The organism is Streptomyces sp. NPDC026062, assembly GCF_055568375.1.
In genome coordinates, this window is the sequence record NZ_JBVHOQ010000027.1 from 65266 (window position 1) to 122936 (window position 57671).

Sequence of the window (57671 nt, forward strand, 5' to 3'; positions counted from 1 at the left end):
CCCGCGTTGGGGGGGCCCCCTGCGGGGCCCCCCGCGGGGCGCCCCCCCCCCCCCCCCCCCCCCCCCCCGGGGGGGGGGGGGGGGCGGGGGGGGGCCCCCCCCCCCCCCCCCCACGCCCCTCTCACGACCCGGCGGCGACGTCACACCGAGCGCTCACTCACGACCCCAGGATCGTCGTCAGGAACTCCCCCGTCCACGCGAGCAGTTCACGTCCCACCACCGGCTTGCCGCCGATCCTGCCGCCCGTGGGACGCGGCACCAGGATCTGGTGCAGGGCGGGCTTGATGATCGTCTTCGGGTACAGCCGCTTCAGCCGCAGCTCCTGCGACTCGCGCAGCTCCACCGGCGCGAAGCGGATGTTCGAGCCCTGGAGCACGATGTCGCCGACCCCGCAGGCACGGGCCAGCATCCGCAGGCCCGCCACCAGGAGCAGGTTCTCGACCGGCTCCGGCAGCTTGCCGTACCGGTCGGTCAGCTCCTCGCGCACCGCGCGGATGTCGTCCTCCGAGGAGGCCGAGGCGATGGAGCGGTACGCCTGGAGGCGCAGCCGCTCGCCGGGCGCGTAGTCGTGCGGGACGTGTGCGTCGACCGGGAGCTCGATCTTGACCTCCAGCGGCGGCTCCTCCTCCACGCCGCCTTCGAGCGAGGCCCGGTAGTCCGCGACCGCCTCGCCGACCATGCGTACGTACAGGTCGAAGCCGACGCCCGCGATGTGCCCGGACTGTTCGCCGCCCAGAAGGTTGCCCGCGCCGCGGATTTCGAGGTCCTTCATCGCCACGTACATGCCCGCGCCCATCTCGGTGTGCTGGGCGATCGTGGCGAGGCGCTCGTGGGCCGTCTCGGTGAGCGGCTTCTCCGGCGGGTAGAGGAAGTAGGCGTAGCCCCGGTCGCGGCCTCGGCCCACGCGGCCGCGCAGCTGGTGGAGCTGGGAGAGGCCGAAGTTGTCGCCGCGCTCCACGATCAGGGTGTTGGCGTTGGAGATGTCGATGCCGGACTCGACGATCGTGGTGGAGACCAGGACATCGAACTTCTTCTCCCAGAAGTCCACCACCACCTGTTCCAGGGCCTGTTCGGACATCTGGCCGTGGGCCGTGGCGATCCGCGCCTCGGGGACGATCTCGCGCAGCCGGGCGGCGGCGCGGTCGATCGACTCGACGCGGTTGTGGATGTAGAACGCCTGGCCCTCGCGGAGCAGTTCACGCCGGATGGCGGCGCCGATCTGCTTCTCCTCGTACGGGCCGACGAAGGTGAGGACCGGGTGGCGCTCCTCGGGCGGAGTGGTGATCGTGGACATCTCGCGGATGCCGGTCACCGCCATTTCGAGCGTACGGGGGATGGGCGTCGCGGACATGGTGAGGACGTCCACGTTGGCGCGGAGCTTCTTCAGCTGCTCCTTGTGCTCGACGCCGAAGCGCTGTTCCTCGTCGACGATGACCAGGCCCAGGTCCTTGAACTTCGTCTCGGAGGAGAAGAGACGGTGGGTGCCGATGACGAGGTCGACGGAGCCCTCGCGGAGCCCTTCGAGGGTCGCCTTGGAGTCGGACTCCGACTGGAAGCGGCTCAGCGCCCGTACGTTGACGGGGAACTGGGAGTAGCGCTCGGTGAAGGTGCCGTAGTGCTGCTGGACGAGGAGGGTGGTGGGGACGAGGACGGCGACCTGCTTGCCGTCCTGGACGGCCTTGAAGGCCGCGCGGACCGCGATCTCCGTCTTGCCGTAGCCGACGTCGCCGCAGATCAGCCGGTCCATGGGGACGGACTTCTCCATGTCCTCCTTGACCTCGGCGATGGTGGTGAGCTGGTCGGGCGTCTCCGCGTACGGGAAGGCGTCCTCCAGTTCGCGCTGCCACGGGGTGTCCGGGCCGAAGACATGTCCGGGGGCCGCCATCCGGGCCGAGTAGAGCTTGATCAGGTCGGCGGCGATCTCCTTGACGGCCTTCTTGGCGCGCGCCTTCGTCTTGGTCCAGTCGGCGCCGCCGAGCCGGTGCAGGGTGGGTGCCTCGCCGCCGACGTACTTGGTGACCTGTTCCAGCTGGTCGGTGGGGATGTAGAGCCGGTCGCCCGGCTGGCCGCGCTTGGCGGGGGCGTACTCGACGAGCAGGTACTCGCGGGTGGCGCCCTGCACGGTGCGCTGCACCATCTCGATGTAGCGGCCCACGCCGTGCTGCTCGTGGACGATGTAGTCGCCCGTCTCCAGCGTCAGCGGGTCGATGGTCTTCCTGCGGCGGGCCGGCATCCGGCCCAGGTCCTTGGTGGCGGTGCGCTGGCCGGTGAGGTCCGTCTCGGTGAGTACGGCGAGCTTCAGCTCGGGGTCGACGAAGCCGTGGTCGATCGCGCCGCAGGAGACATGGACGACGGACGGGGAGATCTCCCCCAGGTCCGCGTCCAGGCGGGCCGGGACGCCTTCGCCGCCCAGGACCTCGACGGTACGGGAGGCGAGCCCCTGGCCCTCGGTGACGTACACCGTGCGCCAGCCCTCGGCCAGCCAGCCCTTGGTGTCGGCGAGCGCGCGGGCGGTGTCGCCCCGGTACGCCTCCGGGGCGTGCATCCGGAGCTTGAGGGTGTCCCCCGCCGCGGCAGCGGCATACGCCTGCGTCAGCTCGTCGTCGGCGGCGAACGGGGAGAGGGACCACCACATCATGTTCAGCTCGCGGGCCCGGTCGCGGACGTCCGCGATGCCGCGCAGGGAGGCCGCGCCCACGTCGATCGGGGCCTCGCCGCCGCCCGCGGTGGCCGCCCAGGACGCCTCCAGGAACTCCTGGCTGGTGGCGACGAGGTCGGCGGCCCGGGTACGGACCCGCTCGGGGTCGCACACCACGGCCATGGAGCCCTCGGGCAGGACGTCGATCAGCAGCTCCATGTCGTCGACGAGGACCGGGGCGAGGGACTCCATGCCCTCCACCGCGATGCCCTCGGCGATCTTGTCGAGGAGTTCGCCCAGCTCGGGGTGGGCCTCGGCCAGCGTGGCGGCACGCTCGCGGACCTCGTCGGTCAGCAGCAGCTCACGGCAGGGCGGCGCCCACAGCCCGTGCTCGGCGATCTCCAGCGACCGCTGGTCGGCGATCTTGAAGTAGCGGATCTCCTCGACGTCGTCGCCCCAGAACTCCACCCGCAGGGGGTGCTCCTCGGTCGGCGGGAACACGTCCAGGATGCCGCCGCGCACTGCGAACTCGCCGCGCTTCTCGACCAGTTCGACCCGGGAGTAGGCGGCTGCCGCCAGCGCGTCGACGGTCTTGCCGAGATCGGCGTTCTGCCCGATCCGCAGCGATACGGGCTCCAGGTCGCCGAGCCCCTTGACCTGCGGCTGGAGCACGGACCGGATCGGCGCGACGACGACGGAGACCGGCCCCGTCTCCGGGTCGTCCTTCCTGGGGTGCGCGAGGCGCCGCAGCACCGCCAGCCGACGGCCCACGGTGTCGGAGCGGGGCGACAGGCGCTCGTGCGGCAGCGTCTCCCAGGACGGGAACTCCGCGATCGTGTCCGGCGGCAGCAGGGTGCGCAGCGCGGCGGCCAGGTCCTCGGCCTCGCGCCCGGTAGCGGTGACGGCGAGCACGGTCCGTCCGGTGTCCCGGGCCAGCGCCGCCACGGCGAAGGGCCGCGCGGCGGGCGGGCCGACCAGGTCGATGTGCATCCGGTGACCGTCCCCGGCGGCCTTCACCGCTTCGGACAGCGCCGGGTCATGTACGACGACATCCAGCAGACCGTGCAGGCTCATGAAAGGGCTTCCGTCCGGGTAACGAGGGCGAGGATCCGGCAGCCGGCCGCTGCCAGGGGAAACGCGAAGTGCCCGGCCCGGCCGGGGGTGGTTTCCGGATCGGTCCGGATCAGGGAGCGCGGGCCGGTCCGTGCGGCTGCGAGGCGGGGGAGGAGCGCACACGGGGTGGCGCCCGACGACAACGCCGCAGATGTGCGTTCCCGCCCGCGCGAGCCCGATCCGGCCTGATCCGGAAACCACCCCCGGCCCGGCCGGGGACGCCACCAGCCTACGACTCCGGCACGACAGCCGCGCCCGCAACCGGGCTGCACGCCGCACGGCCGGGGTCCGTACACACGAATTCCGGACGGGGCGGCGACCTACGGAATCCGGCCCCGGGGCGTTTGGAGGAACGCCCCGGGGCCGGAACCGTCAGTCTATGCGGACCGCTCGCCTCACCCGTCCGTGGCGATGGCGTTCAGGACGTTCATCCGTCCGGCCCGGAAGGCCGGGACGAGCGCCGCGAACAGTCCGACGAAGGCCGAGGCGACGAACACCGTGATGATGGTCGGCCAGGGGATCTCCAGGACGCCGAGACCTTCCAGGGCCAGCAGCTTCTGGGCCGAGGTGCCCCAGCCCATGCCCAGGCCGAGGCCGAGCAGGGCGCCGAACAGGGCGATGACCACGGACTCCAGCCGGATCATCCGGCGCAGCTGGCGGCGGGAGAGACCGATGGCGCGCATCAGGCCGATCTCCCGGGTCCGCTCGACGACGGACAGGGCCAGGGTGTTCACGACCCCGAGCACCGCGACGATGATCGCCAGGGCGAGCAGGCCGTAGACGATGTTCAGCAACTGGCCGATCTGGTCCTTCAGGTCCTGCTTGAAGTCGGCCTGATTCTGCACCTTGTACGTCGGGTAGGCGCTGACCGACTCCTTCAGCGCGGCATAGGCCTCCTTCTCCTTGCCGTCCTGCGCCTTGGCGAACATGATCATGTTCTGGGGCATCCGGTCGGCTGGGACGTACTTCTCGGCGGTCGTGATGCTCAGGTACATCGCGCCCTGGTCCACGGTCGTGTCGTCCGAGGTGATCGCCGCGACCTTCAGCTTCGCCGCCTGGCCGGCCTTGAACGCGACGGTGAGCGTGTCACCGACCTCGATGCCGTGCGCGGTGGCGTAGTCGTCGCCGACCGACATGGCGTTCTCGCCGTAGGCGGCGCTCAGCTCACCCGCGACGGTCTCCCGCCGCAGGTCCTTCGGGTACGTCGGGTCGGCGGCGGTGACCTGCTCGTCCGTCGTCGATCCGTCGGGGTTGGTGAGCTTCGCACCGAGAACCTTGTAGTCCGTGACGTGCTCGATGCCCGGTACGGTCTCCAGCGCCCTGGCGGCCTGCGGCACGATCAGCTGCCCGGGGGTGGAGGACTGCATGATGAAGTCCGCGCCCACCGACTTGTCCAGCTCGTCGGTGGCCGAGGCGACCATGGAGGAGCCCACCACCGACAGGCAGGCCACCAGGGCCAGCCCGATCATCAGGGCCGCGCCGGTCGCACCGGTCCGGCGCGGATTGCGCAGGGCGTTGCGCTCGGCCAGCCGGCCGACCGGGCCGAAGAACCGGAGGACGACGACGCTGAGGGCCCGTACGACGATCCCGGCGAGCAGCGGGCCGATGACGATGAAGCCGACGAGGGTGAGGACCACGCCCAGGCCGAGGAGGAGCGAGCCGTCGCTCGCCCTGTCCGCCCGCGCCGTCGCCCACAGGGCTGCCGCGCCGCCGCCGGTGAGAACCAGGCCGATGCCGGCCCGGACCCATCCGGACTTGGCGTCCGCCGGTGTTCCGGCATCGCGCAGCGCTGCCATCGGGGAGACCTTGCCGGCCCGGCGGGCCGGGATGTAGGCGGCGAGGACGGTCACGATGATGCCGAGGGCGAGTCCGACCACCGGGGTCGTCCAGGCGATGGTGAGGTCGCCGGTGGACAGCTCCATGCCGATGGCGCCCATGACCTTCATCAGTCCGACGGCGAGGCCGACGCCCGCGGCGACGCCCAGGACCGACCCGACGATGCCCAGGAGCACCGCTTCGAGCAGCACGGACCGGTTGACCTGCTTGCGGCTGGAGCCGATGGCCCGCATCAGGCCGATCTCGCGGGTCCGCTGGGCGACCAGCATCGAGAAGGTGTTGACGATGAGGAAGATGCCGACGAGGAAGGCGATCCCGGCGAAGCCGAGCATCGCGTACTTCATGACGTCGAGGAACGACCCCATGGAGTCCTTGTTGTCCTCCGCGGCCTCCTTCTGGGTCCGCACCTTGTACGCGGCCGAGCCGTCCAGCGCGGCGGTGACGTTCTGCTTCAACTGGGCGTCGCTGACGCCGGGTTCGGCGGTGACGGCGATCTGGGTGAAGACATCGGCGCTGCCGAGCAGCTTCTGCTGGGCGGTGGCCGTTTCGAGGTAGACGATGGCCGCGCCCGGGTTGGTGACCTTGAACGTGGCGATGCCGCTGATGCGCGCCCTGATGTCACCGGTGGCCGCGATGGTGCGCAGCTCGTCACCGATCTTGAGGCCGTGCTTGTCCGCGGTGTCGGCGTCGACCATGACCTCGGTGGGGCCGCGCGGGGCGTGGCCGGAGGTGATCTCCATGGACCGCAGGTCGTTGGTGGTCCAGTTGCCGGCGAGGGTCGGGGCGCCCGTGTCGGAGCCCATGTTCTTGTTGTGGCTGTCGACGACGGTGACCGACGAGCTGGAGACGGCGCCCTCGGCCTTCTTCACGCCGTCGGCCTTCTCGACCTGTGCGATCACGGAGGCGGGCAGCGACTGGGGCTTGCCGCTCTCGGGGATGTCGTCGGCCTTGGCGGTCTTCGGGCTGACGGTGACGTCGGCCGATGTCGCGGCGAACAGCTTGTCGAACGTGGTGTTCATCGTGTCGGTGAAGACGAGCGTGCCGCACACGAACGCCACCGACAGCAGGACGGCGACGGCGGAGAGCGCCATGCGTCCCTTGTGCGCGAAGAAGTTGCGCATCGAGGTCTTCCAGACGGTCATGACGTCCGCCCGCGCGCGTCGAAGTCCTTCATGCGGTCCAGCACCTGGTCGGCGGTGGGGTTGGCCATCTCGTCGACGATGCGTCCGTCGGCGAGGTAGAGCACGCGGTCGGCGTAGGAGGCGGCGACCGGGTCGTGGGTGACCATGACGATGGTCTGGCCCAGCTCGTCCACGGACTTGCGCAGGAAGTTCAGCACCTCGGCACCGGCCCGGGAGTCCAGGTTGCCCGTCGGTTCGTCACCGAAGATGATCTCCGGCTGGGCGGCGAGTGCCCGTGCCACCGCGACGCGCTGCTGCTGGCCGCCGGAGAGCTCCGTCGGCCGGTGCTTGAGGCGCTCGGCGAGGCCGACGGTCTCCACGACCTGCCGCAGCCAGGCGGCGTCCGGCTTGCGGCCGGCGATGTCCATCGGCAGCGTGATGTTCTCCAGCGCGTTGAGCGTCGGCAGGAGGTTGAACGCCTGGAAGATGAAGCCGATGCGGTCCCGGCGCAGTTGAGTGAGCTTCTTGTCCTTGAGCCCGGTGATCTCGGTCTCGGCGAGGTGGATCTGACCGGAGGTCACGGTGTCCAGTCCGGCGAGGCAGTGCATCAGCGTGGACTTGCCGGAGCCGGACGGGCCCATGATGGCCGTGAACCGGCCTCGGTCGATGTCCACGTCGACGTGGTCGAGCGCGACGACACGGGTCTCGCCCGTCCCGTACGCCTTGACGACCTGCCGCGCCCTCGCAGCCACGGCCGTACGCCCTCCAGTGCCCCCGTGCCTGGGAATGGTTACAGCCGTTGTCACGGTTTTTCTCCTATGTCGGACGGCGACGGTTTGTCGTCGTTCTGCTGTGAAGTCTGGTCGCTCGAGGGGGTCCGGCGCGCTGGTGCCCAGCGCAGTCTTCAGGTGGGGTTTTCCCCACCCCTCCCCCTGTGGTCTGCCGCTGTCGTGCTGCGGCGCCGGTGTAGGAACACGCTACGGAGCAGAGCGGGCCGGCCACGTCCTCCGCCGGGAGGAACGGCCCCTGGCCACAGCTAAGGAGCTACCCCTAAGGGTCCGGCCCCGCAGTGGGGCCGGTGTCTCAGGGGTCGCGCCCACGGGTCCGCGCAACCGGGTGGCGCGGCGCAAGGGCACGGCGCCACGAAAAGGCCCTGCTGAGGGGCTTCGGCCCGGACACCCGGCGCCCGGTGCAGCAGGGCGGGGCCTCAGGGGTGGCGGGGAGGTTCCTCGGGGGCGGCGCGGCACGCAGGCCGGGGGGAGGGAGGGCGGTGCGGCTTCCGCCGTCGCGTCGATGACCCGGTCCGGGACGGCCCGGTACCCGGCCCGGACAGAGGCGGACCCGCTACGGCTGCCGCTCCGCGGGCCCGTACAGCAGCGGACCCGCTACGGCCGTCCGTCGGCCCGGACAGAGGCGGACCCGCTACGAGTGCTCCGCCAGCCCGGCCCAGAAGCGGTCGACGATCTCCTCGACATAGCGTCGCCCGTCCTCACCGGAAGCGGTGCTGCCGCTGGCCCGGCTCAGGGTGGCCGCCAGGAGGGCCTGGTACTCGTTGTACATGGCGTCCAGCGGCTCGTGCAGCCGCTTGCGGTCCACGGAGATGAGCTTGGCGATGGCACGGACATGCGCCTGCCACCGGGTGCTCACGGCCTCGGTGAGCAGCCGGGCGAGTTCGTCCTCCAGCCCTGTGATGGCGACATGGTCGCGCGGCGGGAGCCGGAGCAGGCTGCCGAGTTTCGCGGACTGCCTGTGGTCGCCGGTCCACCGGCCGCTCTCCTCCATGCGGAGGTAGGCGTCCAGGGGCAGACCCGTGCCCTGGGCGACGGCCTCGGCCGAGATCCCGCAGGCGATGCGGTGCTCGCGCAACGTGCGCGGGTGCCCCATGATCTCGCTGGGGTGACACCACAACGCGCCTGCCAGCGCGGCGAGTTCATGAGGATCGGGCAGTGCGGTGCCACGCTCCCAAGCCGCGATGTGTTCGGGAGAGACGTGAGCCGTCCCGAAGGAGGCCCTCATTGCGTAAGCAACGTGACCGTGAGCCATTCCGAGCTTTTCACGCAAGGCCCGGGCAGCACGCGCGTTGAAAGGGGGTGGAGGGTGCACACACAGAACGTATGGGCATCGTCACCAGAAAATCCATAACCCGTGTCGCCTGAATCACGGTTTGACTCCATAGATCACCGACGATTCCGTAGGAAGCGACAGGTGCTTTTGAGTCATCAACAACGGTATGGGGCAAGGCCCTTGAGCGCGCGGCCATGGCACGTATGATCCGCTCGCAAGGCGCCGCACGCGTGTTCGCACAACTGCCTGCCACTCGTGCCGGGCAGCAGCGGCTCCGCCTTTTCCCCCTTGTCCGTTGCATGCCCAGGAGACATTTCCATGCACCCCAGCAAGACCAGCCCGGCCGAGACACCACCGACCAGATCGGGTGACGGCGCCGTCGACCGGTTCTTCCGCATCACCGAACGCGGATCGACCTACGGCCGGGAGATCCGTGGTGGCTTCGCCACGTTCTTCACCATGGCGTACATCCTCGTGCTCAACCCGATCATCCTCGGCGGCGCGAAGGACAAGTTCGGCGACCAGCTGGACACCGTTCAGCTGGTGACGGCGACCGCCCTCGTGGCCGCGGTGATGACCCTGATCATGGGCGTCGGCGGCAACCTCCCGCTCGCCCTGGCGGCGGGCCTGGGCATCAACGCCGTTGTCGCCTACCAGGTCGCGCCCCTGATGGCCTGGGACGAGGCGATGGGCCTCATCGTCCTCGAAGGCGTCCTGATCTGCATACTCGTGGCGTCGGGTCTGCGCGAAGCGATCATGCACGCCATCCCGCAGGCCCTCAAACAAGCCATCAGTGTCGGCATCGGCCTGTTCATCGCGTTCATCGGTTTCGTCGACGCCGGGTTCGTCACCCGCATCCCGGACGCGGCGAACACCACCGTTCCCGTACAGCTCGGCACCGGCACCCTCACCGGGTGGCCCATGCTGATCTTCTGCCTCGGTGTGATCACGACGATCGTCCTCCTCGCCCGCAAGGTCAAGGGCGCCATCCTCATCAGCATCGTCGCGATGACCGTCATCTCCATCATCGTGAACTCGGTCGCCGACGTGAAGGTCTGGGGCCTGACCGTCCCGTCCATGCCCGACAAGCCCGTCGCCGCCCCCGACTTCGGGCTGCTCGGCAAGTTCGACCTGTTCGGCTCGTTCGGCCAGATCAGCGTCCTGACGGTCATCCTGCTGATCTTCACCCTCATCCTGTCGGACTTCTTCGACACGATGGGCACCGTCGTCGGCGTCACCGCCGAGGCCGGACTCCTCGACGAGCGGGGACAGGTGCCGGGCCTCGGCCGGGTCCTGCTCATCGACGGCGCGGCCGCGGTCGCCGGTGGCGCCGCCTCCTCGTCGTCGGCCACCACCTATGTCGAGTCCGCCGCCGGTGTCGGTGAGGGTGCCCGCACCGGGTTCGCCAACCTCATCACGGGCGGCATGTTCGCCCTGGCGCTCTTCTGCGCCCCCCTGCTGACCATCGTGCCCATGCAGGCCGCCTCGCCCGCGCTCGTCGCGGTCGGGTTCCTGATGATGACCCAGGTCAAGCACATCGACTGGGACCGCTACGACCTCGCCATCCCGGCGTTCCTCACCATCACCGTCATGCCGTTCACGTACTCCATCACCAACGGCATCGGCGCGGGCTTCGTCACCTACGTCGTCATCAAGGCGTGCCTGGGCAAGGCCCGTGAGGTCCACTGGCTGCTCTGGGGCACCGCGGCACTCTTCCTCGTCTACTTCGCGATCGACCCGCTGGAGCAGATCCTCGATCTCAAGTAGCGCGCCGACCACCGCGGAAGCGGGACTCCGGGGGACCGTCCCGGGCCGCCATGACGCCGAACTGCCCGGCTCCGGGACCCCATGTCGGGGACGGAGCCGGGCAGTTCGCCGTTACGGGACCGGGAGCGGGTCAGCCCTTGGCCGCGGCGACCTCCGGCGAGGCGGCCTCGTCGGTCTGCTCACCGGCGGCGGCCGACGCGCGGACGGCCGGGATGAACGCCGAGATCAGCACGGCGATCAGAGCGACACCGCAGCCGAACATCAGGCCGGTACGGAACCCGGCCTCGGAGGTGAAGGTGAAACCGGCCGTCTCCGTGGTCATCTGTCCGAGGACCGCGCCGATCACGGCCGCACCGATCGACGTGCCGAGGGCACGCATCAGGGTGTTGAACCCGTTGGCGGCGGCCGTCTCGGACGCCGGGACCGAGCTCATGATCAGGGCGGGCATCGCACCGTACGCGAGACCGACACCGCTGCTGCTGACCATGAGGAACAGCATCAGACCCCAGGCGGAGCCCATCAGCGCAATGCCCAGGCCGTAGGCCGCCGCGATGACCAGCACCCCGCTGATCAGGGTGAACTTCGGACCGCGGGCATCGGTGAGCTTCCCGCCGAACGGGGAGACGATCATCATCATGACGCCACCGGGGGCCATCCACAGACCCGCCTGGAGCATCGACTGGCCCAGGCCGTAGCCGGTGGCCTCGGGGAACTGCAGCAGCTGCGGGGCGATCAGCATTCCGGCGTACATGCCGAAGCCGACGAAGAGCGACGCCACGTTGGTGATGAGCACGCGCGGGCGGGCCGTGGTGCGCAGGTCGACCAGCGGGTCCTTGGTCCGCAGCTCCCAGAAGCCCCAGGCGATGAGCACCACGACGGAGGCGACGAACAGGCCGATCGTCGTCGCGGAGGTCCAGCCCCATTCGGCGCCCTTCGAGACGGCGAGGAGCAGGCAGACCAGGCCGACGGCCAGGCCGAGGGCGCCGGGCATGTCGAAACGCTGCCCCTTGGCGGCGGCCGGGACGTCCGGGATCAGGAACCAGATCAGCGCGAAGATCGCGAGGGCCAGCACGGCCGAACCCCAGAACAGCACCCGCCAGTTCGCGTACTGGGCGACGGCGGACGCGATCGGCAGGCCGAGCGCGCCACCGATACCGAGAGAGGCGCTGACCAGCGCGATGGAGGAGCTCAGCTTCTCCCTCGGCACCACGTCACGGAGCAGGGCGATGCCGAGGGGCACCATGCCCATGCCCATGCCCTGGAGACCACGTCCGACGATCATGGGAACGACGGTGGACGAGATCGCGCAGACCACCGAGCCGACGAAGAGCGGCACCGCGCAGACGAGCAGCATCCGGCGCTTGCCCAGCAGGTCGCCCAGCCGTCCGGAGACCGGTACGCACACCGCCGACACCAGCAGAGTGGCGGTGATCACCCAGGCGGAGTTGGACGCGGACGTGTCGAGGATCTTCGGCAGCTCGGCGATGAGCGGGGTGACCAGGGTCTGCATGACCGCAGCCACGGTGCCGGCGAAGGCGAGCGTGGCGACCACGCCTCCTGATCGGGCTGTCGGCTGGGGGGCATCCATGAGGAGGGACTCCTTGGGGGTCGTGGTCCCGGCTACCGGGACAGCGACGTGCATCGTACATGCCTAATGTGTCATACACACCATGTGCCTAGTGCACACCTCGTGAGAGTATGAGCCACCGCACCAGAACCGACGCGGCGACCGACCCGGCGCAGAAGCAGGAGGCCCCAGATATGCCGAGGCCCACGGAAGAAGTCGAGTACGAGCAGATGCTGCTCGGCCGCCACAGCCTCGCCGACCACCGGGGCGGACGCCACAAGAACGCACTCCTGGACCGGAGCGCCTACACCCTGCTGAGCCGGCTGCGGGTGCAGGGCCCCATGTCCAACGGCGAACTGAGCGACGCCTTCGGCCTCGACGCCTCCACGCTCAACCGCCAGACCGCCGCCGTGACCCGCGCCGGACTGGCCGACCGCATCGCCGACCCCGATGGCGGCATGGCCCGCAAGTTCCGCATCACCGACAAGGGCGAGCGGCTCCTCGACGCGGAACGCGAACGCGTCGTCGAATCCCTGGACCAGGTCATGCGCGACTGGCCGGACGACGACATCGCCGCCTTCGCCGGCTACCTCAAGCGCTTCAACAGCAGCATCGAGCAGCTCTCCAAGCGCCCCTGGCCACGCCCCTGAGCCGTAGCGCGAGTGCCCCGCCCCCGGAGCCACCCGCGCGATGCTCCTCGACTCTCCCCCGAGACCCCGGCGCGCGACCGGCCCCGCTCGGTCCCCCGCGCACGGCCACGCTCAGAACGCCGCCCGGCCCTCCGCCGGAGCCCCGCCCGGAACCAACTCCGCTCAGTCCTCCGCCGGAGCCACCCGCCCCGTCAGCGCCGCCAGCGAGTGACGCACATGCGCCATGTGCGCCTGCACGTCCTCGCGCCCCTCCTCGTGCTCGCGCAGGATCCGCTCCGTCTCCCGCACCACCCGCTCCTCACGCACCCGGGCCTCCGCGATCAGCTCCGCGCCCCGCGCCTCCGCGTCCTCCTGGCGGTGCCGCGCGGCCTCCTCGGCCTCGGCCAGCGCACGCCGCGCCCCGGCCAGCACCGCCTCCGCCCGCTCCGTCGACGCCGCCTGCTCCGCCGACCGCGCCGCCTCGGCGTCCGCCAGCTCCTGCCCGCCGGCCTTCCAGCGCTCGCCGTGCTCCTGCTCCTGATGGGCCAGCACACTCGCGGTACGGCTCCGGGTCGCCTCCATCGCGGCCTCCGCCTCCTCGCGCGTCCGCGCCGCCTCCAGCCGCGCCTCGGCCAGCGCCTCACCGGCCGCGCCCTCGGCGGCGGCCACCACCTGCTCGGCATGGTCCGTCGCCGCCGACCGCATCGCCTCCGCATCGGCCCTCGCCGACTCGCGCAAGGTCCGCGCCGCCGCGTCCACCTCGTCCCGCAGGGTCTGCGACTCCTCCAGAGCAGCGCCCCTGACCGTCTCAGCCTCGCCCTCGGCAAGCGCCAGAATCTGCTGTGCCCGCTCCCCCAGCGACGCGTAGTCCTGCGGCGCCAGCGCGGCAACGGCCTCGTCCAGCCGGGCCGACTCGGCCACCAGCCGCTCGGCCAGCGCGGTCAGCCGCGCCACCTGCTCCAGCGCACCGTCCCGCTCCGCCGACAGCGCGGCCACCGTCCGGTCCACCTGCTCCGGGCGGTATCCACGGCCCCGTACGCCGACGAAGCCGTGCGCGGACACCGGTGCAGAACTCATCCTTGACGCCTCTTTCCGACTGCCGACCATCGTTCATCGTGCAATACGTCAAGGATGCGGCAATTGGTCAAGAAGTCGGAATCGATTCGATGCTTTCCGGACGGAAGCGACGGGCATCACAGCCCGCAGCAGAAATGTGGCGCCCCTCCCCCGGGGGGAAGGGGCGCCACACCCGGCACCACCGCGACGGCCGGGCCGTCAGATCAGCCCGTCCCACATCTGCTCCAGCAGCACCGACCACCAGCTCTCCGGCGACGCCAGCGCCGCCGGGTCGAGCGCCGCCAGCTGCACCTGGAAATCGACCGTCCAACGACCCGCCTGCTCAGGATTGAGCCCGAACCGCAGCCGCCACATCCGGCCCAGCAACGCCATGCACCGCGTGAACTCCGGCAGCCCCGTGTTCACGAACTGCGGCGCCGCCGGCTGCCCGCCAGGACCCGCCTCCACCGGCACGGCCACGATGTTCGCCGTCCCGTACTGCACACAGATGGCCCGGCCGAAGTCGGAGCCCATCACCAGATACGACCCCGCGTCGGAAGCCGCCTGCACCTGACGCTGCGCCGCCAGCTCCGCCAGCGTCGGGACCACCGGCTGCCCCGGCTGCGCCCAGAAGAACGGCCCGAAGTCGGCGGGCAGCCCCGCCCACACCAGCGTCAGCGCCACGGTCTCCGGCACACCCTGCCGGGACACCGCGCGCTGATCGAAGCGCAGCACCCCCTGCGGGCCGAACGTCTGCAGCATCTCCTCCGCGATGGCCTCCGGCGGCACCTGCATCGCCGGCGGCACCTGCGGCAGCGGAGCCCGCACCGGCGCCGGACGCGCCGGGCCGTCCGCGACCTGGTGCAGCTCCCCCTGATGCGTGAGCAGATGCTGCATGCCCTGCTGCCGGCTCGCGTGGTCGGTGCCGTACGGGGCGACGCTGGTGATCCGCACCTGCGGCCAGGTCTCCCGGATCATCCGGGCGCAGTAGCCGCCCGGCAGTTCGCACGACTCCAGCTCCGTGTGCAGCTCGATGACCTGCTGCGGCGGCACGTTCATCGCCCGCAGCTCGTGCAGCATCTGCCACTCGGGATGCGGAGTACCCGGCGCCGAGCGGCGGATCAGCTGCTGCTCGCTGCCGTCCGGCGCGCGATAGCGCAGCACGGCCTGGTAGCCGGGGCCGACGGTCGGCTGACCGGCGGGCGCCTGCGGGTAGCCGTACGCCGGCGGCGGCGTGTGACCCGGCGGCGGTACGGGACCGGGGGCCCCGCCCAACGACGCGCCCGCGCCCAGCGGCGCACCGGGCGGACCCGGCGGACCGGGCGGACCCGGCGGCCTCGGCGCCGACGGCCCGACCTGGCCCGGCGCGGCGAACATGGTCGCCGCATGGTGCACATCGCCCCCACCGGGCGGCGGCGTGGACCCGGGCGGCGGGGTGGAGCCGGGCGGCACGGGAGGACCCGGCGGCCTCGGCGCACCGGGGGCCCCGGGCGGCTGCGGTGCCGGCAGCCCCATCTGACCCGGGTCGGCGAACATGGTCGCCGCATGGTGCACATCGCCCCCACCGGGCGGCGGCGTGGACCCGGGCGGCGCCGGGGGAGCAGGCGGCTGCGGCGCACCCGGAGCCCCGGGCGGGCCGAGCTGCGACACCATCTGCGTGGGCACGTACCCGCCCGCCGGAGCGCCCGGCGCACCCGGTCCCGAAGGCGGCGGCTGCGGCGCACCACCCGGCCGGGCACCCGGAGTCCCCGGAGCACCGGGGGGCGGCGGGGTCACCGCGCCCCCACGCGCACCGCGCGGCGCGACGGGCGCCTTGCTGGTCGCCTCGTCCGAGATGTCATCGGCACGAGGGCCCGGCCCGGGGCCGTGGTTCGGCACCGGAGCGCCCGGCACCGGGGCCGACGGCGGAACGCCGGGCCCACCGTGCGCGGGAGCACCCGGGCCGCTCTGCGGGGGAAGACCCGGGGTGATCGCCGTCGGAGGCAGCTGGCTGCCGCCCGACATCAGCGCGGTCGGCGCGTCGGCCGCCACCACGCGCGGCGGCGCGTACTCGTCGTCCGTACCCGAGAGCGGCGGCGCGAACACGGTGGCGGGCAACGCCACCTCGCCATCGTCGGATCCCGCGTTCGTGTCGGTGCCCGCCCACGGAGTGGCCCCGACGGGCGGCTGCGGCGCGGACGGCGGCACACCGTCGGACGCGGTCGGCTCGTACGGAACCGGCCCGCCCGGACCGGGCGGGGACGGGGCCACGGGCGCGGGCGGCGGGGTCCGGCCCGCCGCTTCCGCACGATGGTCCGGGATCCCCAGCTTGTCCGCCGCCTCCTGAAGCCACTCCGGCGGGCTCAGCAGGAAGGAGGTCTGGTTCAGATCGATACGCCGCGCGGGCTCCGGCGTCGGCAGCGCACCGCCCGAAGCGCCGTACTCCTCCTCGTACCGCCGGATCACCTCGCCCACCGGCAGCCCCGGCCACAACGTCGCCTCGCCGCTGTCCCGGGCTATCACCAGCCGCTGACGGCCACCGTCCGACACCGGGCCCTCGGCGCGGTCCTCGGCCCACACCACGAAACCCAGCTCGAACTCACGTACCCGCACCTCCCGGTGCTGGTACGCCGGAACGTCGCCGTTGACCCACTCGTCCGCGCGCTCCTGCGCCTGCGCAAAGGTCACCATCGCGCTCACCCCTCCACCGGGACAGCGCGCGCGAAGCCGCCGTCCACCATCAGGTTCGCCACCGTTTCCAGCTCCGGCGGATTGCCCGCGAGACGCTGGAGGAAGGCGTCGAAATCGGCGCCGCACGGCAGCAGCAGCCGCTCCACCCGCTCCTGCACGCTCCAGCCGTCCTGGTCACGCGCGTCGTCGTAGGCGCAGAACCAGACCGAACCGATGGCGTCGCCCCGGACCTTCACCGCGAGAATGCCGCCCTGGACGAAACCGACCCCGAGATAGTCCTTGGTCAGATGGTCCCGCAGGCACTTGTTCACGTACACCAGGTCGTTCACACCGGCCTGCTCGCGGACCGTGAAGAACGGCTGGTCGACCAGGAGGCCGAGCTCCGCGTCCAGCGCCGCGCCGACCGGGGCCGAGCCGCCCGCCGCCTTGAGGAACGAGCGGTACGCGCCGGGCAGCCGGTAGCCGAGGTCCTCCTCGACGCCCTGGATCTGCTGCTCGCTCACCGCCACGGTGCCCTTCGGCAGCCGGAAGTGCGCGGGCCGGGTCTCCTGGAGGGGGCGGGTACCGCGCTTGTTCTGGTCCACCGCGGTCGTCGCCAGACCCCCGTGGTGCCGCAGCAGCGCCTTCACCTCGACGGGAACCAGCTCCATCCGCCGGCCGCCGGGCACGTGGTGCCAGGTCCAGCCGTGCGGAGTGGCGACCGCGGGAATCGTGCCCCACAGGTCGTGCCCGCTCGCCGCCAGCGCCGCGTTCGCCGACACGTAGTCCGTGAGCCGCAGTTCGTCCACACCGAAACCCTGCGGCGGCTCGGCGATCTCCGCGGCGGCGCGCGCGTACGGCGCGAAGTCCGGACAGCCGTTCGCGTCCATGCGCACACCTCTGGGGTGGCGGGACGCCCGGACCGGATCCGGGAAGTGCACGAGCTGCCCGGCGTAGGCCGCGTTCGGTGGCGGGGCCTGCTGCCCGAGCCGACCTGTCGTCATGGCGGTTGCCCCCTGCTGCGTCTGGCTGATGAGGACCGACCTGCCCACGGGGGCGGTCCAGGCACAGCCTATGCGGTGAGCCCGCGACTGACCCCGCCCCTCCGCCCCCGGGCCACATCCGTCACCAACCGTCACACCGGCGTGACGGACGAGCGACGAACAGGCCACTGAGACGCGACACGCAAACACGTTTCACCGACCCAGCTTTCACAGGACCCGACACATTTGGCAGGCTGTCACCCGCATACACGGGGGGCGTGCACATTCGGCAGCAGCCGCTGCGGGCACGGGAGGGACACAGCACCATGCACACCGCACACTCTGCACAGACCGTCACCACCGGGGACCCACGACTCAGCTGGAGCAGCGACGAGAGCGGCCGGACACCCCGGCTGACCCACCGCCGCGACGGCATCCTGCCCGCGGTGGCCGCGGCGTTGTCCGTGCGCGGCGAAACGCTCACCTGCACCGCGGGCAAGGGCGACCAGCCGCCCGTACTCCACCACCTCGTCCAGGACTTCCTCGACGCCCTCCCCAGCGGACAGCGCGAACGCTTCACCGGCCGCTGCCCCGAGGCCATACTGATCTCCCGTCATCTCACCGCCGCCGAGACCGGTCGCTCGAAGCGGGCCCAGCGCAAGCCGCTCACCAACGGCGAGGCGCGGCGCGCGCTCAAGCACGCCCGGATCACCGCACGCCGCATCCGTGAGGACGGCGACCCCCTGCACGGCAGCTACGCGGCGCCGTGCCGCTCCTGCTCCGTCATGCTCGCCCACTTCGGTGTGCGTCCCGTCGACCTCACCACGACCGGTGCGGCGGCCGCCGCCGAGAAGGACTGACCACGCCCCCATGCGCGACCGAACCGATCTGCCCGCACAAGCGGGCCCGGCCCACAGCTCCACCCGCTTCCCCGTCGCGGTCGACGCCGCCCTGCGCGCCGCCGGCTGGCAGCCCGGCCGCTGGGGGATCAGGCAGGCCGAGGAGTGGGCCGACGCCCTGCGCTCCCACGCCTCCCCCGCCGGACACCAGCACGCCGTCTTCCCGGCAGCGGTGGAGGCCTGGGCCGAATTCGGCGGGCTGCGCATCACCGCCACCGCGCCCGGACGGCAGATCGCACCGCCGTCCGTACGGATCGACCCGCTGAGCGGACTCCATCTGGCCCGCACCCTGGGCGACCTCGGCCGCGCGCTGGAGACCGAGGTCGCGCCGCTGGGCGAGGAGGGGGACGGGCAGGCGGTCCTCGCCATCGACATCGCCGGACGGGTCTACAGCATCGACCACACCGGCGACTGGTACCTCGGCCCCGACATCGACAGCGCCCTCGCCACACTCGTCACCGGCATCCAGCCGGAGCGCCTGGTCTCGGGCTGAGGGCGCGGCACCGTCACGCCGCCCCGCCGTGCGGCAGGACCGCCGACACCCGGAAACCGCCCGCGTCCGTCGGACCGGACACGAAGACGCCCCCCAGCCCCAGCACCCGCTCCCGCATGCCGACCAGCCCGTTGCCCCCGCTGGGCAGCCCGGCGTCGGCCGTGGCCGCGTCCGAAGGACCGTTCTCCACCTGCATGGCGACCTCGGCGCCCCGGTGGGCGAGCCGCACCCAGGTCTTCGCGCCCGCCGCGTGCTTGTGCACGTTCGTCAGGGCCTCCTGCACCACCCGGTACGCCGTCTGCTCGACCTCCGGCGCGTACACACGCGCCTCCCCCTCGACCGACAGCTCCACCGTCATCCCCGCCGCACGCGACTCCCCCACGAGCGTCTCCACCTCGTCCAGCCGGGGCCCGTCCTCCGTCGCCGCCGGCACCGCGCGCCCCACGGAGGCCAGCGGCACCTGCGTCACCCGCGCCACCATCGGCTCGCCGGTACGCAGCACACCGAGCATCTCGCGCAGCTCCGTCAGTGCCTGCCGCCCCATGTCACCGACCAGTGCCGCGTTGCGCACCGCCTTCGCCGGGTCCTTGGGCGCCACCGCCTGGAGGGCCGCCGCGTGGACCACCATCAGGCTCACCCGGTGGGCGACCACGTCGTGCATCTCCCGGGCGATCCGGTTCCGCTCCTCCGTGCGCGCCCACTCCGCCCGCTCCTCGGCCCGGTCCGCGAGCAGCGACAGCTCCCGCTCCAGCGAATCGGCCCGCTCCCGCAGGCTCTCCATCAGCCGGCGCCGGGCCCCTGTGTAGAGGCCGAACAGCACGGGCGGCGCGGTCAGGCCCACCGCCATGAAGAGGGACAGCATCGGGACGTACCAGTCGCCGGGACCGAAGTCCGCGTCGGCGTCGACACCCTGCCGCAGCCGCACATAGGTGACGATGAACATCCCCACCAGCTGCATGCTCATCAGCACGGCGGTGATCCGCCGCGGTATGTCGGACGCGGCCAGCGTGTACAGGCCGACCAGGCCCATCAGGAAGCCCATCTCGGCCGGTGTCGTGGCGATCGACACGAGCACCACCGCGATCGGCCACTTCCGGCGCACCAGCAGCACGGCCCCCGCGAACAGCCCGAACATCACCCCCAGCGGGACCGGCAGCCCGGTGTCCCCCGCGAACGCCACCCCTTCCAGCGCGCATTCCAGCGCCGAAACCAGCGCCAGTCCCCCGTCCAGTGCGACGCTCCGTCGCCGTTCCCACCACCAGTAGCCGCGGGTGGTCGGTCCCGCCGCCTCCCGGTCTTCCCCCGTTGCGGTCATGGCATCCAGCGTACGGGCGGGCGCATCTCAATTCCGGGGGACCTGTACAGCACGTCGTGCCTGTACCGTCGCGCCGAGGGCTGGTGGTACGGCATAGTGTTGCGTGCCAATCCGGCAACCGGACGCAATGTCCGGTTCTGTCGGCCTTGTTCCCCCATGGTGTAATTGGCAGCACAGTAGCTTTTGGTGCTATTTGTCCGGGTTCGAGTCCTGGTGGGGGAGCCGAGTACTGCGGGCCCCGACCTCACCGGTCGGGGCCCGCAGCCATGTCCGGTCCGACGCCCCCCGGTATCCTGCGGATGTCCATCACCCGAAGCCGAAGGGCCTATCCGTGAGCTCCGTACGCCCGGCAGCCGTCGTCGTCCTCGCAGCGGGTGAGGGCACCCGTATGAAGTCGAAGACCCCCAAGGTCCTGCACGAGATCGCCGGGCGCTCGCTCGTCGGACATGTCGTCGCCGCCTCCCGCGAGCTGGACCCGCAGCACCTCGTCGTGGTCGTCGGCCACGCCGGTGAGCAGGTCACCGCCCACCTCGGCGCCACGGGCACCCAGGTGCGCACCGCCCACCAGCCCGAGCAGAAGGGCACCGGCAACGCGGTCCGCGTCGGGCTCGACGAGCTGGGCGGGACCGTCGCCGGCACCGTGATCGTCGTCTGCGGCGACACCCCGCTGCTGTCCGGCGAGACGCTCGCCGCGCTCGCCGCCACCCACACCTCCGACGCCAACGCCGTCACCGTGCTCACCGCCGAGGTCCCCGACTCCACCGGCTACGGCCGGATCGTGCGCGACGCGGCGACCGGCGCGGTCACCGAGATCGTCGAGCACAAGGACGCCACCGACGCGCAGCGGGCGATCCGGGAGATCAACTCCGGGGTCTTCGCGTTCGACGGGCAGCTGCTCACGGACGCCCTGGGCAAGGTGCGTACGGACAACAGCCAGGGCGAGGAGTATCTGACCGACGTCCTGTCGATCCTGCGCGAGGCCGGGCACCGGGTCGGCGCCTCCGTCGCCGGTGACCACCGGGAGATCCTCGGCATCAACAACCGGGTGCAGCTCGCCGAGGCCCGCCGGCTGCTGAACCAGCGGCTGCTGGAGCGGGCGATGACGGCGGGTGTGACCGTGATGGATCCGGCGTCGACGCTGATCGACGTCACGGTCACCTACGAGCGGGACGCGATCGTGCACCCGGGTACGCAGCTGCTGGGCGCCACGCATCTCGCGGAGGACGCCGAGGTCGGCCCGAACGCCCGGCTGACGGACACCGTCGTCCACGCGGGCGCCCGCGTGGACAACACGGTCGCCGAAGGGGCCGAGGTCGGCCCTGGCGCGCTGGTCGGCCCGTTCGCCTATCTGCGGCCGGGCACGAAGCTGGGCGCGAAGGCCAAGGCCGGTACGTACGTGGAGATGAAGAACGCCACCATCGGGGAGGGGACGAAGGTCCCCCACCTGTCGTACGTCGGCGACGCGACGATCGGCGACCACACCAACATCGGCGCGGCGAGCGTCTTCGTGAACTACGACGGCGTGAACAAGCACCACACGACGATCGGCTCACACTGCCGTACCGGTTCGGACAATATGTTTGTGGCGCCTGTCACGGTCGGGGACGGCGTCTACACCGCTGCGGGCTCCGTCATCACGAAGGATGTGCCGGCCGGTTCGCTGGCCGTGGCCCGTGGCCAGCAAAGGAATATCGAGGGTTGGGTGGCCCGCAAGCGTCCCGGCAGCGCTGCCGCGCAGGCGGCTCAGGCAGCGGTGGAGGACTCGGGCAGCCAAAGCTGACCGGAAACAGGTACGTCGCGCACGGCGTACCGTGATAGATGCTCACCCCATTTCGGCTGGCTCGTTGCACATCGGGACATCTGCGTGCAGCGCCAGATACGTGTCTGAGGAGACTGTGCTGTGACCGGGATCAAGACGACCGGCGAGAAGAAACTGATGCTCTTCTCCGGCCGCGCCCACCCCGAGCTGGCCGAGGAGGTCGCGCACCAGCTGGGTGTGGGCCTCGTGCCGACGAAGGCCTTCGATTTCGCCAACGGTGAGATCTACGTCCGCTTCCAGGAGTCCGCACGCGGCGCCGACTGCTTCCTGATCCAGAGCCACACGGCTCCGATCAACAAGTGGATCATGGAGCAGCTGATCATGCTGGACGCGCTGAAGCGCGCGTCGGCCCGTTCCATCACGGTGATCGTGCCGTTCTACGGCTACGCCCGCCAGGACAAGAAGCACCGCGGCCGTGAGCCGATCTCGGCTCGTCTGATCGCGGACCTGATGAAGACGGCCGGTGCGGACCGCATCCTCACCGTCGACCTGCACACCGACCAGATCCAGGGCTTCTTCGACGGCCCGGTCGACCACCTCTTCGCGCTGCCGATCCTGGCCGACTACGTCGGCGCGAAGGTCGACCGTACGAAGCTGACGATCGTCTCCCCCGACGCCGGCCGCGTCCGCGTCGCCGACCGCTGGTGCGACCGCCTGGACGCCCCGCTGGCGATCGTGCACAAGCGCCGCGACAAGGACGTCCCGAACCAGGTCAGCGTCCACGAGGTCGTGGGCAACGTCGAGGGCCGGGTCTGTGTCCTGGTCGACGACATGATCGACACCGGTGGCACGATCTGCGCCGCCGCCGACGCCCTGTTCGCGCACGGCGCCGAGGACGTCATAGTGACCGCCACGCACGGGGTGCTCTCGGGTCCGGCCGCCGACCGGCTGAAGAACTCGAAGGTGAGCGAGTTCGTGTTCACGGACACCCTGCCGACCCCGGGTGAGCTGGAGCTCGACAAGATCACGGTCCTCTCGATCGCGCCGACCATCGCCCGCGCGGTCCGTGAGGTGTTCGAGGACGGTTCGGTCACGAGCCTCTTCGAGGAGCAGTAGGACCGCGGGGTCCGGAAGATCCACTTTGGGTGCGGCCTCCCCGCCGGGTAGACTCAGCGAGTTGCTCGGCGAGGGAGGCCGTACTCATAGGTACGGCGGTCCGTTATCGACGCGCTCTTCGTAGCAGGCCTGTCGTGGGCCGGGTGACCATCCGCAGTTTTTGTCACCTTACGAGGAGTGCAGTCATGGCCGAGATCAAGCTCGCCGCAGACGTCCGGACCGAGTTCGGCAAGGGCGCCGCCCGCCGTTCCCGTCGCGCCAACCTGGTTCCCGCGGTCGTCTACGGCCACGGCGCCGAGGCCGTCCACATCACGCTGCCGGCCCACGAGCTGCAGCTCGCGCTCCGCACCGCCAACGTCCTGATCGGTCTCGAGATCGACGGCAAGGACGCCCTGGTCATCCCGAAGGCCGTGCAGCGCAACGCCCTCAAGGGCAACATCGAGCACGTCGACCTGCTGACCGTGAAGCGCGGCGAAAAGGTCGAGGTCGAGGTCGCGGTGCACGTCGAGGGCGAGCTGGCCCCGGGCGGCAACCTGCTGGAGTACGTCCAGAACACGCTGCTCGTCGAGGCCGAGGCCACGCACATCCCCGAGTCCGTCACGGTCTCCATCGCGGGCCTGGACGCCGGTACCTCCATCCTCGCCAAGGACATCCCGCTGCCCTCGGGCTCCGTGCTGGCCGGTGACGAGGACGCCGTCGTGCTCCAGGTCGTCGCCGCTCAGGTCGAGGAGGCCCCCGCCGAGGAGGCCCCCGCCGAGGCCTGAGCCTCTCCGAGCCTCGCCCCACCTGCCTGACCGACGGGGCGGCGGTCTCCCTCCGGGGGATCCGCCGCCCCGTTTCCCTGTTCCCCGTCTGCCGCCCGCCCGTACCCGAGGAGCCCCGCGCGATGTCCGACGCCACCGACCCCTGGCTGATCGTGGGCCTGGGCAATCCCGGTCCCGAGTACGCGGCCAACCGCCACAATGTGGGCTTCATGGTCGCCGACCTGCTCGCGGAGCGAATCGGCGGGAAGTTCAAGCGGGCCCCCAAGGCCCAGGCCCAGGTGCTGGAGGGCCGGATCGGTCCCCCCGGGCCGCTGAGCCGCCGGGTGGTGGTGGCCAAGCCGATGTCGTACATGAACCTGTCGGGCGGCCCGGTCTCCGCGCTGCGCGACTTCTACAAGGTGCCGCTCGATCACATCGTGGCCGTCCACGACGAGCTGGACATCGACTACGGGACGCTGCGGCTGAAGCTGGGCGGCGGCGACAACGGGCACAACGGGCTGAAGTCGATGACCAAGTCGATGGGGCCCGGCTACCACCGGATCCGGTTCGGGATCGGGCGTCCGCCGGGGCGGATGCAGGTGGCGGACTTCGTGCTGAAGGACTTCTCCTCCACGGAGCGCAAGGAGCTCGCCTTCCTGGTGGACCGGGCGGCGGACTCGGTGGAGTGCCTGCTCGCGGAGGGGCTGGAGCGCGCACAGGGTGCGTACAACTCCTGAGTCCCCGCACGCACCGGCCGGCTCCCGAGCCCCGGCGATCACCGGCCGGCTCCTGACTCCCGGCGTTCATCAATCCCGACATACCTGCCGGCAAGCGGGCTGTTTTCAGCCACAACTTGACCCGCCGCAGGGCGCTGGCCAAGGATCGGCCCCCATGAAGCGCAGCTCCTCCCACCGTGCCCTGCAGTACGGCCGCAGCGCGGCGCTCGGCTGCGTCGTCCTGCTGCTGCTTGTCGCGGGTGTGCTGTCCTCGTGGGACTCGGCGCACCACATCGTGCTGGCGAAGGGCCGCGAGCACGGCACCATGACGATCACGGGCTGCGGCACCGAGGTGTGCACGGGTCCCTACACGCCGTCCGACAGCGGGGACGCGCGCTCCCGGGTATCGGTCGAGAAGTCCGTCGCGGCGAAGAAGGGGGACCGGTTCCCCGTGGTCGTGAAGCCCGGCACCGTCGAGGTCGTACGCACCGGGACGCCGGGCTTTCTGCATGCGTGGATGCCGCTGGGCGGGGCGCTGGTCCTGGCCGGGCTGGTGATCGGCGGCGGTCTGCGGCTGTCCCGGACCGGCTGGGGCACCGGGATCGCGGGCGGGGTCCTGCTCGTGGCGACGTTCTTCGCCCTGTGAGAGGACCCCGCCCGCGACCGCGTCGGCCGGCCGGGCCGATCACCCGGTGCGACGCGACCGGTGCGATGCGATCGGCCGGGCCGGTCGGCCGGCGCGGTCAGCCGGTGTTGCGCAGTCCGGCCGCGACACCGTTGACGGTGAGCAGCAGGGCGCGGGCGAGCAGCGGATCGGGCTCCTCGCCGCGTTCGGCCGCCTGGCGCTGGCGGGCCAGCAGGGACACCTGGAGGTAGGAGATCGGGTCCAGGTAGGCGTCACGGATGGCGAAGGTCTGCTGGAGCACCGGGCTGGTACCGAGGAGTTCGGTGTTGCCGGTGATCCTGAGAACTTCCTGGACGGTCAGCGCGTGCTCGGCCTCGATGTCGGCGAAGACGTGCTTGAGCTCGTCGGGGACGAGCGTGTCGACGTAGTGCCGGGCGATGCGCAGGTCGGTCTTGGCGAGTGTCATCTCGACGTTGGAGAGGAAGTTCCGGAAGAAGTGCCAGTGCTCGTGCATCTCTTCGAGGACGGTGTCGAGACCGGCTTCGCGCAGGGCCTTGAGGCCGGAGCCGACGCCGTACCAGCCGGGCACGATCTGCCGTGACTGGGTCCAGCCGAAGACCCACGGGATGGCGCGCAGTCCGTCGAGCGAGACGCCCGAGCCGGGGCGGCGGGAGGGCCGCGAGCCCAGGTGCAGGTCGGCGAGCTGGTCCACCGGGGTGGAGGCGAGGAAGTACGTCGGCAGGTCCGGGTCCTCGACCAGCTTGCGGTACGCGGCGTGCGCGGCGTCCGAGACGGTGTCCATGGCCGCGTCCCAGCGGGCCAGGGCCTCGTCGGACTGGCGGGGTGCGGTGTGCAGCGCGGAGGCCTGGAGGGTGGCCGCGACGGTCAGTTCCAGGTTCTCGCGGGCGAGGGCGGGGATGAGGTACTTGTCGGAGATGACCTCGCCCTGCTCGGTCACCTTGATCTCGCCCTCCAGCGTGCCCCACGGCTGCGCGAGGATCGCGTCGTGCGAGGGGCCGCCGCCGCGGCCGACGGTGCCGCCCCGGCCGTGGAAGAGGCGCAGGCGCACGCCGTAGCGGTGAGCGACGTCGCGCAGGCGGCGCTGGGCGCGGTGGATCTCCCACTGGGAGGTGGTGATGCCGCCGAACTTGGAGGAGTCGGAGTACCCGAGCATGACCTCCTGGACGTCGCCGCGGAGCGAGACGAGACGGCGGTAGGACGGGTCGGCGAGCATCTCGTCGAGGATGACGTCGGCGGCCTTGAGCTCGTCGGTGGTCTCCAGGAGCGGGACGATGCCGATCTTGGCCCAGCCGGCGTGCAGGTCGAGGAGTCCGGCCTCGCGGGCGAGGACGGCGGCGGCGAAGACGTCGTCGGCGCCCTGGCACATCGAGATGATGTAGGACTCGATGACTTCGGGGCCGAAACGCTCGAAGGCCTGGCTGATGGTGTGGAAGACACCGAGCGTCTTCTCGCCCGCGGCGTCCAGCGGGGCCGGGGTCGGGGCGAGCGGGCGGCGGGAGCGGAGCTCCTTGGCGAGGAGCTTCTGCCGGTAGTCGCGCGGCATGTCGGCGTAACGCCAGGACTCCTCGCCGAGGCGGTCGAAGAGCTGGCCCAGCGCGTGGTGGTGGGCGTCGGCGTGTTCGCGCACGTCCATGGTGGCGAGCTGGAGGCCGAAGGCGTTCAGCGTGCGGATGGTGCGGTCCATCCGGCCGTCGGCGACGATGCCGCCCTTGTGCTCGCGCAGCGAGGTCTGGATGAGCGCCAGGTCGGCGATGAGGCCGGCGGTGCCGAGGTAGTCGCAGCCGGGGCGGTGCGGGGTGCCGGAGGCGAGGCGCTCGCGGGTGTTGACGAGCTTCTGCCGGATACAGGTGGCCTTGAGCCGGTAGGGCTCCTCGGCGTTCAGCCGCTTGTAGCGGGGGCTGATCTCGGGAAGCGCCTCCAGGTCGGCCTGGAGGGAGGCGAGGAGCTCGTCGGTGGCTCCGGTGTAGCGGATGGAGTTGGAGAGCAGTCCGCGCAGCTGGTCGACGAGTTCGAGGGCGTCGGTGATGCCGTGCTCGTGCTGGAGGATCAGCACGTCCCAGGTGACGGCGGGCGTCACGTTGGGGTTGCCGTCGCGGTCGCCGCCGATCCAGGTGCCGAAGGTCAGCGGGCGGGTGCCGGCGGGCAGTTCGACGCCGACGCGCTCCAGCTCGGCGGCCAGGTCCTCCAGGACGTCGCCCACGGCGTCGGCGTGGAGCTCGTCGAGGTAGTAGATGGCGTTGCGGGCCTCGTCGGCGGGTTCCGGGCGGACCACGCGCAGCTCGTCGGTCTGCCAGATGAGGTCGATGTTCTCGGCGAGCCGGATGTCCTGGCGGCGCCGGTCGGCCTCGATGACCGGGGTCTCCAGGAGTGCGGCGATGCGGCGGAGCTTGTTCAGCACGGAGCGCCGCGCGGCCTCGGTGGGGTGCGCGGTGAAGACTGGCCGTACGTTGAGGTTCTTGACGGTCTCGCGCAGGTGCTCGGGGTCCGCGTCCTTGAGCCGGTCCGCGGTCCGGGCGAGGAGCCCGCCCTCGGCGGCGCGCCGGTCGCGCATCTCGTGGGCGCGGTGCACCTGCTCGGTGACGTTGGCGAGGTGGAAGTAGGTGGAGAAGGCCCGCACGAGCTGCGCGGCGGTCTCCAGGTCCGTGTCGCCGAGGAGCTCGGCCGCGGCCTCGCCGTCGGTGCGGGTCAGGGCGCGGACGCGCTCGACGAGGTCGAGGAGGTCCTGGCCCTCCTGGCGTACGAGGGTCTCGCCCAGCAGGTCGCCGAGGCGGCGGATGTCGGCGCGCAGCTCGGGGCTGGCGGCAGGGGTCTGGTCGGCACTGCTCACAGTGTGCGGCTCCTTGCAGTGGTTGAGCACGGGATCCGGGGACTGCGGGCTGGCAGCGGTGCTGACGCAACCCCCCGGGTGGCAGGGTGCGGACCGCGCTGTCCGACCTCTCCAGGATAGGTGTCCGTGCTGTCGGTGCTGTTCGCGCCCCGAGAGGTGCCCGCCTGTGCGCCACGGACACGTGCGGGGCCGCGTGCTGTCCCTACCCCATATAGCACTCGTACGTGCCGTCTCCTCGCCCTCTCGTGTGGCGGGCCTCCCCGCTGCCATACTTACGACACCGTAGGTTACGGGTGCGTAGCCCGAGGGTCTCCCGTTCGGAGGGGGCCCTGCCTTTCCGCCGAATTCTCACCCCCCAGGGGACTCCCCAATGAAGACCAGCCCCGAAGTGATCGAGGCCGCTCAGCCGGCCGGCGATCAGGTCCTTCTCTCCGCCACGCTCGGCGGGGACAACAAGCGGTCGATCGAACAGATCGCGCTCCTGCTGTTCATCGTCGTGCCGTTCGTGGCTCTGGTCGCGGCGGTGCCGCTGGCCTGGGGCCGCGGTGTGAGCTGGCTCGACCTGGGTCTGATGGTGGCGATGTACTTCATCGGCTGCCACGGCATCACGATCGGCTTCCACCGGTACTTCACGCATGGCTCGTTCAAGGCGAAGCGTCCGCTCCGGATCGCCCTGGCCGTGGCCGGTTCACTGGCGGTGGAGGGTCCGGTGGTCCGCTGGGTGGCCGACCACCGCAAGCACCACCGCTTCTCGGACGCCGAGGGCGACCCGCATTCGCCGTGGCGATTCGGCGAGACGCTGCCGGCCCTGATGAAGGGCCTCTGGTGGGCGCACATCGCCTGGATGTTCGACGAGGAGCGGACGCCTCAGCAGAAGTACGCCCCCGACCTCGTCAGGGACCCGGTGATCCGCGGCATCTCCCGTCACTTCCTCACCTTCACGGTCGTCTCGCTGGCCATTCCGCCGTTGGTGGGGGGCCTGGTCACGATGTCGTGGTGGGGTGCGGCGACCGCGTTCTTCTGGGGATCACTCGTTCGGGTGGCGCTGCTGCACCATGTGACGTGGTCGATCAACTCGATCTGCCACGCGGTCGGCAAGCGTCCCTTCAAGTCCCGTGACAGGTCCGGCAACGTGTGGTGGCTGGCGATCCTGTCCTGCGGCGAGTCCTGGCACAATCTGCACCACGCGGACCCGACGAGTGCGCGCCACGGTGTGATGCGGGGTCAGATCGATTCGAGCGCACGGCTGATCCGCTGGTTCGAGAAGCTGGGCTGGGCGACCGACGTGCGCTGGCCCGACGCCGCCCGTATCGAGTCCCGGCGCCACCCCGCGCGAGCCGAAGCGGCATGATTGACGACGTGGCGACCGAATCGAGCGCAAGCAGCGAGAACACCCGTGCACCTTCGGCCCGGCGCGCCCGCCGGGTGCGGATGACCGGGAAGGAACGCCGCGAGCAGCTGCTCGACATCGGTCGCACCCTCTTCGCCGACAAGGGTTTCGAAGGCACCTCGGTGGAGGAGATCGCGGCGCGTGCCGGGGTCTCCAAGCCGGTGGTCTACGAGCACTTCGGCGGCAAGGAGGGGCTGTACGCCGTGGTGGTGGACCGGGAGATGCGCCAGCTCCTGGACATGGTGACGAGTGCGCTGACCGCCGGTCATCCGCGTGAGCTGCTGGAGCAGGCGGCGTTCGCGCTGCTGGACTACATCGAGACGTACACGGACGGTTTCCGGATCCTGGTCCGTGACTCGCCGGTGGCCCAGTCGACCGGCACGTTCGCCTCGCTGATCAGCGATATCGCCACGCAGGTGGAGGACATCCTGGGGCTGGAGTTCAAGGCCCGGGGCTTCGATCCGAAGCTGGCCCCGCTGTACGCGCAGGCGCTGGTCGGGATGGTGGCGCTGACGGGTCAGTGGTGGGTGAACGCGCGCAAGCCCAAGAAGGCGGAGGTCGCCGCCCATCTGGTGAATCTGGCGTGGCACGGCCTGGAGAACCTGGAGTCGAAGCCCCGGCTGATCGGGCACCGCAAGAACTGAACGACTCGGCATGGTCACGCGACGGGGCTCCGTCACCGGTTCTCCGGTGCCGGGGCCCCGTCCGGTTCCAGGAACTCCAGCCGGTTGCCCACCGGGTCGTGGCTGTGGAAGCGGCGGTGGCCCGGCAGGTTTCCGTCCCAGATCACCTCGGCGCCGCGCTCCGCCAGCCGCGCCGCGTACGCCTCGATGCCGATGACGCGCAGACCGGGATGGGCCTTGCGGGCCGGGCGGAAGCCGGACTCGACGCCCAGGTGGAGCTGGACCGGGCCGGCCGCGAACCAGCAGCCGCCCCGGGCGGCCAGGACCGGCGGCTTGGGGATCTCCGTCATGCCGAGGATGCCGGCGTAGTACGCGCGCAGTACGTCCTCGGAGCCCTCGGGTGCGGCCAGCTGGACGTGGTCGACGGCGGCGATCACCACTTCTCCAGGTGGGCGACGGCGAAGATCCGGCGGAACGGGAAGACCGTGCCGTGCGGGCCCGGGGGATACGCGGCGCGGAGCAGGTCGCGGTATTCGGCGAGGAAGGCGTCACGGGCCTCCTCGTCGTCGGCGAGGGCGGTGAGGACCGGGCGCAGTCCGGTGCCCTTCACCCAGTCCAGGACGGCGTCCTCGCCGTGCAGGAGGTGGAGGTAGGTGGTCTCCCAGACGTCGGCGGTGCGGCCGGGGCCGGCGAGGCGGTCCAGGTAGCCGGCGGGGCTCAGGACCGCGTCCGTGTGCCGCAGCCGGCCGCCCAGGCGGGCACGCCAGCGCGAGGACTCGGCCAGTTCGCGCATCAGGGCGTGCGAGGGCCGGCCGAAGTTGCCCGGGACCTGGAGGGCGAGGGTGCCGCCGGGGGTGAGCGCGTCCAGCCACTCGGGAAGGCGGTCGGCGTGGCCGGGGACCCATTGGAGCAGGGCGTTGGAGATGATCAGGTCGTACGGCTCCGAGGGGGCCCAGGTCGCGGCGTCGGCCTCGGCGAAGTCCAGCAGGGGGGTGGCGTGGGCGCGGGCCCGCTCCAGCATCTGCGGGGAGTTGTCGTAGCCGGTGATACGGGCCGCCGGCCAGCGGGCGGCGAGCAGGGCCGTGACGTTGCCCGCGCCGCAGCCGAGGTCGGCGACGCGGGGTGCGGCGTCCGGCGGTCCGGGGACGCGGGCCAGCAGGTCGAGGAAGGGGCGGGTGCGGTGGTCCGCGTGGCGCAGGTACTGGTGCGGGTCCCAGACGGGTGTGGTCATGCGGACCAGGATCCGCCCGGACATATCTTGATGTCAAGAGACTCGAATTCAAGAGACTTCATGTCGACAGACCCTCTACACTGATCCACATGGAGGACGAGGTCGACCGACTGGTCGCTGCGTGGCGCCGCGAGCGCCCTGACCTCGACGTGGAACCACTCGAGGTCCTCAGCCGCGTCTCCCGCCTGGCCCGCCACCTCGACCGGGCCCGCAGAATCGCCTTCGCCGAGCACCACCTGGAGCCGTGGGAGTTCGACGTCCTCACGTCGCTGCGCCGCGCCGGCGCCCCGTACCAGCTCTCCCCCGGCCAGCTGCTCACCCAGACCCTGGTCACCTCGGGCACGATGACCAACCGCATCGACCGGCTGACCAAGAAGAATCTCGTCGAGCGGCTCCCCGACCCCAGCGACCGCCGCGGCGTGCTGGTCCGGCTGACCGCCGAGGGCCGTGACAAGGCCGATCAGTCACTGGCCGGGCTGCTCGCCCAGGAGCGCGCGATCCTGGGCGAACTCTCCCGCCAGCAGCGTGGCGAACTGGCCGGGCTGCTACGCCGACTGACCGCCCCGTTCGACAACATCCCCGGCTGACGACCGTCCCGCCACCGCTTCCGGGACCGGGGCGGGTGACTCCAGGTCCACCGGGCCGACGCCCGCCCGTCTCGCCAGCGCGACAGCCGCCAGCGTCGAGTGCACGCCCAGCTTCCCCAGCACGTTCTGCATATGCGTACGCACCGTGTGCGGGGAGAGGAAGAGCCGCTCCGCCACCGCCTTGCGGCCGAGTCCCGCCACCATGCAGCGCAGCACCTCGCGCTCGCGCGGGGTCAGGGACTCGACGAGCTGTTCGCTGTCGGAGCGGTGCTTGCGGTCCGCCATCAGCTCCCGCAGTACGCCGGTGAGCAGCGCGGGCGGCAGATGCGTCTCCTCGCGCAGTACGCCCCGGATCACCGCGAGCAGCCGTTGCAGCGAGCTGTCCTTGGCGACCCAGCCGCAGGCGCCCGCCTGGAGCGCGAGCGCGGCCCGGCGCGGGTCGTCCTTCTCGGCGAGGACCACCGTGCGCACCGAAGGCCGCAGCGCACGGATGCCGGACACCAGGGAGATGCCGTCGGCCGGGCCGTTCCCCCCGGCCCTGGGGGCGGGCACCGGGCCCAGGGCCGGGGGGCCGGACGGCCGTACGATGCCCAGTTCGGCATCGACCAGTATCACGTCGTAACCGCGCCCCTCGGCCGCCGCGCGCTCCAGACACCGCAGGGCGGCCGGACCGCTGCCGGCCGCGGAGACGTCGACGTCCGGCTCGGCGGCCAGCGCCGCGGCGAGTGACTCGGCGAAAATGCGGTGGTCGTCGACGACGAGAACCCGGATACGGGCCACAGGCACCCCCACGCTGTGTGTTCTGGAGCGCCCGAGAAGCGCACCCCCCTGCGGGGCCGGACCGGCGCGGGTGCGACGCCCGGGACGAGGAGTTGAACCGCAGTCCACGGCCGCCGCCGTGTTCCGACTGCCCCTCCGCCCCGGGCGTCGCACCCGGCTGTCTCGTACCCCTGAATCAGCACCGGCCCCCGCCGGTACTGTGCATCAGGGTACGGGCGGCGGCCCGAAGCGGAAGCCGATTCGCAGAACTGACGGCTCGTCCGGTCCTAGGCTGTGACGCATGTTCCGTCTTGAGGCAGAAGTGGACAAAGAGCGACGTCAGCTGCTGTACAGGTGGCTGCGTGACGACAACACCGCACGCTCACCTCGGATCCGCGCACTGCGCGATACACCCGCCGCGCTCGAAGTCCCGCTGGAGGTATGGGCGCTGACCGCCGAGGGGCGGGTCGCCGCGGGGCTGACCGGACGCACCTGGGCGTACTGGCTGCATGTGGATCTGCTCTGGGTCGACGCACAGCACCGGGGTTCCGGCCTCGGCTCGCGGCTGCTCGCCGAGGCGGAACGGGTGGCCCGCACGGACCGGTCCTGCGCCCGCTCCCGGGTGGAGACCTGGGACTTCCAGGCCCCGGACTTCTACCGGAGGCGGGGTTACGAGGTGAGCGGGCGGGTCGAGAACTACCCGCCCGGCGTCACCGAGTTCACGCTCACCAAGGAGCTGTGACGAACATCCGGCGGACGGCCCGGACGGCCCCGACGGTCCCGACGGCCCCGACGGCCCGGACGGCTCAGACGGCCCGGACGGTCCCGACGGCTCAGCCGAGCCGGCGTGCCCCTGCGGACGGCACCGCGGGGAAGACGCCCGGGGCCGCGTAGCCCGCGGCGGCGAAGGCCTCACGCACGGACTTGGTGACCATGTCCGCCCGCGACTCCTCCACGAGCACGATCGCCGAGCCGCCGAAACCGCCGCCGGTCATCCGCGCGCCGAGGGCGCCGGCCTCGTTCGCCGTCTCGACGACCAGGTCCAACTCCACGCAGGAGACCCGCAGATCGTCACGGAGCGAGACATGGCCCGCCGTGAGGACCGGTCCGGCCGCGCGCACCTCGCCCGCGTCCAGCAGCGCGATGACCTGCTCGACACGCTGGTTGTCGCCGACCACATGGCGTACGTAGCGCACGACGGACTCGTCCGCACCGGCCGCGGCCAGGGTGTCGAGCGCGGTGCCCAGTTCCGCGTACGGAAGCTCGCGCAGGGTCCGGATGCCGAGGAGCCGGGCGCCCTCCTCGCAGCCGGCCCGCCGCTCCGCGTACGCGCCGTCGCCCAGCGCGTGCTTGACCCGGGTGTCGACGACCAGGAGCCGCAGTCCCTGGGCGGCCAGGTCGAAGGGGACCTGGCGCTGGGTGAGATCGCGGGTGTCCAGGTGCAGGGCGTGGCCCTCGGTGCAGCAGGCCGACGCCATCTGGTCCATGACACCGCAGGGGACGCCGACGAACGCGTTCTCGGCGCGCTGGGCGAGGACCGCCAGCTCGGCCGGGGTGAGGCCGAGCCCGAAGAGGTCGTTCAGGGCCAGTCCGGTCACCACTTCGAGCGCGGCGGACGAGGAGAGCCCGGCGCCGGTGGGGACGGTGGAGGACAGCTGGATGTCGGCACCGGTGATCTCGTGGCCGGCCTCCCGCAGCGCCCAGACGACCCCGGCCGGGTAGGCGGCCCAGCCGTGGCCCTCGTTCGGGGCCAGCTCGTCGACGCGGAGCTGGACGACACCGCCCGGCACATCGGTGGAGTGCAGCCGCAGCTCGCCGTCGGTACGGCGGGCCGCGGCGGCCCGTGCGGTGTGCGGCAGCGCGAGCGGCATCACGAAGCCGTCGTTGAAGTCCGTGTACTCGCCGATCAGGTTGACCCGGCCGGGGGCGGCCCAGACCCCCTCGGGCGCGTTCCCGTACAGCTCGGTGAACGAGGCGGTGAGATCGGTGAAGGAGGTGGTCGGCTCAGCGTTGTCGGTCATGGTGCGGTGGGCTCCTCTCGGCGGGCGAACGTCCAGGCGTCGGAGACGATTCCGGCCAGGTCGGCGCGGGTCGGCCGCCAGCCGAGCCGCTCCCTGGCAGTGGCGGCGGAGGCGACGAGGACGGCCGGGTCGCCGCCGCGGCGGGGGGCCGCGGTCTCGGGGACGGGGTGGCCGGTGACCTCGCGGACCGTCTCGATGACCTCGCGGACCGAGAAGCCGTTGCCGTTGCCGAGGTTGCAGATCAGGTGCTCGCCCCCGGTGGCGGCGTCGAGGGCCAGCAGATGGGCCTCGGCGAGGTCGGCGACGTGGATGTAGTCGCGGACGCAGGTGCCGTCGGGGGTGGGGTAGTCGTCGCCGTACACGGAGATCGACTCGCGCTGCCCGAGCGCGACCTGGAGGACCAGCGGGATGAGGTGGGACTCGGGGCTGTGCCGCTCGCCGCAACTGCCGTACGCCCCCGCCACGTTGAAGTAGCGCAGCGAGACGGCGGCGAGGCCGTGCGCGGCCGCCTCACCGGAGATCATGTGGTCGACGGCGAGCTTGGTGGCGCCGTAGGGGCTGGTGGGGGCGGTGGGGTCGGTCTCGGTGATGGGGCTGGAGACCGGTTCGCCGTAGGTGGCGGCGGTGGAGGAGAAGACCAGGGTGCGCACCCCGGCGTCGCGCATCGCGGCGAGCAGGGCGGTGGAGCCGCCCACGTTGTTGACCCAGTACTTCTCCGGGTCGGCGACGGACTCGCCGACCTGCGAGTACGCGGCGAAGTGCAGCACCCCGTCGTAGGAGGGGTCGAGCCACTTCGCGGCGTCCTGGATCCGGCCCTCGATGAACTCGGCGCCGGCCGGGACACCCTCGCGGAAGCCGGTGGAGAGGTCGTCGAGGACGGTGACGGTGTGACCCGCCTCCAGCAGGTGCTGGGCGACCACGCTGCCCACGTATCCCGCACCGCCGGTCACCAGGTACTTCTTCGGGGACTTGCTCACTCGCTCGCTACCTCTCGCAGTCGCTGGGCCGCGGTCTCCGGCGGCACGTCGTTGATGAACACGTTCATGCCGGATTCGGAACCCGCGAGGAACTTCAGCTTGCCGGAGGTCCGTCGGATGGTGAAAAGCTCCAGATGGAGCCCGAAGTCATCCCGTCCCTCGACTCCGAACGGCGCCTGGTGCCAGGCGGAGATGTACGGGGTCGGCGGCTCGCCGGGGCCGAAGATCCGGTCGAATCGCCTCAAGAGTTCCAGATAGACCTGTGGGAATTCCGTGCGCGCCGCCTCGTCGAGCTCCCGCAGGTCGGGGACGCGGTGGCGCGGGTAGAGGTGGACCTCGTACGGCCAGTGCGCCGCGTACGGCACGAAGGCCACCCAGTGCTCGGCGGCGAGCACGATCCGCGAACCGTCCGCCTCCTCGCGCGCCACCACGTCGTCGAAGAGGTTGCCGCCGGTCTCCGCGCGGTGGGCGGCGGCGGAGCGGAGCATCAGCCGGGTGCGCGGGGTGACGAAGGGATAGCCGTAGATCTGGCCGTGCGGGTGGCCGAGCGTGACGCCGATCTCGGCGCCCCGGTTCTCGAAGCAGAACACCTGCGTGACCTGCGGGAGCTCGGCGAGCTCCGCGGTGCGGTCGGTCCACGCCTCCAGGACGAGCGCGGCCTGCTCCTCGGTGAGGTCGGCGAAGGACGCGTCGTGGTCGGAGGTGAAGCAGACGACCTCGCAGCGGCCGGAGTCCCCGGCGAGCGAGGGGAAGCGGTTCTCGAAGACGGCGACGTCGTAGTCCGGCTCCGGGATCTCGCTCTGCCGTCCCTCGCGCGAGGGACAGAGCGGGCACTCGTCGGCCGGCGGGTGGTAGATGCGGCCCTGGCGGTGCGAGGCGATGGCGACGCTGTCGCCGAGCAGCGGGTCGTGGCGGACCTCGGAGGAGGTGGAGACCGGGTCGAGAGGACGCGGGTCGACTGCGTCGCGGACGACGTCGTCACGGCCGTCGTAGTAGATCAGCTCCCGGCCGTCGGCGAGCATCGTAACCGTCTTCTTCACCAGACTCCTCCCAAACAGAACCAAACACAATTAACCACAAGCCAACAAGCTCGTCAACGAGCGGACCCCGGTGGCGGCCGGGAGGGTGGAAGGAGGAGAGAGAAGGAGGGAGGAGGGAAGGGGCCTTGATGTGCCGTACGACGACGACCGGAGGCGCGTCGATGACGCGAGCCCGCACGGCAGGAGCCGGCCCGGAAGCGCCCGCCGCGCAGGCGCTCGCCGCACGAGCACTCACCGCACACGCGCCCGCCGCACACCTCGCGAGGGCGCCGCGGGAGCCGACCCGCCCGAAGGAGCCGCCACGCCCGAAGGAGCCGGCCCGCCCGAGGGAAACAGTGAGCCCGAGGGAAACGCGTGAGCCCGGCGCTGACGCCGCACCGGACCAGCGGGCGCGCGCGGGCCCCGCCTCAGCCGCTCGCGTCCGGCGCTACGGACACGGCCGTCAACTGACGCACCAGCCAGCCCCTTACATGACCGAGGGCCGGACCCGTCAGCGGCCGGAGTCCGGGCCCTGCGATGCCCCCAGGGCCGCCCGGTCCAGCAGGCCGGTACGGGCGGCGAGCGCCGCCGCCTCCAGCCGGGAGCCCACTCCCAGCTTCATCAGCACGCGCTGCACATGGGTACGGGCGGTGCTCGGCGCGATCCGCATACCGGCCGCGATCAGCCGGGTGTCCTCGCCCTCGGCGACCCGGATCAGGACCTCGACCTCGCGCGGGGTGAGCATCCCCAGCAGCCGCCGGCCCTCGTCGTCCGGCTGCGCCGCCGGGTTGAGCAGCTCGGCGAAGGCGCCCTGGAGGAGCTGTGGGGCGATCGCCGCCTCGCCCGCACGCGCCTTGACCATCGCCCGCTCGACGCCTTCGATGCGCTCGTCGTGACGGACGTATCCCGCGGCGCCCGCCGCGAAGGCCGCCGCGATGCCGCGCGGGCTGGGCACCGGACCCAGCACCACCACGGCGGTCTGCGGGCGCTCACGCCTGATCCTGACAATCGGGTCGAAGGTGCCGGGTTCGGCGGGTAACGCCGTACCGAACAGGCAGATCTCCGGAGCCCTGCCGACGACCAGCTCCGCCGCCCCCGAGGTGGGCGCGGCGGCGGCGAGCACCCGGTGCCCGCGCAGCTTCAGAGCCGAGGCAAGCGCCTCGGCCAGCAGTCTGTGGTCATCGATCACCATGAGCCGCACGCCCATCGAGCACCCCCCCTAGCACCAGCAGGCCCCCCGGCCCCTTTCCAGACCCGGCAAGTTACACGCATGTTCGATGCGGCGGGCGGCTTAGCCGACAGAAGGATCGAGATAGCCCGTTTCGAGGGCTTTCGGGGCGAGTTGATGGCTCGTCATGGCTAGATTCTGACTGTTGCCATCCGCCTGCTGACCGTAAGAGACCTCATTCGTAACGATTGATGACATGCGTGTGGGGGTGGAGCCACGGCTCCACCCCCACACGTGTACCCGACGGTCAGCTCGTGGTGAACGAGACGACGAGGTACTCCTTGTCGCCCAGCGAGCTCTCCCTCGGCTTGCTGACCATCGTCTCGGAGATGTACAGCCGGCCGTTGCCGTAGAGGTACTCGGCGTAGTCCGAGGAGAAGCTGGTCTCCGCGTCCCGGACGGCTTCGTCACCCGGGTTGTCCATCAGCACGGTCTGCTTGAAGGTGCCGCCGTCGATGGAGACGATCTGGCCGCCCTTGTCGTAGGGGGGCTCCCGGTACGCGATGATGTTGCCGCCGTCCATGCGGACGGGGAACATCGAGTAGCGCTCACCCGCGTCGGCCCGGTCACTGGTCGGCTTGCCGGTGGTCAGGTCGAACGAGACGATCTCGTTGGTGTTGCCGTAGTCGCCCGTGCCCTCGTGTTCCTCGGTGGGCAGGTAGATGCGGTTGTTCCCGACGGCGAGGTGCTGGCAGCTCTCGACCTTGGTGGAACGGCAGCTCGCCGCGTACTTCTCGCCGTCCGCCGCGATCTTGGTGAGCAGCTTGCCGCTGGACGCGTCGATCGAGAAGAAGTCCGAGATACCGCTGCCGTCGCCCGCGGTGTCGCCGACATCGGCGGCGACGACCAGCGGCTTGGTGGAGACGATGCTCGCGTAGTCGACGCCGGGCGGCATCTTGTACGAGGAGAGCGGGGCGCCCGTCGTCGGGTTCAGGGCCTGGATGACGAGCTGCGGGTCGTCGTACGTCCCGCACTTGCGGACCACGGCGAGCGCGTCGCCGCCGCCGTACCCCTTGTCGTAGCAGCCGTCCGTGCTGACCTTCGGCTTCCAGCGCTCGGCGCCGGTGCTCAGGTCGAAGGCCGCACCGCCCTCGGTGCCGCCGGCGGCGACCGTGGTGCCGCTGACGGTGATCTCGTCGAACCGGACCGGGCGGTCACCGCCGGTGGACGCGGTCACCGACTTGCTCCACAGGAGCTTGCCGGTGTTCAGGTCCAGCGCGCCCACCTGGTTGCAGGTGGGGTACTTGTTCGCCGCGCTGCGCTTGCCCTCCTCGAAGGCCACGGCCGTCTTGAAGTCCTTGCTCATGTGCCGGGACGCGGCGCACAGCTGGCCGTCGAGCGGGATCGACCAGAGCTTGGTGCCCTTGACCAGGTCGTAGCCGACGATCTCGTTGACGCCCGTCTTCACGTACGCCTTGTCGGTCAGCCAGGAACCGGCGACCGTGGTGACCTCGGTGACCTTGGGCTGCGGAAGCTGGAAGCCGACGCGGGCCTTGACGTTGGCCGGGGCCTTCTCCTTGCCACCGCCTCCGACGCCGCCGCCGTCCGAACCGCCGCCCTTGTTCTCGCCGGTGGTGCCGGCGGAGGTGGACGCCTCGTTCTTCTTTCCTTCGTCGTCGTCGCCGCCGCTCGACGCGAACCAGACACCGGCGCCGATGATCAGCGCGACGACGACCACCGCGGCGACGATGATCTGGGACTGGGTGGAGAACTTCTTGGGTCCGTCGCCGCCGGGCTGCTGGGGCTGCTGCATCGGGGCGGTCGGGTAGCCGTAGACCTGCTGCTGCGTCGGCTGGCTGGGCGGGAACCCGTACCCCTGCTGGGGAGCCTGGCCGGGTGGGAATCCGTACCCGGACGGCTGCGTCGGCTGGCCCTGTGGATAGCCGTAGCCGGGCTGCTGCGGCTGGCCCTGCGGATAACCGTAGCCGGGCTGCTGCTGGGGCGGGCCCGCGGGCGGCGGGGTGCCGTAGCCGGGCTGCTGCTGCGGCTGACCCGCGGGCGGCGGAGTGCCGTAGCCGCCCGGTGCCGGTGGCGGCGGGGTGGCCGGCTGCTTGCCGAACGGGTCGGCGGGCGGCGGCGTCGGGGCGCCGAAACCACCGGGCGGCGGGTCCTGCGGGGCACCGAAACCACCGGGTGGGGGGTCCTGCGGCGCGCCGAACCCGCCCTGGGACGGGTCGTTGGGCGGCGGCTGGGGCGGCTGCGTCATGGCGTTGCGTACCTCTGGGGAAGGGGAGTCGGGCGGTGGGGGCGGAGCCGGTCGCGGGCGGTTCTGCCGCCGCCCGCGACCGGTGGTGTTCCTACGGGTGCCGAGGGGAGCGGTTACTTGCCGAAGGCCATGATGGTCTTCGTCTCCAGCTCCTCCTCGTCGTTGCTCGCGCTGACCCGCCCGCTCGCGATGAACGAACGGCCGTCCGCGTACAGGATCCGCTCGCTCCAGAACGCGCTCTCGACCGCGGACGTGGAGTCCGGGTGCTTGAGCAGCATCTTCGGGGTGCCGCCGGCCGGGCCCAGAGTGGCGATGCCGCCGCCCTTGCCGTAGCCCGCGTCCACGTAGAGCAGGAGGCTTCCGCCCTCCATCCGCAGCGGCTTCATGGTCTGCTCGGCCGGGGCCTTCGCCTTCCACTTCGTCTTGCCGGTGTTCAGGTTGAACGCGACGACCTGATTGGTACGGCCGGAGCCGCCGGTGTCGTCCTGCGTCCGCATGTAGAGCGTGTTGGCGTCGGCCGTGACACCGTCGCAGCCGTCGACGGGCTTGCCGAAGATGGCGAAGGCGTTGCCGCAGCCCGTCGGGAACTTGTCACCCTTGTCGCTGACGACCTGGGAGCGCAGCGAGCCGTTCTCCTTGATCGCGAGGATGCTCCACTTCTTGTCGTCGCCGCTGCCCTTGGTCAGCGAAACGATGAGCGGGCTCACCGAGTAGATGTTGTCGACCTCCCAGCCCCGGGCCGGCTTGTAGGTCCACTTCGGCGTGCCGGTGTTCGGGTCGATCTGCTCGATCTGCTGCTGCGGGTTGTACGGGTCGTCGGTCCGGCAGCTGGTCGCGGCGATCAGCTTGGGGCCGCCGGCGAAGGCGAACGGCTGGCAGGTTCCGGCGCGCTTGCCGAAGAGCTCCTTGCCGTCGCTGACCCGGTACGCGTTGGAGGCGCCGGTGCGGCCGACCGTCACGGTGTTGCCGCTGATGGCGAGGGAGAGATCCGACATCATGTCGAAGAGCCCGCTCTTCTTGACCTCCTTCTTCCACCCCGCCTTCCCGGTGTTGAGGTCGATCAGCTGGAGGGCGGAACAGTCGGCCTTGTCGGTCGTGCCGTTCTTCACCGCGATGACGATCTTGCCGTCCGCGGTGGTCTGCGACGGGGCGGAGCAGATGTCGGCGGGAAGCTTCAGCTTCCACTTCTCCTTGCCGTCGGCCACCGAGTAGCCGGAGACCGTCCGGTACATGCCCTTGACTATGGTGTCGCCGACGATCCACGGGCCGTACACGTCCGCGCCGTTGCGCGGCAGGTCGACGTCGTTCTTCTGGAGCCAGAGGACCTTCGCCTCGCCCGGCTTGCGCCCGCCGTTCAGGTCGTCGTCGCCCTCGCGGCCGGTGCCGTTGCCGTCGCCCTCGTCGACGGTGGGCGACGGGGTCGGCGTCTTGACCGCGCCGCTCTCCTTGGCGACCGGCTCCTTGTCGTCGTCGCCCCCCGACAGCAGGTAGACACCGCCGCCGATGACCAGGAGCGCGGCGACGGCGGCACCGATGATGGCCGCGGGCTTGCCCTTGAACGGGCCACCGCCACCACCGGTCGTCGCGGGGACCGGTGCGGCCGGGTACTGCTGCTGCGGATAGCCGTAACCGGGCTGCTGCTGCTGGCCGTACGGGCCGGGCGGCTGCTGGGCGTAGGCACCCGGCTGCTGCGGCTGGCCGTACGGGCCGGACTGCTGCTGGCCGTAGGGGCCGGGCTGCTGGGCGTACGGACCGGGCTGCTGCGGCTGACCGTAGGGGCCCGACTGCTGTGTCTGGCCCGGCGCCTGGCCGGGCTGCTGGGGGTAGCCATATCCCGGCTGGGTGGCCGGCGCCTGGGGCGGCTGCGCGGGCGGAGGCGTCTGCGGCGGGCCCTGGGGCGGCTGCGGGACCCCCTGCGACGGCTCCTGCGGAGCGCCGAAGCCTCCCTGCGGCGGTTGCTGGCTGGGCGGCTGGGTCATCAGCGCGTCCCCCTTCGTGCGGTCCGGTGCCCGGTCCGGACTCCCCCGCGATCACGCCGGAGCCCGGGGAATCGGCGAAGACCCCTGAAATAACGGCGAAATGGAGCGAATCGGGCATGGATCCCGCAGTGTTACGACAGTCGAGCGGGGCTTCTTTCTACCACCCGTCCCGTCACCCGCCGAGGTTCGGTCCGCCCCTGTTCCCAAGGGAGAACCGCCCCGTGATACCGCCGTTATGCCTGTGCGGGCCCTGATCGGCCGTCAGTTGCCGAAGGCCACGATGGATCGTGTCTCGATCTCCTCGTCGTCCATGCCACTGATCCGCGAATTCGTGATGAAGGTGCGGCCGCCCACGTAGGAGACGTTCCGCTCGTAGAAGCTGCGCTCCAGGAGGGAGGCCGCCGCCGGGTGCCGCACCACCATGCTCCATGTACCGCCGGTGGCCGGGAGGGAGGCGATGCCGCCTCCCTTGTTCTTCGCCGCTGCGAGGTACATCAGCAGTTTGCCGCCCTCCGTCCGCAGCGGGGTGAGGGCCTGGTCCTTGGGGGAACTGACCGTCCACGTGGACTTGCCGGTGGAGAGGTCGAAGGCGGCGATCTTGTTGCCGTCGCCGGTCTTGAGGTCGACGGCCTTGGTCGCCATGTAGAACGTGTTCGCTCCGGCGGCCACCCCGACACAGCTGTCGAGGTTGGCCCCCTTGACGCGCCGGTCCTTGTCGCAGGAGACGGCGTACTCGCCGGGACCCCCGGAAAGCTGGGTGCGGTAGGTGCCGTTGGCGTTGAGCACCAGGATCCCCCACTTCTCCGGCTGCGTGAGCGAGATCACGATGGGGTCGGTGGAGTAGATCTGCGCGACCTGCCAGCCCTTCTTGACCTTGTACGTCCACCGCACCTTGCCGGTGACGGGGTCGATCCGCTGCACCTGGTGTTCCTTGTGGTCGTCGGCTGCGGTCTGGCAGCTCGCCGCGGCGATCGCCACGGGACCGCTGGCGAAGCCGAACGGCTGGCAGTTGCCGGGCAGTCTGCCGAACAGCACCTTGCCGTCACTGACCCGGAAGGCGTCGGTCCTGCTGGTGCGCCCCACGGTCACGGTGCCACCGTTGATCGACATCGCGAGGTCGGAGAGCCCGTCCCAGGTGCCCTCGCGGGCGTACTGCTTGCGCCAGCCGGCCTTGCCCGTGGTGAGGTCGACCATCTGGAGGTTGTCGCAGTACGCGTCCGCCGACGCGCTGTCGTCGATCCCCAGGACGATCTTGCCGTCGGCGGTGGGCCTGGTGGGCGCGGCACACACGTCGGTGGGCAGCCGCAGGCTCCACTTGAGCGTGCCGTCGGTGGCCGAATAGCCCGTGACCGTGTGGTACATGGCCGTGACGACGGTGTCGCCGGCGAACCACGGGCCGTACACGTCCTCGCCGCCCTCCGGGAGGTCGACGCCGCTCTTCTGGATCCAGAGGGCCTTCGACTCCCCCGGCTTGAGCGCCGCGTTGATCTCGGCGGCCTCCTCGCGGGGGGTGACCGTACCGTCGTCGTCGGTGTCGCCCTTGCCGTCGCCCTGGTCCACGGTCGGCGCGGGAGCGGGCGGTGCGGAGCTGTGGCCGCCGTCGGCCGCGGGCTTCCCGCCGGTCCCGTCGTCCCCGGTGGCGAGCCAGATGCCGCCGCCCGCCAGGACGGCCACCGCGAGCAGGCCGCCGATGAGCATCCCGGTCCGGCCGCGGAACCGGCCACCGCGGCCCGGCCCGCCGGGCTGCGGAGGCTGCGTCGGGTAGCCGTAGCCCGGCTGCTGCGGCTGCGCCGGATAGCCATGGCCCTGCGGCTGCGGAGGCTGCTGCTGGGGCGGGTAGCCGTATCCGTGACCCTGCGCCGGCTGGTTGTAGGGGCCGGGCGGGCTCCCGTACGGACCGGGCTGGTTGGCGTACGAGCCCGGCTGACTGCCGTACGGACCGGGCTGGTTGGCGTACGAGCCGGGCGGGCTCCCGTACGGACCGGGCTGGTTGGCGTACGAGCCGGGCGGGCTCCCGTACGGACCGGGCTGGTTGCCGTACGGGCCGGCGGGCTGCGGCGGGGCGGCCGGTGGTGGGTACGTCCCGGGCGGCGGGTCGTAAGGATCTCCGAACCCACCATGCGGCGGCTGCTGTCCGGGCGGCTGGCTCATCGGCCCGTCCCCCTGTCCCGTTGTTGTTCCGTCGGTGCCTGTGGTGCGGTGCGGTGCGGTGCGGTCGTGGTCGTCCGGCGACGACCGCACCGGGCGTGGCTTCTTTCTACCACCCGCCCCACAGGCCTCATCGGCCACACCGGTCACAGCAGTTGCACCGGCCGGGCGGGCCGGTGCCTCAGCCGGCGGTCAGGCCTCCTCGGCCAGTTCCAGCCAGCGCATCTCCAGCACATCGCGTTCCGCGACCAGTTCGCGCAGTTCGGCGTCGAGCTTCGCGACCTTCTCGAAGTCCGTCGCGTTGTCGGCGATCTGGGCGTGCAGCGTCGTCTCACGGGTCGACATCTTGTCGAGCTGCCGCTCGACCTTCTGGAGTTCCTTCTTGGCCGCGCGTGCCTCCTGCGGCGAGACGCCCGGCGCCGGGGCGGCGGCCCGGGAGGCCGGGGCGGGTGCGGCGGACGTGGCGGTCCCCGCCATCTGCTGCCTGCGCTCCAGGTACTCGTCGATGCCGCGCGGCAGCATCCGCAGCGACTTGTCGCCGAGGAGCGCCAGCACCTTGTCCGTGGTCCGCTCGACGAAGAACCGGTCGTGGGAGATCACGATCATCGACCCGGGCCAGCCGTCGAGGAGGTCCTCCAGCTGGGTCAGGGTCTCGATGTCGAGGTCGTTGGTGGGCTCGTCGAGGAAGAGGACGTTCGGCTCGTCCATCAGCAGCCGCAGGATCTGCAGCCTGCGTCGCTCACCGCCCGACAGGTCGCCGACCGGGGTCCACTGCTTCTCCTTCGAGAAGCCGAACTGCTCGCAGAGCTGGCCCGCGGTCATCTCCCGGCCCTTGCCGAGGTCGACCCGGTCGCGCACCTGCTGCACGGCCTCCAGCACCCGGAGGTTCGGGTTGAGCTCCGCGACCTCCTGGGAGAGGTAGGCCAGCTTCACGGTCTTGCCGACGACGATCTTCCCGGCCGCGGGCTGTGTGTCGCCCTGTGTACGGGCCGCCTCGGCCAGCGCCCGCAGCAGCGAGGTCTTGCCCGCGCCGTTGACCCCGACCAGGCCGATCCGGTCGCCGGGGCCGAGCTGCCAGGTGAGGTGGGTGAGCAGCGTCTTGGGGCCGGCCTGGACGGTCACGTCCTCCAGCTCGAAGACGGTCTTGCCGAGCCGGGCGTTGGCGAACTTCATCAGCTCGCTGGTGTCGCGCGGCGGCGGCACATCGGCGATCAGCTCGTTGGCCGCCTCGATGCGGTAGCGCGGCTTGGACGTACGGGCGGGGGCGCCGCGCCGCAGCCAGGCCAGCTCCTTGCGCATCAGGTTCTGCCGCTTGGACTCCTCGGTCGCGGCGATCCGCTCCCGCTCGGCCCGCGCGAAGACGTAGTCGCTGTAGCCGCCCTCGTACTCGTGGACCGTGCCGCGCTGGACGTCCCACATACGGGTGCAGACCTGGTCGAGGAACCACCGGTCGTGGGTGACGCAGACCAGTGCGGAGCGGCGGGCGCGCAGATGCCCGGCCAGCCAGGAGATGCCCTCGACGTCGAGGTGGTTGGTCGGCTCGTCGAGGACGATCAGGTCCTGCTCGGCGATGAGCAGCTTGGCGAGCGCGATCCGGCGGCGCTCGCCACCGGAGAGCGGGGCGATGACGGTGTCCAGGCCCTGCTCGAAGCCCGGCAGGTCGAGACCGCCGAAGAGCCCGGTCAGCACATCGCGGATCTTGGCGCTGCCCGCCCACTCGTGGTCGGCCAGGTCGCCGATGACCTCGTGGCGGATCGTGGCCTTCGGGTCGAGCGAATCGTGCTGGGTCAGGACGCCGAGACGCAGGCCGCCGTTGTGGGTGACCCGGCCGGTGTCCGCCTCCTCCAGCTTGGCGAGCATCCGGATGAGGGTCGTCTTGCCGTCTCCGTTACGGCCGACGACACCGATCCGGTCCCCCTCGGACACACCGAGGGACACACCGTCGAGCAGCGCACGGGTGCCGTACACCTTGCTGACCTGCTCGACATTGACGAGGTTGACGGCCACGAACGCTCCAGCTCGAAGGAGAACACTGAACCTTCAGCGTAGTCGCCATGGCACCGGCCTCCGTACGAGCGCCCGCTCACCCGTGCGGGACGGGGCCGGGAAAGGGTGTCCGGCCGGACACCTCTGTGCGGTACCTTGCCCGGATTGATCAAGATCCGGGCCGGTTCCCGGGTCCCACCGGGGTGGGGAACTTCATGAAACGACGTACGGTCCGCGCGCTGGCGCCCGTCCTGCTGGCAGCCCTCGCGCTGACCGCCTGCTCGTCCGGGTCCGGGTCCGGGTCCGGTGTGAAGGCGGACACCAAGCCGGGTGGCGGGGCGGCCGCGCACGGGGCGGGTGCGAAGACCGCGGCCAAGGGCGGCACGGTCGGGGGCGCCGGTTCCGGGTGCGAGCTGCCGGTCGCCTTCGACCTGGCGGAGAACTGGAAGGCGAAGGCCGTGACTCCCCCGGAGCCGGACTCCGAGCTCGCCGCGCTCGGCCGGCAGGGGCCGGTCGCGATGGTGTGCGAGATCGACGCGAAGCCGGCGGGACACATCGGGTTCCTGCGGGTGTGGCAGGGCGAGGGCAAGGGAGGCACGGCGCGCCAGGCGCTGGAGGGCTTCGTCAAGGCCGACGAGAACGCCTCGAAGATCACGTACAAGCGGACCCAGGCCGGGAAGCTGTCCGTGACCGAGGTGGGCTACACCGTCTACAGCAAGATCATGGAGGAGTCCCGCCCGGCCCGCGCCTTCGCCGTCGCGACCCCCGAGGGACCGGTCGTGGTGCATCTGGGCGGGCTGGACGCGGAGGAGCACAAGGGCATGCTGCCCGCGTTCGAGCTGGCGAAGCTGAGCGTGCGGCTCGGCTGAGGCCGGGCGGGGGGCCGGTCGGTGCGACCACGCGGCGTTGTCGGCAAGGAGCGGTGCCGGTACCGGCTGGTCCCGGCGCCGAGTCGCTGCGTGGTCGGCAGGAGAGCCGCAGGCCGGCCGGCAAGCTCTCGCGGCGCTCGACCGGCAGGGCGTCGAGTCCGGCGCGGCCACCTGCCCCGGGCGGTGCGCCACCGCCCGGGGCCCGGGGCCGTCCAGCATCTCCGCCGTCCCCGGAACCGGCGTGGCGGGCCCCCGAGGGGTCGGCTCAGCGCTGCGCGGGACGGAACAGGCTGTCGTCGTAGTCCGGGAAGACGGTCGGCATGACGCGACGGAACGCGGTGACCTCCGTACTGTCCTCCAGGCCCCGGCAGAGGGTCTGCGGCCAGTACCAGAAGCCGCGGGAGGCGATCAGCCGTTCCAGGTAGGCGTCGAAGGAGTACCCGGTGTCGTACAGCTCCTCGCCGAGGTAGTGGTAGTGGACGGAATCGCTCGGCGGGACGAGTGCCGCGCAGGCCTCGGGGACGAACCGGTCCAGGGGCCGGACGTCGCGGAACTCCTGGTCCTGCGCCGAGTGCCGGACGATGCCCTCCCAGTCGCCGAGGACCTGACGCAACGGCAGCAGGTTGATCAGGCCCTGGTCGGAGAGGTTGTGGTTGAGGAGCTCGGGAACGGTGTGCCGCCAGGTCAGGCGGACCGCGCCGACCTGGCGGTAGAAGGCCTCGACGCCCGCCGGAAGACGACCGTCGGCCAGACGGAGGGCGAGCTCCAGGTCGGCGGGCGGGGTCGGTGGCGCGACGGTGGCGTCCAGGAGCTCCGTGCGGGGGTTTCGCTCCAGGTCACTGATCATCGCGGACAGCCGGGCACGGGGGTCGATCACGGAGGTACGTCTCCTTCGGCGGCGCCAGCGGGTGCGGTCAGTTCTTCAGTCGGTTGTTCTCGATCAGCCAGGCGTCGTGGCCCAGTTCCTTGCCCGTGGTGTCGTAGACGGTGTACTCGGCGTGGATCTCGCCGGCCAGCTTGGCGGCGTAGTTGGTGTCGATGTCGGCGTCCACGTTGGCGTCGCCGGTCTTGAAGTCCTTCGCGGCGGGGTGGGTGCTGTAGTCGGCCTCCACGTAGTACTCGACCACGTGGCCCTTGTTCAGCACCTCGTCCTTGAACTTCTTCTCGACCTTGGAGTGGTGCTCCGAGTTCGCGGACGCGGTGATCGGCGTCATGTTCTTCATGACGCCGGGGCCGCCGACGTTGTGGTTGAGCAGGTGTCCCTGCACCATGAAGTTCTGGAACCAGGGGCCGGCCGCTCCGCCCTTGGGCCACCAGGACGGCTGCTCCTGGGGTGCCGAGCCCTTCCCGAGCTGCCCCGGCCACAGTTCGGCGTGCATGGTGGTACCGACGCCGTTGCCGTTCACCCCGCCGTAGTTGACGTACGGAGTGCCGGTGAACGCCCGCTGCACCGACAGCTCCGGCACTGCGGACGGGGAGTGGGCGGCGGCCCGCTGGACGGTGGCTTCGGGCACGGGCCCGCTCAGCGCCCGGACGGCGTTCGCCTCGGCGGCGCGCTCGAACCGGTCGCCGGGGTCGCTGACCGACAGTCCGTCCCCGTGGTCGGTGCCGGACACCGGGCCCGACCGCTGCTGGATGACATGGGTCAACTCGTGCGCCAGGGTGTGCTTGTCGCCGCCGCCGTGGCCGATCACGACGTGCTCGCCGGAGGTGTAGGCGCGGGCGCTCATCTCGGCCGCCGAGCGGGCCGCGGCGGGGCCGTCGTGGAGCCGCACACTGCTGAAGTCGGCGCCCAGGCGGGCCTCCATCTCCGTCCGCACGCCGTCGGCCAGCGGACGGCCCGGCGACCGCAGTACCTGGTGGGCCGTCGAGCGCTGGACCGGTGCCTCCTCCGCCTCCAGCTGCCGCCCGAGCAGTTGGACGACGGCCGCGTTACCGAAACTGCGCTGCAGCGCGGCGAGCGAGTGGTGGTCCGGCGCGGACTGCCGCTGCGCGGTCGACCGGCCGCGGTCGCGGCGCTCGGACTCGCTCCGCGGTTTCGGGTCATGCGCGTGCACATCCACCTCCTGGACAGACGGTTCGCACCGCGGTTGCTGTGTCCATGCCGGTCTACGGCGGATGCCGCGGGCCGCGCAAGGACCACGGGGGCAGTGTCGGGGCCAGACTCCGGGGGACCCGCAGGTGTCACAGCGGCCGACCGGATCCGGACCGGCTCCACCGTCGCTCGGGCCCGCCCGAGCGACGCCGACCGCACTGGCCCCCGTTCCCCCGGCCAGGTTCCGACCGGCGTGTCAAGGCTCAAGCAGCCACAGAGCGGCATCAGCTCGCCTGCCGCTGCCCCTACGGCCGCCGACTCGCCTCCTGCCGCTGCCCCTACGGCCGCAGAATCGTCGCTCCCGGAGCGGGGGACGCCGCGATCCGGGCGGTGCGGCAGGTGTCCGAGGCGGTCAGCGCGTCGGCCACCTTGCGGGCCGACGCCTCGTCCTCGGCCAGGAACGCGGTGGTCGGCCCGGAGCCCGAGACGAGCGCGGCCAGGGCGCCCGCCGCGGTGCCCGCCGCCAGGGTGTCGGCCAGCGAGGGCCGCAGCGACAGCGCGGGGGCCTGGAGGTCGTTGCTCAGGGCCGCGGCCAGTGCGGCGGGGTCACCGGCCCGCAGCGCGTCCATGAGCGCGGCGGACGCGGCGGGCTCGGGCACCCGGGTGCCGGCCGTGAGCCGGTCGAACTCGCGGTAGACGGCCGGGGTGGAGAGGCCGCCGTCGGCGACCGCGAAGACCCAGTGGAAGGTGCCGCCGGTCTCGACCGGGGTCAGCTGCTCGCCGCGGCCGACGCCGAGGGCCGCTCCGCCGACGAGGCTGAACGGCACATCGCTGCCCAGCTCCGCGCAGAGGCCGAGAAGCTCCTCGCGGGTGGCACCGGTGGACCAGAGCGCGTCGCACGCCAGCAGGGCACCGGCCCCGTCCGCACTGCCGCCCGCCATACCGCCCGCGACGGGGATGTCCTTGGCGATGTGGATGTGGACATCGGGTGCGATGCCGTACCGCTCGGCCAGCGCGGCCGCCGCGCGGGCGGCGAGGTTGGTGGCGTCCAGCGGCACCTGGGCGGCGTCCGGGCCGGAGCAGGTCACGCGCAGCCCGTCGGCGGGGGTGACGGTGACCTCGTCGTACAGGCCGACGGCGAGGAAGACGTTGGCCAGGTCGTGGAAGCCGTCGGGGCGCGCTGCGCCGACGGCGAGCTGGACGTTGACCTTGGCGGGTACCCGGACGGTGACGCTCGCGCTCATACGGACGGCTCCGGCTTGTTCTCGGCGATGGCGGCGAATTCCTCGACGGTCAGGGCCTCGCCGCGGGCCTGCGGCGAGATTCCGGCCGCGACCAGCGCGGCCTCGGCTGCGGGAGCGGAGCCCGCCCAGCCGGACAGCGCCGCCCGCAGCGTCTTGCGGCGCTGGGCGAAGGCGGCGTCGACGACCGCGAAGACCTCGGCCTTGCTCGCCGTGGTGGCGACGGGCTCGGTCCGGCGCACCAGGGAAACCAGCCCCGAGTCCACGTTCGGCGCGGGCCAGAACACCTTGCGGCCGATGGAACCGGCGCGCTTGACGTCGGTGTACCAGCCGGCCTTCACCGACGGCACGCCGTAGACCTTGTTGCCCGGCCTGGCGGCCAGCCGGTCGGCGACCTCGGCCTGCACCATGACAAGGGTCCGCTCGATGCTCGGGAAGCGGTCGAGCATGGTGAGCAGCACCGGCACGGCGACGTTGTACGGAAGGTTGGCGACCAGCGCGGTGGGCGGCGGGCCCGGCAGCTCCCGTACGAGCATCGCGTCCGAGTGCACGAGGGCGAACCGGTCGGCGCGCTCCGGCATCCGGGCGGCGACCGTGGCCGGCAGGGCGGCCGCCAGCACGTCGTCGATCTCGACGGCGACGACCCGGTCGGCCGCCTCCAGCAGGGCCAGGGTCAGCGAGCCCAGACCGGGGCCGACCTCGACCACCACGTCGTCCGGGCGGACCTCCGCTGTGCGCACGATCCGGCGGACCGTGTTGGCGTCGATGACGAAGTTCTGACCGCGCTGCTTCGTGGGGCGTACGCCCAGCGTCGCCGCCAGTTCGCGGATTTCTGCGGGGCCCAGGAGGGCGTCGGGCTCTGTGGTGCTCACCCGTCAAGCCTACGGGCTGTCTCCTCCCCGCCCGCCCCGGCCGCGGCGGGGGCCGGTACCGGCCTTCACGGCCCGGCCGACGGGTTCCCGTACGGCCTGGGCGGCCGGCAGGACGGCGTCGCGCGGACGCGGCGCCGTCCGTGTCAGTAGTCGAACGCGCACGCCGTGTTGTCGGCGATCGCCGAGGCCAGGGTGTCCTCGTCGACGCCCTTGACGGCGGCCATGGCACGCAGCGTGACCGGAATCAGATACGGCGCGTTGGGCCGTCCGCGGTACGGGGCGGGGGTCAGGAAGGGCGCGTCCGTCTCGACCAGGACCAGTTCCATCGGCGCGACGGCCAGCGCGTCACGCAGCGGCTGGGCGTTCTTGAACGTCATGTTGCCCGCGAAGGACATGAAGTACCCGGCGTCCGCGCAGATCCGGGCCATGTCGGCGTCGCCGGAGTAGCAGTGGAAGACGGTCCGCTCGGGGGCGCCCGCGTCGGCCAGGACACGCAGCACATCCGCGTGCGCCTCGCGATCGTGGATGACGAGCGCCTTGCCGTGCCGTTTGGCGATCTCGATGTGGGCCCGGAAGGACTCCTCCTGGGCGGCCATGCCCTCGGGGCCCGTACGGAAGTGGTCGAGCCCCGTCTCGCCGACGCCCCGCACCCGGTCCAGCGCGGCCAGCGCGTCGATCTCGGCGAGCGCCTCGTGGAGCGCGGCGGTCCCGCCGCCCTCCCGGGCCCCCTGCCGGGACCACCCGTCCGGGTCCCCGTGCACGATGCGCGGCGCCTCGTTGGGGTGCAGGGCCACGGCCGCGTACACACTCGGGTGCGCGGCGGCGGTCTCGGCGGCCCAGCGCGAGCCCTTCACGTCGCACCCCACCTGGATCACGGTCGTCACGTTCACCGCGGCGGCCCTGGCCAGGCCCTCCTCGACGGTGCCGTCCTGCATGTCCAGGTGGGTGTGCGCATCGGCGACCGGCACCCGGAGGGGCTCGGGCAGCGGCGGGGCTTCGGTACGGCTCATGGCCACGATCGTACGAGGACCGCGACCGCCGGACTCACCTCGCGGGAGTCACCTGCGCTGGAAGGGGTGGAGCAGGTCGGAGAAGTGCCAGTGGCGGTCTCCCGCCGGAGCCGCGGTGGCGGCCACGGGCTCCCGCGTGTCGGCTTCGGCTTCGACGGCCGGCCGGCGGTTCTGGAGCAGCTGCTGCACCGTCGAGACCCGTCCGGCCCGCATGATCCGTACGACATGCCCGCCGCAGTTCGTGCAGGTGGGCGTGGAAAGCGGGGACGGCACACGTTCGCCGTCCGCCTTGTAGACCACGTAGGCGTGATGGGAACCGTCGACGTGGTGCTCGATTTCGTAGGCCTGTTCCCAGCCGTGTCCGCACCTCATGCAGGCGAAGGCATACGCCTCGTGCACGGTGGTTGCTGCGATCTCGCTCATGCCTGCTCCTCTTGTCCGCCGGACAAGTACTCCGGAGAATGCGTCCTGATGTCCAGTGGACGCCTTTACCGGCGGGAGCGCACCGGCCCTGTCGAGTGTTGGAGCGGTTTTGGCCTTCTCGTGGCAAAAGGGGCCGGAACGCGGCTCGCGCTTTGCCTTTTACGATAGTCCTTTGCCGTCCGCTGGGCCGGTCCGAGCCGCGTTCTTTGCCGCGACGACCGCGTCGAACACCTCGCGTTTGGGAAGCCCCGCCGCGGCGGCGACGGCGGCGATCGCCTCCTTGCGCCGCTCCCCCGCCTCCTCGCGCACCAGCACCCTGCGTACCAGCTCATCGGCGTCCAGTTCCTCGGCTCCGGAGTCCGCCGCGCCCTCGACGACGACGGTGATCTCGCCGCGTACGCCTTCGGCCGCCCAGACGGCGAGCTCGCCCAGCGGACCGCGCTTCACTTCCTCGTACTTCTTGGTCAGCTCCCGGCACACCGCGGCGCGCCGGTCACCGCCGAAGACCTCGGCCATCGCGGCGAGGGTGTCGTCGAGCCGGTGCGGAGCCTCGAAGAACACCATGGTGCGGCGCTCGTCGGCGACCTCGCGGAGCTTGCCCAGGCGCTCACCGGCCTTGCGCGGCAGGAAGCCCTCGAAGCAGAAACGGTCCACCGGGAGCGCGGACAGGGCGAGCGCGGTGAGCACGGCCGACGGGCCCGGCACCGCGGTGACCTTGATGTCCTTCTCCACCGCGGCGGCGACCAGCCGGTAGCCGGGGTCGGACACGGACGGCATCCCCGCGTCCGTGACCAGCAGCACCCGCGCGCCGCCCAGCAGCGCCTCGACGAGTTCGGGCGTACGGGCGGACTCGTTGCCCTCGAAGTAGGAGACGACACGCCCCGTGGTGTGGATGCCCAGCGCCTGCGTCAGCCGGCGCAGCCGTCGCGTGTCCTCGGCCGCGACGACATCGGCCGTCTCCAGTTCGGCGGCGAGTCGTGGCGGGGCGTCCGCCACATCGCCGATGGGGGTCCCTGCGAGTACCAGCGTTCCAGTCGTCTCCGTCACAACGTCCATCCTCCCAGCACGGGCGGCAGGACTCGCACAGACGCGTTCCCTACGATGGCGCGGTGACGAGTACTGCGCCCGAAGCCCGGCAGGGCCAAGACGCCGGGGAACAGCACGGCCCGGAGCCGACTTCCTGGCAGCAGCGGCTGCGCCGCTTCGGCCACTTCCCGCGCCCCGGGATCGGGCTGCGCGAGCGGCTGGTGCCGCCGTACACCCGCCCGGGGGGCCAGTTGTGGGCGGTGCTCGGGGTGTCCCCGCTGCTCGCGGACCGGCTGGTGCGCTGGTCGGCGTGGGGCGGTCCGCTGCTGGTGGCGGCGGTCGCCGGGGTGCTGCGGTTCTGGAACCTGGGCAGCCCGCACGCGGTGATATTCGATGAGACGTACTACGCCAAGGACTCCTGGGCGCTCATCAAGCAGGGGTACGAGGGTGCGTGGCCCAAGGACGTCGACAAGCTGATCCTCAACGATCCGTCCCAGGTGCCGGTACCGACCGATCCCGGTTATGTGGTGCACCCGCCGGTCGGCAAGTGGATCATCGGCATCGGCGAGCAGATCTTCGGATTCACGCCGTTCGGCTGGCGCTTCATGGTCGCCGTGCTCGGCACGCTGTCGGTGCTGATGCTCTGCCGGATCGGCCGCAGGCTGTTCCGTTCGACGTTCCTGGGCTGTCTGGCGGGCGGGCTGCTCGCGGTGGACGGTCTGCACTTCGTGATGAGCCGCACCGCGCTGCTCGACCTGGTGCTGATGTTCTTCGTGCTGGCCTCGTTCGGCTGTCTGCTGATCGACCGGGACTGGGCGAGGCGCAGGCTCGCCGCCGCGCTGCCGGTCGACGAGGACGGCGTGCTGCGACCGGACGCCGGGGTCGCGGAGGGGCTGCGGCTCGGCTGGCGTCCCTGGCGGATCGCGGCCGGGATCTCGCTGGGGCTGGCCTTCGCGACCAAGTGGAACGGGCTGTACATCATGGTCGCGTTCGGCCTGATGACGGTGTTGTGGGACGTGGGCGCGCGGCGGACCGCGGGCGCGGTGCGGCCGTACACGGCGGTCCTGAAGCGGGACCTGGTGCCGGCGTTCGTCTCCACGGTGCCGGTCGCGGTCCTCACGTACATCGCCTCCTGGACCGGCTGGATCATCCACAACGACCCCGACCGGCACGGCTACTACCGGAACTGGGCGGCGACCGACGGCAAGGGCGGCAGCTGGAGCTGGCTGCCGGACTGGCTGCGCAGCCTGTGGCACTACGAGAACCAGGTCTACGAGTTCCATGTGAACCTGACGTCCGGTCACACCTACCAGTCCAATCCGTGGAGCTGGATCGTGCTGGGCCGGCCCGTCTCGTACTTCTACGAGGAGCAGAACGGCTGCACCGATTCGTCGACCGGCAAGTGCGCGCGCGAAGTGCTGGCGATCGGCACGCCGCTGCTGTGGTGGGCCGCGTGCTTCGCCCTGCTGTACGTGCTGTGGCGCTGGTTCTTCCGCCGCGACTGGCGGGCGGGCGCCATCGCCTGCGGGGTGGCAGCGGGGTGGGTGCCGTGGTTCCTTTACCAGGAACGCACCATTTTCCTTTTCTACGCGGTCGTGTTCGTGCCCTTCCTCTGCCTCGCCGTCACGATGATGATCGGCGCGATGCTGGGCCCTGCGGCAGGCACCGGGGCAAAGAACGAACTGAGCCCGTCCATGGGCGATCCCTCGGGCGAAAGACGCCGGACCGTGGGGGCCGTCGCCGCCGGCGTACTGGTCCTTCTGATCGTCTGGAATTTCATTTACTTCTGGCCGCTGTATACCGGAACCCCGATTCCGGAGGATTCCTGGCGGGACCGGATGTGGCTGGATACCTGGATTTGACCGTTCTGTTCATGTATTTCGCGCGGCGGCGGATCGCATTCCGGTAACAACCGGCTCCACGGTCACGGCAGTCCCGTAACGTGCCGGGAACAGCCTCCTTGAACGTGTTCAAGGAGGCGTTCCTGGGGAGGGGGACTACGGGGATGCGCAGTGGGGCGAAGGTCGCGGTGGTCGGCGGAGTGTTCGCGGTCGTGGTCGGCGGGGTGGGATACGGGGCCTACAACGTCCTGGACGGGCTCGGCAGCAGCGGGGTCGGAGGCGGCACGGACACCAGGGCCACCTCGGCCGAGGTGAAGACGGGGCCGGTAACCGAGGAAGAGATCGCCGAGACGTCGAAGAAGTTCCTCGCCGCATGGGCGAAGGGCGACGCGGAGACCGCGGCCGGGCTCACCAACAACGAGGGCGACGCCACACCGGCCCTGGTCGGCTACAGGGAATCGGCCCATGTCACCCGGGCCGTGATCACTCCCGGCCCGGCGGCCGGATCGAAGGTGCCCTACACGGTCGAGGCGACCGTCTCCTACGGCGGGACGACGAAGCCCTGGTCGTACGCCTCCGAGCTGACGGTGGTACGCGGTCTGACGACGGGCCGCCCGCTCGTCGACTGGCTGCCCTCCGTCGTCCATCCGGACCTGGGCAAGGGCGAGTCGCTGGAGACCGGCGAGTCCTCGACCGCTTCGATCGAGGCCGTCGACCGCAACGGCAACGTACTCACCAAGGAGAAGTACCCCTCGCTCGGCGGCATTCTGGACGAGCTGCGCAAGAGGTACAGCGCGAAGGCCGGCGGCACCGCCGGTGTCGAGACCTGGATCAACAGCGCCGCCGCCGACGGGGCCGACAGGACACTGCTGACCCTGGTCAAGGGGAAGCCGGGCAGGGTGCCGACCACATTGGACGCGAACGCCCAGACGGCGGCGGAGACCGCGGTCAAGCAGTTCAGCGGGGCCTCCGTGGTGGCGGTCAAACCGTCCACCGGCGAGATCCGCGCGGTGGCCAACAACCCGGCGGACGGCTTCAACGCGGCGATGCAGGGCAAGCAGGCACCGGGCTCCACGATGAAGATCGTGACCGCCGCACTGCTCATCGAGAAGGGCCTCGCCTCGGCGAACAGCCCCGTCGAGTGCCCGAAGGAAGTGCTCTACCAGGGCGCCACTTTCCACAACCTGAAGTACTTCTCGCTCCCGCCCACGGACACGTTCACCTCCAGCTTCGCCCAGTCCTGCAACACGGCCTTCATCAAGCTGATCGACGACACGAAGGACGACGCGGCGCTCGGCAAGGAGGCCCGGGACGTCTTCGGGATCGGCCTGGTCTGGAAGACCGGTGTCACCTCCGTCGACGGCAGCGTGCCCGAGGCGACCGGCGGCGAGGCGGCGGCCCAGTACATCGGCCAGGGCACGGTGACGATGAACGCGCTCAACATGGCGTCGATCACCGCGACGGCCCACACCGGCACCTTCCGCCAGCCGATCCTCGTGCCGAGCAGCCTGGACGGCCGTCAACTCGTCTCCGCTTCCCGCTCGCTCTCCCCGAACGTCACCGGCCAGCTGAACAACATGATGCGGGCCACCGCCTCCTGGGGCACCGGCAAGGCGGCCATGTCCTCGGTCCGCGGCGACAAGGGGGCCAAGACCGGCTCGGCGGAGGTGGACGGGCAGGGCACGTCCAACAGCTGGTTCGCCGGGTTCAGCGACGATCTCGCGGCAGCGGCGGTCGTCCAGTCCGGCGGCCACGGCGGCGACGCGGCCGGCCCGGTCGTCGCCGCGGTCCTGCGCGCGGGTCACTGACGGCGGCAGGCGCTTCACCTGCGCCCCCGGGGCCTCTGCCGCACACGCTGCCGAGGCCCCGGCCACGCCGTCCGCTACCCCGCTACCCCGTCAACCCGCCATCCAGTGAACCCGATCGCACGCCCCGGACCTCGGCCGATAGCGTGCAGGGCATGAGTACTCCGGACGCCCACGCCCCGACGGGCCACGCCACTTCCGCCGCCCATCCCCGATTCGCCGAGGCCCTGACCGAGCTCGGGCTCGATGTCGAGATCCGCCGCTTCCCGGAGGCCACCCGGACCGCGGCCGAGGCCGCGGCCGCTCTCGGCTGCGAACTCGGCGAGATCGTCAAGTCGTTGATCTTCGAGGCCGACGGAGTGCCGGTGCTGGTCCTGATGGACGGCTCCTCGCGCGTCGATGTGGAGCTCGTGCGGCAGGAGCTGGGGGCGGCGAAGGTACGGCGTCCGGGCGCCGAC

Annotated in this window: 45 protein-coding genes and 1 tRNA gene (1 of these 46 running past the window's edge); 18 read left to right on the plus strand and 28 right to left on the minus strand. The window is 71.4% G+C overall.

Translation table 11 applies throughout. The features are described 5' to 3' along the window. Positions 1-157: 157 nt before the first annotated feature. From mfd to ACZ4LX_RS24020, 4 genes are all read right to left on the minus strand, one after another. Positions 158-3712 carry a transcription-repair coupling factor gene (gene mfd / locus ACZ4LX_RS24005; RefSeq protein ID WP_467650401.1) on the minus strand — a complete coding sequence of 1185 codons (3555 nt, stop codon included), beginning with the start codon at positions 3710-3712 and terminating at the stop codon, positions 158-160. 434 nt (positions 3713-4146) lie between these two features. Beyond that, positions 4147-6729 carry an ABC transporter permease gene (locus ACZ4LX_RS24010; protein WP_467650400.1) on the minus strand — a complete coding sequence of 861 codons (2583 nt, stop codon included), beginning with the start codon at positions 6727-6729 and terminating at the stop codon, positions 4147-4149. After that, a complete protein-coding gene (locus ACZ4LX_RS24015; protein ID WP_467650399.1) occupies positions 6726-7514 on the minus strand; it encodes an ABC transporter ATP-binding protein in 789 nt (262 codons plus the stop codon). The genes ACZ4LX_RS24010 and ACZ4LX_RS24015 overlap by 4 nt, the downstream gene beginning before the upstream one ends. 616 nt (positions 7515-8130) lie before the next feature. Next, the gene (locus ACZ4LX_RS24020) at positions 8131-8751 is read right to left on the minus strand and encodes a helix-turn-helix domain-containing protein (protein ID WP_467650398.1); all 621 of its coding nucleotides are present in this window, start codon (positions 8749-8751) and stop codon (positions 8131-8133) included. Positions 8752-9090: 339 nt separating this feature from the next. Here ACZ4LX_RS24020 and ACZ4LX_RS24025 point away from each other — a divergent pair, with 339 nt between their 5' ends. Then, the gene (locus tag ACZ4LX_RS24025; RefSeq protein ID WP_467650397.1) at positions 9091-10539 is read left to right on the plus strand and encodes an NCS2 family permease; all 1449 of its coding nucleotides are present in this window, start codon (positions 9091-9093) and stop codon (positions 10537-10539) included. Between the two features lie 130 nt (positions 10540-10669). Here the strand turns inward: ACZ4LX_RS24025 and ACZ4LX_RS24030 are convergent, their stop codons facing one another. Further along, positions 10670-12127 carry an MFS transporter gene (locus tag ACZ4LX_RS24030; protein ID WP_467650396.1) on the minus strand — a complete coding sequence of 486 codons (1458 nt, stop codon included), beginning with the start codon at positions 12125-12127 and terminating at the stop codon, positions 10670-10672. Between the two features lie 173 nt (positions 12128-12300). Between ACZ4LX_RS24030 and ACZ4LX_RS24035 the strand changes: the two genes are divergently transcribed. After that, positions 12301-12756 carry a MarR family winged helix-turn-helix transcriptional regulator gene (locus ACZ4LX_RS24035; RefSeq protein WP_467650395.1) on the plus strand — a complete coding sequence of 152 codons (456 nt, stop codon included), beginning with the start codon at positions 12301-12303 and terminating at the stop codon, positions 12754-12756. A gap of 162 nt (positions 12757-12918) precedes the next feature. On the opposite strand, the gene ACZ4LX_RS24040 is transcribed toward ACZ4LX_RS24035, so the two are convergent. From ACZ4LX_RS24040 to ACZ4LX_RS24050, 3 genes are all read right to left on the minus strand, one after another. Further along, a complete protein-coding gene (locus ACZ4LX_RS24040; RefSeq protein ID WP_467650394.1) occupies positions 12919-13812 on the minus strand; it encodes a cellulose-binding protein in 894 nt (297 codons plus the stop codon). Between the two features lie 198 nt (positions 13813-14010). Next, positions 14011-16461, minus strand: coding sequence for an SUKH-4 family immunity protein (locus tag ACZ4LX_RS24045; protein WP_467650393.1), 2451 nt, complete (start codon positions 16459-16461; stop codon positions 14011-14013). Between the two features lie 5 nt (positions 16462-16466). Continuing rightward, complete coding sequence (locus ACZ4LX_RS24050; protein ID WP_467650392.1) at positions 16467-17444, minus strand: SMI1/KNR4 family protein; 978 nt, start codon at positions 17442-17444, stop codon at positions 16467-16469. 305 nt (positions 17445-17749) lie between these two features. On the opposite strand from ACZ4LX_RS24050, the gene ACZ4LX_RS24055 reads away from it, so the two are divergent. Beyond that, positions 17750-18283, plus strand: a complete 534-nt coding sequence (locus ACZ4LX_RS24055; protein ID WP_467650391.1) for a YwqJ-related putative deaminase — start codon at positions 17750-17752, stop codon at positions 18281-18283. Positions 18284-18293: 10 nt separating this feature from the next. Beyond that, positions 18294-18815 carry an SUKH-3 domain-containing protein gene (locus ACZ4LX_RS24060; RefSeq protein ID WP_467650390.1) on the plus strand — a complete coding sequence of 174 codons (522 nt, stop codon included), beginning with the start codon at positions 18294-18296 and terminating at the stop codon, positions 18813-18815. A 13-nt stretch (positions 18816-18828) separates the two neighbouring features. Here the strand turns inward: ACZ4LX_RS24060 and ACZ4LX_RS24065 are convergent, their stop codons facing one another. Continuing rightward, positions 18829-20130 (minus strand): sensor histidine kinase, encoded by a 1302-nt coding sequence (locus ACZ4LX_RS24065; protein WP_467650389.1) that lies wholly within the window; start codon positions 20128-20130, stop codon positions 18829-18831. A gap of 150 nt (positions 20131-20280) precedes the next feature. Here ACZ4LX_RS24065 and ACZ4LX_RS24070 point away from each other — a divergent pair. The 6 genes from ACZ4LX_RS24070 to ACZ4LX_RS24095 all read left to right on the plus strand — a co-directional run bounded on the left by ACZ4LX_RS24070 (position 20281) and on the right by ACZ4LX_RS24095 (position 25110). Then, positions 20281-20352, plus strand: a tRNA-Gln gene (locus ACZ4LX_RS24070). 109 nt (positions 20353-20461) lie between these two features. Continuing rightward, the gene (gene glmU, locus ACZ4LX_RS24075) at positions 20462-21910 is read left to right on the plus strand and encodes a bifunctional UDP-N-acetylglucosamine diphosphorylase/glucosamine-1-phosphate N-acetyltransferase GlmU (RefSeq protein ID WP_467650388.1); all 1449 of its coding nucleotides are present in this window, start codon (positions 20462-20464) and stop codon (positions 21908-21910) included. 120 nt (positions 21911-22030) lie between these two features. Next, complete coding sequence (locus tag ACZ4LX_RS24080; RefSeq protein WP_467650387.1) at positions 22031-23005, plus strand: ribose-phosphate diphosphokinase; 975 nt, start codon at positions 22031-22033, stop codon at positions 23003-23005. Positions 23006-23190: 185 nt separating this feature from the next. Further along, positions 23191-23769, plus strand: coding sequence for a 50S ribosomal protein L25/general stress protein Ctc (locus ACZ4LX_RS24085; RefSeq protein WP_467650385.1), 579 nt, complete (start codon positions 23191-23193; stop codon positions 23767-23769). A 122-nt stretch (positions 23770-23891) separates the two neighbouring features. Continuing rightward, the gene (gene pth / locus ACZ4LX_RS24090) at positions 23892-24485 is read left to right on the plus strand and encodes an aminoacyl-tRNA hydrolase (RefSeq protein WP_467650384.1); all 594 of its coding nucleotides are present in this window, start codon (positions 23892-23894) and stop codon (positions 24483-24485) included. Positions 24486-24639: 154 nt separating this feature from the next. Next, positions 24640-25110, plus strand: coding sequence for a hypothetical protein (locus ACZ4LX_RS24095; protein WP_467650383.1), 471 nt, complete (start codon positions 24640-24642; stop codon positions 25108-25110). Between the two features lie 97 nt (positions 25111-25207). Here the strand turns inward: ACZ4LX_RS24095 and ppc are convergent, their stop codons facing one another. After that, positions 25208-27937 carry a phosphoenolpyruvate carboxylase gene (gene ppc, locus ACZ4LX_RS24100; RefSeq protein WP_467650382.1) on the minus strand — a complete coding sequence of 910 codons (2730 nt, stop codon included), beginning with the start codon at positions 27935-27937 and terminating at the stop codon, positions 25208-25210. Between the two features lie 370 nt (positions 27938-28307). Here ppc and ACZ4LX_RS24105 point away from each other — a divergent pair, with 370 nt between their 5' ends. Together ACZ4LX_RS24105 and ACZ4LX_RS24110 are read left to right on the plus strand one after the other, a co-directional pair. Further along, a complete protein-coding gene (locus tag ACZ4LX_RS24105) occupies positions 28308-29288 on the plus strand; it encodes an acyl-CoA desaturase (protein WP_467650380.1) in 981 nt (326 codons plus the stop codon). After that, positions 29285-29971, plus strand: a complete 687-nt coding sequence (locus tag ACZ4LX_RS24110; RefSeq protein ID WP_467650379.1) for a TetR family transcriptional regulator — start codon at positions 29285-29287, stop codon at positions 29969-29971. The genes ACZ4LX_RS24105 and ACZ4LX_RS24110 overlap by 4 nt, the downstream gene beginning before the upstream one ends. Positions 29972-30003: 32 nt before the next feature. Here ACZ4LX_RS24110 and ACZ4LX_RS24115 read toward each other — a convergent pair whose 3' ends face one another. Together ACZ4LX_RS24115 and ACZ4LX_RS24120 are read right to left on the minus strand one after the other, a co-directional pair. Continuing rightward, on the minus strand, positions 30004-30387 hold the full coding sequence (locus ACZ4LX_RS24115) for a VOC family protein (protein WP_467650378.1): 384 nt from the start codon (positions 30385-30387) through the stop codon (positions 30004-30006). Beyond that, positions 30384-31181 (minus strand): trans-aconitate 2-methyltransferase, encoded by a 798-nt coding sequence (locus tag ACZ4LX_RS24120; protein ID WP_467650377.1) that lies wholly within the window; start codon positions 31179-31181, stop codon positions 30384-30386. Before ACZ4LX_RS24120 ends, ACZ4LX_RS24115 begins: the two co-directional genes overlap by 4 nt. Before the next feature lie 89 nt (positions 31182-31270). Between ACZ4LX_RS24120 and ACZ4LX_RS24125 the strand changes: the two genes are divergently transcribed. Beyond that, a complete protein-coding gene (locus ACZ4LX_RS24125; protein ID WP_385287568.1) occupies positions 31271-31768 on the plus strand; it encodes a MarR family winged helix-turn-helix transcriptional regulator in 498 nt (165 codons plus the stop codon). Here ACZ4LX_RS24125 and ACZ4LX_RS24130 read toward each other — a convergent pair. Then, complete coding sequence (locus ACZ4LX_RS24130) at positions 31727-32548, minus strand: LuxR C-terminal-related transcriptional regulator (protein WP_467650403.1); 822 nt, start codon at positions 32546-32548, stop codon at positions 31727-31729. The two genes, ACZ4LX_RS24125 and ACZ4LX_RS24130, sit on opposite strands and share 42 nt — an antisense overlap. A gap of 280 nt (positions 32549-32828) precedes the next feature. Between ACZ4LX_RS24130 and ACZ4LX_RS24135 the strand changes: the two genes are divergently transcribed. Next, positions 32829-33269, plus strand: a complete 441-nt coding sequence (locus tag ACZ4LX_RS24135; RefSeq protein ID WP_467650376.1) for a GNAT family N-acetyltransferase — start codon at positions 32829-32831, stop codon at positions 33267-33269. Positions 33270-33360: 91 nt separating this feature from the next. Here the strand turns inward: ACZ4LX_RS24135 and galK are convergent, their stop codons facing one another. The 8 genes from galK to ACZ4LX_RS24175 form a co-directional block, all read right to left on the minus strand. After that, complete coding sequence (galK, locus tag ACZ4LX_RS24140; RefSeq protein ID WP_467650375.1) at positions 33361-34548, minus strand: galactokinase; 1188 nt, start codon at positions 34546-34548, stop codon at positions 33361-33363. Further along, the gene (gene galE / locus ACZ4LX_RS24145; protein ID WP_467650374.1) at positions 34545-35525 is read right to left on the minus strand and encodes a UDP-glucose 4-epimerase GalE; all 981 of its coding nucleotides are present in this window, start codon (positions 35523-35525) and stop codon (positions 34545-34547) included. Before galE ends, galK begins: the two co-directional genes overlap by 4 nt. Continuing rightward, on the minus strand, positions 35522-36565 hold the full coding sequence (gene galT / locus ACZ4LX_RS24150) for a galactose-1-phosphate uridylyltransferase (protein ID WP_467650373.1): 1044 nt from the start codon (positions 36563-36565) through the stop codon (positions 35522-35524). Before galT ends, galE begins: the two co-directional genes overlap by 4 nt. A gap of 490 nt (positions 36566-37055) precedes the next feature. Next, a complete protein-coding gene (locus ACZ4LX_RS24155) occupies positions 37056-37751 on the minus strand; it encodes a helix-turn-helix transcriptional regulator (protein ID WP_467650372.1) in 696 nt (231 codons plus the stop codon). Between the two features lie 268 nt (positions 37752-38019). Next, complete coding sequence (locus ACZ4LX_RS24160; protein WP_467650370.1) at positions 38020-39978, minus strand: outer membrane protein assembly factor BamB family protein; 1959 nt, start codon at positions 39976-39978, stop codon at positions 38020-38022. Between the two features lie 113 nt (positions 39979-40091). After that, complete coding sequence (locus ACZ4LX_RS24165; protein WP_467650369.1) at positions 40092-41957, minus strand: outer membrane protein assembly factor BamB family protein; 1866 nt, start codon at positions 41955-41957, stop codon at positions 40092-40094. A 261-nt stretch (positions 41958-42218) separates the two neighbouring features. After that, the gene (locus tag ACZ4LX_RS24170; RefSeq protein WP_467650368.1) at positions 42219-44108 is read right to left on the minus strand and encodes an outer membrane protein assembly factor BamB family protein; all 1890 of its coding nucleotides are present in this window, start codon (positions 44106-44108) and stop codon (positions 42219-42221) included. 189 nt (positions 44109-44297) lie between these two features. Further along, positions 44298-46112 (minus strand): ABC-F family ATP-binding cassette domain-containing protein, encoded by a 1815-nt coding sequence (locus ACZ4LX_RS24175; RefSeq protein WP_467650366.1) that lies wholly within the window; start codon positions 46110-46112, stop codon positions 44298-44300. A 194-nt stretch (positions 46113-46306) separates the two neighbouring features. Here ACZ4LX_RS24175 and ACZ4LX_RS24180 point away from each other — a divergent pair, with 194 nt between their 5' ends. Next, entirely contained in the window at positions 46307-46960 is a 654-nt protein-coding gene (locus tag ACZ4LX_RS24180; RefSeq protein WP_467650364.1) for a lipoprotein, read from the plus strand. A 265-nt stretch (positions 46961-47225) separates the two neighbouring features. Here ACZ4LX_RS24180 and ACZ4LX_RS24185 read toward each other — a convergent pair whose 3' ends face one another. From ACZ4LX_RS24185 to rsmI, 7 genes are all read right to left on the minus strand, one after another. Next, positions 47226-47837: a hypothetical protein gene (locus ACZ4LX_RS24185; protein WP_467650362.1), complete on the minus strand. Its 612-nt coding sequence runs from the start codon at positions 47835-47837 to the stop codon at positions 47226-47228. 37 nt (positions 47838-47874) lie between these two features. Further along, on the minus strand, positions 47875-49017 hold the full coding sequence (locus ACZ4LX_RS24190) for an eCIS core domain-containing protein (RefSeq protein ID WP_467650360.1): 1143 nt from the start codon (positions 49015-49017) through the stop codon (positions 47875-47877). A gap of 316 nt (positions 49018-49333) precedes the next feature. Further along, complete coding sequence (locus ACZ4LX_RS24195) at positions 49334-50239, minus strand: 4-(cytidine 5'-diphospho)-2-C-methyl-D-erythritol kinase (RefSeq protein WP_467650359.1); 906 nt, start codon at positions 50237-50239, stop codon at positions 49334-49336. Beyond that, positions 50236-51108, minus strand: coding sequence for a 16S rRNA (adenine(1518)-N(6)/adenine(1519)-N(6))-dimethyltransferase RsmA (gene rsmA / locus ACZ4LX_RS24200; RefSeq protein WP_467650358.1), 873 nt, complete (start codon positions 51106-51108; stop codon positions 50236-50238). The genes ACZ4LX_RS24195 and rsmA overlap by 4 nt, the downstream gene beginning before the upstream one ends. A 143-nt stretch (positions 51109-51251) precedes the next feature. Further along, positions 51252-52118, minus strand: a complete 867-nt coding sequence (locus ACZ4LX_RS24205; RefSeq protein WP_467650357.1) for a TatD family hydrolase — start codon at positions 52116-52118, stop codon at positions 51252-51254. A 48-nt stretch (positions 52119-52166) separates the two neighbouring features. Further along, a complete protein-coding gene (locus tag ACZ4LX_RS24210) occupies positions 52167-52541 on the minus strand; it encodes a hypothetical protein (protein ID WP_467650356.1) in 375 nt (124 codons plus the stop codon). 159 nt (positions 52542-52700) lie between these two features. Beyond that, complete coding sequence (gene rsmI, locus ACZ4LX_RS24215; RefSeq protein WP_467650355.1) at positions 52701-53597, minus strand: 16S rRNA (cytidine(1402)-2'-O)-methyltransferase; 897 nt, start codon at positions 53595-53597, stop codon at positions 52701-52703. Between the two features lie 53 nt (positions 53598-53650). Here rsmI and ACZ4LX_RS24220 point away from each other — a divergent pair, with 53 nt between their 5' ends. The 3 genes from ACZ4LX_RS24220 to ACZ4LX_RS24230 all read left to right on the plus strand — a co-directional run. Further along, positions 53651-55429 (plus strand): dolichyl-phosphate-mannose--protein mannosyltransferase, encoded by a 1779-nt coding sequence (locus ACZ4LX_RS24220; RefSeq protein ID WP_467650354.1) that lies wholly within the window; start codon positions 53651-53653, stop codon positions 55427-55429. A gap of 143 nt (positions 55430-55572) precedes the next feature. Further along, positions 55573-57216, plus strand: a complete 1644-nt coding sequence (locus tag ACZ4LX_RS24225) for a penicillin-binding transpeptidase domain-containing protein (RefSeq protein WP_467650402.1) — start codon at positions 55573-55575, stop codon at positions 57214-57216. Between the two features lie 152 nt (positions 57217-57368). Further along, positions 57369-57671, plus strand: partial view of a YbaK/EbsC family protein gene (locus ACZ4LX_RS24230; protein ID WP_467650353.1) — the 5' portion only. It continues 213 nt past the right edge of the window; 303 of the gene's 516 nt are visible here — the first part of the coding sequence; its start codon is at positions 57369-57371; its stop codon lies beyond the right edge, outside the window.

Excerpts from the sequence above, each read along its gene's own strand:
- ACZ4LX_RS24060 (WP_467650390.1), top strand. The coding sequence starts at position 18,294 with ATGCGCGACCGAACCGATCTGCCCGCACAAGCGGGCCCGGCCCACAGC.
- pth (WP_467650384.1), top strand. The coding sequence starts at position 23,892 with ATGTCCGACGCCACCGACCCCTGGCTGATCGTGGGCCTGGGCAATCCC.
- ACZ4LX_RS24105 (WP_467650380.1), top strand. The coding sequence starts at position 28,308 with ATGAAGACCAGCCCCGAAGTGATCGAGGCCGCTCAGCCGGCCGGCGAT.
- ACZ4LX_RS24155 (WP_467650372.1), bottom strand. The coding sequence starts at position 37,751 with ATGGGCGTGCGGCTCATGGTGATCGATGACCACAGACTGCTGGCCGAG.
- ACZ4LX_RS24210 (WP_467650356.1), bottom strand. The coding sequence starts at position 52,541 with ATGAGCGAGATCGCAGCAACCACCGTGCACGAGGCGTATGCCTTCGCC.
- rsmI (WP_467650355.1), bottom strand. The coding sequence starts at position 53,597 with ATGGACGTTGTGACGGAGACGACTGGAACGCTGGTACTCGCAGGGACC.
- ACZ4LX_RS24035 (WP_467650395.1), top strand. The coding sequence starts at position 12,301 with ATGCCGAGGCCCACGGAAGAAGTCGAGTACGAGCAGATGCTGCTCGGC.
- ACZ4LX_RS24040 (WP_467650394.1), bottom strand. The coding sequence starts at position 13,812 with ATGAGTTCTGCACCGGTGTCCGCGCACGGCTTCGTCGGCGTACGGGGC.
- ACZ4LX_RS24030 (WP_467650396.1), bottom strand. The coding sequence starts at position 12,127 with ATGGATGCCCCCCAGCCGACAGCCCGATCAGGAGGCGTGGTCGCCACG.
- ACZ4LX_RS24165 (WP_467650369.1), bottom strand. The coding sequence starts at position 41,957 with ATGACCCAGCCGCCCAGCCAGCAACCGCCGCAGGGAGGCTTCGGCGCT.
- ACZ4LX_RS24110 (WP_467650379.1), top strand. The coding sequence starts at position 29,285 with ATGATTGACGACGTGGCGACCGAATCGAGCGCAAGCAGCGAGAACACC.
- ACZ4LX_RS24125 (WP_385287568.1), top strand. The coding sequence starts at position 31,271 with ATGGAGGACGAGGTCGACCGACTGGTCGCTGCGTGGCGCCGCGAGCGC.
- ACZ4LX_RS24025 (WP_467650397.1), top strand. The coding sequence starts at position 9,091 with ATGCACCCCAGCAAGACCAGCCCGGCCGAGACACCACCGACCAGATCG.
- ACZ4LX_RS24010 (WP_467650400.1), bottom strand. The coding sequence starts at position 6,729 with ATGACCGTCTGGAAGACCTCGATGCGCAACTTCTTCGCGCACAAGGGA.
- ACZ4LX_RS24205 (WP_467650357.1), bottom strand. The coding sequence starts at position 52,118 with ATGAGCCGTACCGAAGCCCCGCCGCTGCCCGAGCCCCTCCGGGTGCCG.
- ACZ4LX_RS24120 (WP_467650377.1), bottom strand. The coding sequence starts at position 31,181 with ATGACCACACCCGTCTGGGACCCGCACCAGTACCTGCGCCACGCGGAC.
- mfd (WP_467650401.1), bottom strand. The coding sequence starts at position 3,712 with ATGAGCCTGCACGGTCTGCTGGATGTCGTCGTACATGACCCGGCGCTG.
- ACZ4LX_RS24020 (WP_467650398.1), bottom strand. The coding sequence starts at position 8,751 with ATGGCTCACGGTCACGTTGCTTACGCAATGAGGGCCTCCTTCGGGACG.
- ACZ4LX_RS24065 (WP_467650389.1), bottom strand. The coding sequence starts at position 20,130 with ATGACCGCAACGGGGGAAGACCGGGAGGCGGCGGGACCGACCACCCGC.
- ACZ4LX_RS24180 (WP_467650364.1), top strand. The coding sequence starts at position 46,307 with ATGAAACGACGTACGGTCCGCGCGCTGGCGCCCGTCCTGCTGGCAGCC.
- ACZ4LX_RS24095 (WP_467650383.1), top strand. The coding sequence starts at position 24,640 with ATGAAGCGCAGCTCCTCCCACCGTGCCCTGCAGTACGGCCGCAGCGCG.
- ACZ4LX_RS24195 (WP_467650359.1), bottom strand. The coding sequence starts at position 50,239 with ATGAGCGCGAGCGTCACCGTCCGGGTACCCGCCAAGGTCAACGTCCAG.
- ACZ4LX_RS24045 (WP_467650393.1), bottom strand. The coding sequence starts at position 16,461 with ATGGTGACCTTTGCGCAGGCGCAGGAGCGCGCGGACGAGTGGGTCAAC.
- ACZ4LX_RS24135 (WP_467650376.1), top strand. The coding sequence starts at position 32,829 with ATGTTCCGTCTTGAGGCAGAAGTGGACAAAGAGCGACGTCAGCTGCTG.
- ACZ4LX_RS24055 (WP_467650391.1), top strand. The coding sequence starts at position 17,750 with ATGCACACCGCACACTCTGCACAGACCGTCACCACCGGGGACCCACGA.
- ACZ4LX_RS24050 (WP_467650392.1), bottom strand. The coding sequence starts at position 17,444 with ATGACGACAGGTCGGCTCGGGCAGCAGGCCCCGCCACCGAACGCGGCC.
- ACZ4LX_RS24160 (WP_467650370.1), bottom strand. The coding sequence starts at position 39,978 with ATGACGCAGCCGCCCCAGCCGCCGCCCAACGACCCGTCCCAGGGCGGG.
- galK (WP_467650375.1), bottom strand. The coding sequence starts at position 34,548 with ATGACCGACAACGCTGAGCCGACCACCTCCTTCACCGATCTCACCGCC.
- ACZ4LX_RS24170 (WP_467650368.1), bottom strand. The coding sequence starts at position 44,108 with ATGAGCCAGCCGCCCGGACAGCAGCCGCCGCATGGTGGGTTCGGAGAT.
- ACZ4LX_RS24225 (WP_467650402.1), top strand. The coding sequence starts at position 55,573 with ATGCGCAGTGGGGCGAAGGTCGCGGTGGTCGGCGGAGTGTTCGCGGTC.
- ACZ4LX_RS24085 (WP_467650385.1), top strand. The coding sequence starts at position 23,191 with ATGGCCGAGATCAAGCTCGCCGCAGACGTCCGGACCGAGTTCGGCAAG.